The sequence below is a fragment of the Streptomyces sp. NPDC002884 genome, assembly GCF_040295245.1.
GTDB lineage: Bacteria > Actinomycetota > Actinomycetes > Streptomycetales > Streptomycetaceae > Streptomyces.
Map to the genome: position 1 here is coordinate 1 of NZ_JBEOVB010000036.1, position 57,029 is coordinate 57,029.

The following is a 57,029-nucleotide window of genomic DNA, read 5'->3' on the forward strand; positions in this document are numbered from 1 at the left end:
GTCCGTGCGGCCGCCCGTGGTGGCCGGCAGCCGTCTCGACCAGGTGTGCATGGACGTCCCGCCGTCCGCGCCCGCCGCCGCCCACCACCGCCGAAGCCGGGGCGGGCCGTTCCCGCAGCCGTTCGACCTCCGCCGTGAGCCGCGCCGCGCGCCGGCCCGCCCACTCCGGCGCTGCTCCCACGACGGCACCCGAGGCGTCGTACAGGGCCGCCCACCCGTCGACCTGCGCGGCGAGCGCGCGGAGCAGTCCCTGCGGGCCGTCCGTCAGCGCCTGCTTCGTCAGCTCGCGCTGGGCCGCGAACCCTGCCGTGACCGCCCGGTACTGGTCGGCCGCGATCGCCGCCGACACCGCCTTGCTGATGGCGAGGAAGGGCGTGCGGCGCGGCACCTCCAGGAGGGGCAGACCCTCCTCCTCGGCCGCGTCCACGAGGGCCTTCGGGATGTCCTCGTAGTTGACACCGACGGCGAAGCCCAGCCCGACCACCCCGGCCTTGGCCAGCCGCCGCACATAGCGCCGCATGGCCTCCGGGTCCTCCGCGTCCAGTTTGAGCGCGGTGATCAGCAGCAGCTCCCCGCCCTCCATGTACGGCACGGGGTCCGCGAGCTCGCTGACGTGCGCCCAGCGCACCGGCACGTCCAGCCGTTCCCCGCCCGCCCGCACGGTCAGTTTCAGCGCGGAGTGATGGACGAGCGAGGCGAGCGTGGGAGGCATGAGGCCTTCAGGTCGGGGAGCGATCGGCGGTGATCGGCGTGACGGGCGGTGTGATCTTTTGGCCGTCGCGTATGAACGGCCTCACCCGATTCTGCCTCACTGTACGGACCGCGGCCGCGCCTTCAGTCCCGCAGGTCCACCAGCAGCGGCGGCGCGTGCTCCCCCCGCACGTCCGTCAGGGACAGCACCGCGTGGCCGGGCGGCACCTCGTGCGCCAGCCGGGACGCCGACCACCGCTCCCGCTCGACCTCGCGCACGGTCACCGCGTCCGTGGTCACCGCCCTGCCGGTCACCAGCTTGCGCAGGGCGTGGATGGCGCGGGTCATCGGCTGGTCGGCGAAGACGGTGTGCTTGGCGACCTCCGTGGTCTCCACCCACTCGGTGCCCCAGGTCTGCGCGAACCTGCTGCCGTCCCAGGTGGTGATGCCGGAGAACGCCATCCGGCAGCCGACGGCCCCGTACAGCGGCCCGTGCAGCGCCTCGGGGACGTCGCCGACCGAGCGCAGGGCGAGCACCACGCCCGCGTTCCGCGAGCGCAGCCGCTGGAGCCGGCGCACCGACCCGTCGGTGACCGTGCCCGTCGCGTCGTCCAGGACCAGACAGGCGAAGTGGTCGCGCCGCTCCCGTACGACGGTGTGGAACTGGGCGAGGACCAGCCGGGTGATCAGCCGGGCGGCCTCCTCGTGACCCCGCTCGGGCAGGTCGATACGGACCCGCAGCGGGTGATGGGCGACGGCACGCAGCGAGAACGCCCGGTGCGCGTTGCTGCCGCCGCCGAAGAACTCGGCGAACACCGGGCGGTTCAGCAGCGCCAGCCGGTCGGCGAGCGCGCGGCCCGCGTCGCCCGGGGACCCCGTCTGCCGGACGCGCGCCTCCAGCTCACGGCGCATCACCTCGTCACCGGCCACGGCCTCCCGCAGCGCGGACAGCGCGGCCGGTTCGCCCTCCAGGAGCTCGCGCAGCTCGGGCAGGGTGGGGAAGCATCCGTGCGCGCTCCGGTAGGGGCCGAGGACCTGGGCGAGCGCCGTGGTCGCGCTCTGCCCGCTCACCGTGTCGAGGTCGCCGACCAGCGCCTCGGCGAGGATCTCGGCCGCCTCGTCCGGGTCCTCGGACTCCGCGTACGGGTCCAGGTCGTGCACGGACGAGGGGTCCCCGATCCCGACGATCACGTCGAACGCGGAGTCGGAGCCGAGCCGGCCGCCCCCGGGCGACGACACGGCGACGACGGCGCACGCGCCGGTGAGCGCCTGGAGGGCCAGGGCCTCGGTGAGCGGCTCGACCAGGGTCCGGGTCTTGCCCGACCCGGACGGCCCGACCGCGAGCAGTGAGGTGCCCAGCACCTCCGGGCCGAGCGCGGCGCCCGCGTCGTGGTAGCCGACCGGGGTGCGCTCGGTGGCGACCCAGCGGCCGACGCGCACCTGCCCGGTGAGCAGATCGTGCCGCGCGGTGCGCCGGGGCAGGTCGCGGGCGCCGGAGGGATGCGTCCAGGCGGCCCCGCCCTGGCGCAGCACGGTCTCCCGGAAGTCCGCGAGCCCCGCCGTCCAGGCCCGCCGTACGCGCACGCAGTCCACGTCGTTCATCCGGCCGGCGGCCACCTCGGCGGTCAGCAGGTCGGCGGCCTCGTACTGTCCCGCGTCCCGCAGCTCCGGCCACCGGGCGCGCGGCAGCTCGACCGCGGGCGCGGTCCGGTCGGGTCCGGCGCGCCGGGCGGCGAGTCGTTCCTGCAGGTACGGCCACCAGCCGCCGGACTTCGCGAACGGCCACACCACCAGCAGCGTGATGACCGTGTACAGCGCGTTCGTGAACAGGGGAGAGGCGAACAGCTCGTAGCTGCCGGAGATCAGCACGATCAGCGAGAACAGCGGGTCGATGACGGGCAGGGCGTCCCAGCCGACCCCGAAGGCGCCGGGGAAGACGAAGCTGAGGGTGGCGAGGGCGCCGAGCAGGGCGACGAGAGCCCGCGCGGGCTGCGGCCGGCGGCCCACGAAGTGCCGCACGGCGTGCGCCCAGCTGCCCAGCCGGCCCATGCCGTAGACGAGGACGGCGAAGAACACGCCGTCGTAGACCACGCGCGCCTCGGCGCCCTCCGTGGACTTGGGGGACGCGATCGTGCCGCCCCACCACCAGTCGTCCGGGGTGAAAAGCCGCAGCAGGGTGAACTGGTACGGCAGGCCGCCCCGGCGCCACAGCGACCACAGGACCAGCGCGACCACGAGCGGGACCAGCATGCCGACGACGGTGACCGGCGCGAGCCGCTCCGTGGCCCGGGCCGCTTTCGGCGGCCGGTGGCCGAAGCGCCAGATCCCCGTCGCGGCCGCGGGGCGCGTCTCGTCGAGCCAGTCGGCGACGGCGGACGCGGCCCGCGGGGAGTGCCCGGGAGCGGGCGGTACGCCCGGCGCCCGGTCCGGCCGCGGCGGAGTCGAGGGCGGGCGCGTCGGCCCCGCCGGGCGCGGCACAGGATTCGCCTGCGTACCCCGCGCGTCCTGGGTCCCGTCGCTGTCCATCGACCCTGCCCCCTGACCAGCCGTTCCGTCCACCATCAGCGAGTCAATCTAACGCGCCCGCAAGGGGAGTTCACCGCTTACGCGGCCGGGCCTGCGACGATCGCCGTCCGGTGGCACTGTCCATGACGGACAAGCCGCCGCGCCGACACCGCCCACATGGAGCATGCCCACCCTCCACTCCCCGTCCTAGCCTGCGAGAAAAGAACGAAAGTGTCCGCAAAACCCCAGGAGCCCCTCATGACCGCCCTTCCGCAGGAGCGCCGCGTCGTCACCGCCATCCCCGGCCCGAAGTCGCAGGAACTCCAGGCCCGCCGTACCGCCGCGGTCGCGGCCGGTGTCGGTTCGGTGCTTCCCGTCTTCACCACGCGCGCGGGCGGCGGCATCATCGAGGACGTCGACGGCAACCGCCTGATCGACTTCGGCTCCGGCATCGCCGTCACGTCCGTCGGCGCCTCCGCCGAGGCCGTCGTGCGCCGGGCCACCGCCCAGCTCGCCGACTTCACCCACACCTGTTTCATGGTCACCCCCTACGAGGGCTATGTGGCGGTCGCCGAGGCCCTCGCCGAGCTCACCCCGGGTGACCACGCCAAGAAGTCCGCGCTGTTCAACAGTGGCGCCGAGGCCGTCGAGAACGCCGTCAAGGTCGCCCGCGCCTACACCAAGCGCCAGGCGGTCGTCGTCTTCGACCACGGCTACCACGGCCGCACCAACCTCACCATGGCGCTGACGGCGAAGAACATGCCGTACAAGCACGGCTTCGGCCCGTTCGCGCCCGAGGTCTACCGCGTCCCGGTCGCCTACGGCTACCGCTGGCCCACCGGCGCCGAGAACGCGGGCCCCGAGGCCGCCGCGCAGGCCATCGACCAGATCACCAAGCAGGTCGGCGCGGACAACGTCGCCGCGATCGTCATCGAGCCGCTGCTCGGCGAGGGCGGCTTCATCGAGCCCGCCAAGGGCTTCCTTCCCGCCATCAGCAAGTTCGCCTCCGACAACGGCATCGTCTTCGTCGCCGACGAGATCCAGTCCGGCTTCTGCCGCACCGGCCAGTGGTTCGCCTGCGAGGACGAGGGCATCGTCCCGGACCTGATCACGACGGCCAAGGGCATCGCGGGCGGTCTGCCGCTCGCCGCGGTGACCGGCCGCGCCGAGATCATGGACGCCGCGCACGCGGGCGGCCTGGGCGGCACCTACGGCGGCAACCCGGTCGCCTGCGCGGGCGCGCTCGGCGCGATCGAGACGATGAAGGAGCTCGACCTCAACGCGAAGGCGAAGCACATCGAGGCCGTCATGAAGGGCCGCCTCTCCGCCATGGCGGAGAAGTTCGCCGACAACGACGGATGCAGCATCGGCGACATCCGCGGCCGTGGCGCGATGATCGCGATCGAGCTGGTCAAGGACCGTACGACGAAGGAGCCGAACCCCGAGGCGACCGCCGCGCTCGCCAAGGCCTGCCACCAGGAGGGCCTGCTGGTCCTGACCTGTGGCACCTACGGGAACGTGCTGCGCTTCCTGCCGCCGCTGGTCATCGGCGAGGACCTGCTGAACGAGGGCCTCGACATCATCGAGCAGGCTTTCGCGCGCATCTGAGCAGGCGTTCGCGCGCATCTGAGCCCAGGCACCGCACAGCTGATTCCCATCGGCCGCAGAGCGTGTGAAGAAGGTGTGCGAGGAGGATGGCGGGACGGGATACGGCCTGTCGTACCGCCCGCCTCTGTCGTAGGTTCTCAGCAGATGAGAGATACACCCCGTCCGCAGGGGACTGCGGACGGACCCAGGCCGGGGCCTCCCCAGCTTCGACCTGGTCGTGCCCTCGCGCACACAACCGGAGCTTCCGGCTTCGGATCTCCACACCGATCGGACGGCCGCCCGCCCCAAACCCCCCGGGGCGGCCGGCACCCCGGTCCGGACGGCCACCCCGGAACTACCCCCCTGTTCCGGGGTGGCCGACCTCCTTCTGAGGTGCAGACCACGGAAAGCGGACCCCGGATTCGATCCGGGGTCTTTTTTCGTGGTCCTTGTCGGTCCGGGCTCCTTTTCCGCCGTCCGGCCGCTCCTGACAAGCTGGGGCCCATGCCGTCCCGCCCCACCCGCCTCACCCACGCCGTCCTCGGCCTCCTGCCGCCCGCGCTGCTCTTCGCGCTGATCACCTGGCAGGTGGCCGCCGACGGCCCGCTGCTGCGCCCGGACGAGCGCCTCAGCCGCGCCCTCGTCCATCCCGACCGGGTCTCCGAGCTGCTCGCCGACCTGGGCGAGGTGCAGATCGCGGTGCCCGTCCTGGTGCTGGTCGCGGGGTACGTGGCGTGGCGGGGGAGAGCGGCGGGCGGGGCGCGGTGGTGGGTGCCGTCCCTCGCCGCGTCGGCCGTGATGGTGCTGGTGCCGCTGATCGTCGTCCCCCTGAAGGTGTGGACCGACCGGCCCGGTACGCCCGCCGTGCCCCCGGCCACCGGCTACTACCCCTCCGGGCACACGGCGACGGCGGCCGTCGCCTACGGTGCGGCGGCGCTGATCCTGCTGCCGTGGCTGCGCAGCGCGGCAGCCCGGTGGCTGGCCCTCGCGACGAGTGCCGTCCTCGTCCTGGCCGTGTCGTTCGGGTTGGTCCGGCGGGGCTATCACTGGCCGCTGGACGTCGTGGCGAGCTGGTGTCTGTGCACGGTGCTGCTCGGCGCGCTGTGGCTCCTCCTGGAACGGGGGCGGCCGGGGCGGGAGCGGCCGGGGACGCCAGGGGGGCGACCGTGCCAAACCGGCGCACCCCGGCCGTCCACCCGTACGACTCGGACAAGCGACCCTTCGGCCTCGCGCGCCTACCGTGGAGCACGAAAACCACAGGACACCCCCTGAGCGGAAGGGCCGGGACTCGCAATGCCGCAGGAAACGAATGTGGGGGCCATCCACGCCTTCTGGCTGGCCGGCCGCCAGGTCGCCGGCGAGGACAGCTTCGACGTCACCTCCCCGTGGGACGGCCGGCTGGTCGGCCGGGTCGGCGTGCCGACGGACGCGCAGGTCGAAGAGGCCGTGGCCGCCGCGTACGCCGTGCGGGACGAGTTCGCCGCGACCCCGGCCCATGTGCGCGCCGCCGCCCTCGACCACGTCAGCAAGCGGCTCGTCGAGCGCACCGAGGAGATCGCTCAGCTGATCTCCGCCGAGAACGGCAAGCCGATCAAGTGGGCGCGGGGCGAGGTCGGCCGAGCCGTCTCGGTGTTCCGGTTCGCGGCCGAGGAGGCCCGGCGGTTCAACGGCGGCGAGGCCCAGCGGCTCGACACCGACGCCGGCGGCCAGGGGCGGCTGGCCCTCACCCGGCGCTTCCCCAAGGGTGTCGTGCTCGGTATCGCGCCGTTCAACTTCCCGCTGAACCTGTGCGCCCACAAGATCGCCCCGGCGATCGCGTCCGGCACGCCGATCATCCTCAAGCCGGCCCCGGCGACCCCGCTGTCCGGTCTGATCATCGGTGACCTGCTCGCCGAGACCGAGCTGCCGGCCGGCTCCTGGAGCATCCTGCCGGTCGCCAACGACCGCATGCCCGCCCTCGTCCAGGACGAGCGTCTGCCGGTCATCTCCTTCACCGGTTCCGAGAAGGTCGGCTACGCGATCATGGACTCGGTGCCGCGCAAGCACTGCACCCTGGAGCTGGGCGGCAACGGCGCGGCCGTCGTCCTCGGCGACTTCGCGAGCGACGCCGACCTCGACTGGGCGGCCACCCGTATCGCGACCTTCTCCAACTATCAGGGCGGCCAGTCCTGCATCTCCGTGCAGCGGGTCATCGCGGACGCCTCCGTGTACGACCGGCTGCTGCCGCGCATCGTCGCCGCCGTCGAGGCGCAGGTCACCGGCGACCCCGGCGACGACAGGACCGACGTGGGCCCGCTGGTCAGCGAGGACGCGGCCAAGCGCGTCGAGACCTGGGTGGACGAGGCCGTGGCGGCGGGCGCCTCCCTCCTCGCGGGCGGCAAGCGGGACGGCGCCTCCTACGCGCCGACCGTCCTCACCGACGTACCGGCGGACACCACCCTCGCCTGCGAGGAGGTCTTCGGGCCGGTCCTCACCGTGACGAAGGTGGACGGCGAGGCCGAGGCCTTCGCCGCCGTCAACTCCTCCAAGTACGGCCTCCAGGCGGGCGTGTTCACGCACGACGTGCAGGTCGCCTTCCGGGCGCACCGCGCGCTGGAGGTCGGCGGTGTCATCGTCGGCGACGTGCCCTCCTACCGCGCCGACCAGATGCCGTACGGCGGCGCCAAGCAGTCCGGCGTGGGGCGCGAGGGCGTGCGGTTCGCGATGGACGACTACACGTACGAGCGGGTGCTGGTCCTCACCGGGCTCGCGCTCTGAGGCCACCCTCTGGCTAATGGGAACCATTTTCATATAGGCTCCCCGAAGGGGTCCGGCACCGATGCCTTCCGGTGCCGGACCCCTTCTTCGTGCCGGCGTGCTCCGGACCCTCAGCCGGAGAAGCCGACATGCGCCAGCCGCAGCGGGCCGCGCAGTCCGAGACGCAGATCGTGGACGCCCTGCGCGGCGAACACCGCGTCGACGGTGAGGTGGTCGTACGGTCCCGCGGCGGGCGCGGCGACCGCCAGCGTGGCCAGGACCGGGCCGCCGTCGAGCGAGAGCTCCACCGTGCCCGAGCCGGCCGCCGTCACCGTCACGCCCGTCGTGCCGGCGCCCGTGCCGAAGTCGCAGGCCCGGTAGACCAGTTCGCCCGTCCCGCCCGCCACCGGCGCCACCGCGTCGCCCGACACCTTCGTACGGTCGACGATCTCCACCCCGCTCTGCTCGTCGAAGTCGGCGGCCTCCAGACCGCGTCGGCGGACCGGGCGCGGGGCGGACGGCTCGCCCTCCAGCGTGACGGTCGTCCGCAGCCGGACGTCCGCGCTGGACGCGCCGACCAGCAGTTCGTACGGGCCGGACTCCAGACGCCACCGGCCCTGCGCCACGTCCCAGAAGGCGAAGGCGGACAGCGGGACCTCGAAGGACAGCTCCGCGCTCGCCCCCGGGGCGAGCGTGACGCGGCGGTGGTCGAGCAGCTCGCGGCGCGGCCGGGTGACCGAGGGGTCCACGGCGCGGCTGTAGAGCTGGGCGACCTCGTCGGCCGTCAGGTCCCCGGTGTTGGTGACCGTGCAGGAGACGTGCGCCGTGCCGTCCTCGACGCGCACCGCCAGGTCCGCGTAGGAGAACGACGCGTACGACAGGCCGTGCCCGAACGGGAACAGCGGGGTGCCCTCGAAGTAGAGGTACGTCTGACGGGCGCCGATCACGTCGTAGTCGAGGAGGTCGGGCAGATCGGCGTCACCGGCGTACCAGGTCTGCGGAAGGCGTCCGGCCGGGGAGACGTCACCGGCCAGGACCCGTGCGAGAGCGGTGCCCGCGGCCTGGCCGCCGTGCGCCGTCCACAGCACCGCGGACAGCGGGCCGGGCTCGATCGCGTACGGATACGCCGACACCAGGGCCAGCACCGTGCGCGCGTCCGCCGCCCGGGCGGCCGCCAGCAGCCGCTCCTGGTGGGCCGGCAGCCGCAGCGTGGTGCGGTCCTCGGTCTCCCGGCCGTTGATGTGCGGGTCGTTGCCCGCCACGACCACGACCACGTCGGCCGCGGCCGTGACCCGGGTCACCGCGTCCTCGCCGGATTCGACGACGATCACTTCGACGGCCGTGCCGGCCTCGTGACCCTCCTCGTCCGGCCCGGCAACCCTGACGCCGTCGGCGGCGACACAGACGGGGCGACCCGTTCCCAGATGCAGCAGGAGGTGTCCCTTCCCGTGTCCGTAGCCGTGGGTGTTCCCGTCGGCGTCCGCCTGCGGGACCAGGCGGAACGTCTCCTGGACGACCCAGCCGCCGGGCTGGTCGGCGGCGGCGCGCAGGAAGCCGTCCTCGGCGACGGAGAGGTAGCGCCCGTCGGGCGCGCGCAGCGTCAGCACGCCCTCGCCCCAGTCGACGAGCGCGAGCTCCGTACCGGTCGCGTCCGTGGTCAGCGGCGGGAGGTCGGTGCGGCCGGCGAGCAGCGCCGGGTCGAGGGCGCCCTCGGCGGCGCGCACCTCGTCGGTGCCCTCCGGGGCGGTGGGGACCTTCAGGAACGTCCCCGTGGAGGTCTTGAGCAGGACCCGGTCCACGCCCTCCGCGAACTCCACGCGCTCGGCGCCGAACCGCTCGTACAGGCCCTCCAGAGGGGTGGAGCGGTGCAGCAGGGTGCCGCTGTACCAGTCGAGCTTGCACTCGTCGGCGAGCAGGCCGACGACCGCGATCCGGGTGTCGGCGGCCAGCGGCAGCACACCGTCGTTGCGCAGCAGGACGATCGCCTGCTCGGCGGCCTCCCCGGCGAGCGTGCGGTGGGCCGGGGAGTCGAACTCGCCGGTGCCGGCGTGCGGATCGTAGTGCGGGTCGAACTCGCCCAGCCGGAAGCGGACCGAGAGCTGACGGCGGACCGCCGTGTCGACGTCGGCCTCGGTCAGCAGTCCCTGCTCCAGGGCCCCCGCGACCCGGGCGACGATCTTCGAGCTGTCCGTGCCGTGGTCGGTGAAGCTGTCCACGCCGGCCACGAGCGCGGCCGCCGTCGCCTCCTCGTGGGTGTCGAAGTAGTGCTCGGAGTCGACCAGGTTGGAGGGCGCGCCCGCGTCCGAGCAGACCAGCAGCTCCTCGTCGGTCCAGGCGCGCAGGTGCTCGCGCAGATACGGCGAGACATGGTTGGGGCGGCCGTTGACCAGGTTGTACGCCGGCATCACCCCGGCCACCGCGCCCGCCTCGACGCAGCCGCGGAAGGCGCGCAGATCGTACTCGTGCAGCACCCGCGGGCGGACCGAGGACGAGGTGACGTCCCGGCCGGTCTCGTTGTTGTGGGCCAGCCAGTGCTTGAGGACCGGGGCCGTGCGCCAGTACGTCGGATGATCACCGCGCAGACCGTGCGTGTAGGCGGTGGCGATGGCGGAGGTCAGCCGGGGGTCCTCGGAGTAGCCCTCCTCGTTACGGCCCCACAGGGGGTGGCGCAGCAGGTTGACGGTGGGGGACCAGACGTTCAGGCCCACCCGCTCGTCGCGGGCGCGCATCGCCCGGACCTCCTTGGACACCGCCTCGCCGATCCGGCGTACGAGGTCGGTGTTCCAGGTCGCGCCCAGCCCCACGGCCTGCGGGAACACCGTGGCGGGGCCCATCCAGGCGACGCCGTGCAGCGCCTCCTGGCCGGTGCGGAACGCGGCGATGCCGAGACGCTCGACAGCGGGCGCGAACTGGTGCAGGAAGGAGACCTTCTCCTCAGGGGTCAGCCGGGACAGCAGATCGTCGATGCGCTTCGCGAACGGCAGCTGCGGATCGCGGAAAGGCGGCGTGGGCGGCGTGTGTGCGGTCACGTGGGGATCCCTTTGCGGTGGAGCGGGGAGGCTCTTTCGAAGCGCTTCGATGCTCATTCGACGGTGGGGCGGGTGTCAAGGGGACTTCACCGCTATTTCAAGCAGCACATACGGAGAGGTCGCCCCTGATACCTCGGAGGAATGTTGGGAGCGACCCTTGTGCACCCCAGGGTGTTCACTTAACCTCGCAGCAACATCGAAGCGCTTCGACTGGAAACTGTCGAGACATTCGTCGGAGGACCGCTTCAGCTCAGCCAGTTCCACTCGAGACACCGCAGCCGACGGCCACCGCCGGGTGTCCTGGTGCGCCATGAAGGGTTGACGCAATGACGCCGAACGCCGCTTCCCTCTCCGCTGGTCCTTCCGGGCCCAGCCGGAGAAGCTTCCTCGCCTCCACGGCGGTCGCCACCGCCGCGGTGGCGGGAGGGATGCCGTTGCTTGCCGCCTGCGGCGGTACGGACAGCGGCTCGCGCGACGGCACCACCTCGGGGAAGGACGCCAAGAAGATCCTCCCGGCGTACGTCGCCTCCAACGTGGTGACGCCCGACATCCCGTCGAAGAACGGCTCCTCGGTCGGCTTCAGCAGCAAGCTCGACCTCGCCACGCTGAAGACCTCGGTGCCGAAGGCGCTCGGCAAGGGCGGCAAGGTCACCGTCATGTCGCCGTTCTGGGGCTCACCGCCGAAGAGCGACAACGCCTACTACACGGCGATGAACGCCCTCATCGGCGTCGACGTCGTCTGGCAGAACCAGGACGGCAACACCTACGACCAGAAGCTCGGCGCCGTGCTCGCCTCCAGCGACGTGCCGGACGTGGTGGTCGTCCCCGGCTGGAACATGGGCGGCAAGATACCCAGCGCCATCCTCAGCAAGTTCGCCGACCTGGGCCCGTACCTGTCCGGTGACAAGGTCAAGGAGTACCCGAACCTCGCAGCGATCCCGACCGACGCCTGGCAGCGCTCCCTCTTCGGCGGCAAGCTGCGCGGTCTGCCGATGCCGTCGTCCTACGTCACCAACATCGTGCCCTTCTACCGCAAGGACCTCTTCGACAAGAACGGCTACGAGGTCCCGACGACGACGGACGAGTTCACGGCCCTGGCCAAGGAGATCACCAACGCCAAGGCCAAGGTGTGGGCCTGCGGCGACATGAAGTGGACCGCGTTCAACAGCTTCGGAGTGCCGTCCGGCGGGGAGAAGCCGCTCGGCTGGATCCTCGAGGGCGACAAGCTGATCAACCGCATCGAGCTGGACTCCTACCTCGAAGCGCTGGAGTGGACCCGCAAGCTGTTCGCCGCCGGTTACGTGCACCCGGACTTCAAGCTGGGCAAGAGCCAGGCCGTCGACCCGAGCACCAAGTTCGCGGCCGGCGAGTTCCTCATCTACAACAACGACATCTCCAGCTGGTACGGGCAGCAGGCCTCGCAGGCGGCCCAGAACCCGGACTTCCAGATCTGGGGCATGGACATCTTCGGCCACGGCGGCGCCGACCCGGTCATCTACGCCACCCAGCCGGCCAACATCTTCGCCTTCGTCAACAAGAAGGCCTCCGAGGCGGTCATCCGCGATGTGCTGGCCGTCGCCAACGTCACCGCCGCCCCGTACGGCACCAAGGAGTACATGCTCACCAACTACGGGGTGGAGGGCACGCACTACAGCGTCAAGGACGGGGTGCCCGTCAAGAACGACAAGGGCAACCAGGAGGTCCTCAACGCCTTCGTGATGGTCGCGAGCCCGGCGTCGACCATCGCCCACCCCGACTTCCCGGACATCGCCAAGGGCCAGGTCGAGTGGCAGCAGCGGATGGGCGCCTTCACCAAGAAGTCGGCCTTCTACGGCATGCAGATCACCGAGCCCAGCCGCTGGACCAACCTCTCCAACAACTTCGAGCAGCTGGAGGACGACATCGTCCGCGGTCGCAAGAAGATCAGCGACATGCAGGCGGCCGTCTCCGACTGGAAGAAGAAGGGCGGCGACGAGCTGCGCGCCTGGTACCAGAAGCTGCTCGACGACAACGGCACGGCGACGAGCTGACGGCGGCGAGGCAAGGAGAACGGCCGTGTCGCACAGCACGGTGCCTCGGAGCAGGGCCGAGGCCGACGAGACGGGAAAGACCCCGGTGGCGCCCGGCGGCGCCACCGGCCCCCGGGGGAAACGGTCCTCCGGGAAGCTGGGCCTGCGGGTCAGGCTCAGACGGGACCGCGTCCTGCTGCTGATGACCCTTCCGGCCATCGTCCTCGTCCTGCTCTTCAACTACGTGCCGATCCTCGGCAACGTGGTCGCCTTCCAGGACTACGACCCCTACATCAGCGACAACGGGATCGTCGCCATCTTCCACAGCCCCTGGGTGGGTGTGGAGAACTTCCAGCGGCTCTTCGAGGACTCGGCCTTCTGGGAGGCCGTCCGCAACACCCTGGTGCTGTTCTTCCTCCAGCTGGTGCTCTACTTCCCGATCCCGATCATGCTCGCGCTGCTCATCAACAGCGTGGTCAGGCCCCGGATCCGGGCGGTGTCGCAGGCGATCCTCTACCTGCCGCACTTCTTCTCCTGGGTGCTGGTCATCGCCGTGTTCCAGCAGCTGTTCGGCGGCGCGGGGATCCTCTCGCAGTTGCTGCGGCAGCACGGGTACGACGGCATCGACATCATGACCGACCCGGAGACCTTCAAGTTCCTGATCACCGCGCAGAGCGTCTGGAAGGACGCCGGCTGGGGCATCATCGTCTTCCTCGCCGCGCTGGCCTCGGTCAACCCCGACCTGTACGAGGCCGCCGCGATGGACGGCGCGAACCGCTGGCGCCGGATGTGGCACGTGACGCTGCCGGCCCTGCGCCCGGTGATCGCGCTGCTGCTGGTGCTGCGGGTGGGTGACGCGCTGACGGTCGGCTTCGAACAGATCCTGCTGCAGCGCGACGCGGTCGGACCGGGGGCGTCGGAGGTCCTCGACACCTTCGTGTGGTGGAACGGCGTCCGCAACCAGGACTTCGGCTACGCGGCCGCCGCCGGTCTGATCAAGGGCGTCATCAGCCTCGGTCTGGTGCTCGTCGCGAACAAGGTGGCCCATCTCATGGGCGAGCAGGGGGTGTACCAGAAGTGACCGCCGTGATCGACAAACCCGTGCGCCCACCCGGCCGCTGGGCGGCGCCGCCGCGGCCCGTGTGGGAGGAGGAGCCCGGCAGGGCCGGCCTCGCGGGCAAGGGCATCGCCCTGTCCCTGGCCTGCCTGGCGATCCTCTTCCCGTTGTGGATCGTCCTCGTCACCAGCCTCTCCTCGCGGAAGACCATCGACGAGGCCGGCGGGCTGGTGATGGTGCCCAAGGGGATCACCTTCATCGCCTACCGGGAGCTGCTCAGCGGCGGACAGGTCACCCGCGCGGCGGTCATCAGCGTCCTGATCACCCTCGTCGGCACGCTCTTCTCGATGGGCGTCTCCGTCCTGTGCGCCTACGGTCTCTCCCGCTCGGGCTCGCTCGGGCACCGGTGGATCCTGATGGTCCTGCTGGCGACCATGTTCTTCAGCGCCGGCCTGATCCCGACCTACCTGCTGGTGCAGTCCCTGGGCCTGATGGACACCTACCTCGCGCTGATCCTGCCCAGCGCGATCAGCGTGTTCAACATCCTGGTCCTGCGCGGGTTCTTCATGGGGATCTCGCAGGAACTCGTCGACAGCGCGCGCATCGACGGCGCGGGGGACTTCCGGATCCTCTGGCAGATCGTCATGCCGCTGTCGAGGGCGGTGCTGGCCGTCATCACGCTGTTCTACGCCGTCGGGTACTGGAGCGCCTGGTTCAACGCGTCGCTGTACCTCAACGACCAGGACATGATGCCGTTGCAGAACGTCATGATCCAGCTGGTGCAGAAGCAGGAGGCGCCGGTCGGGCTGGGGCAGGCGATCAAGACGGGGCAGCTGTCGGGACTGGCCGTGCAGATGGCGGTCATGGTGATGGCGCTGCTGCCGGTGGCGGTGCTGTCGCCGTTCGTCCAGAAGCACTTCAAGAAGGGGATGCTGACGGGGGCGGTCAAGGGGTAGCGGGCGCCCACCGCGCCGGAGTGGGAAGCACGGCGGCCGCAGGTTCGTCGTGGTCAGCCGTGCCCCTCAGGCCGAGCGGGACCGGCCCCGTTCAGGGGCGCGGGGAACTGCGCGGCCGGCCCCCACTGCCCGCAGACGAACGACACCCTCCCAACCCGCAGACCCTCACCCACCGAGGTACCCCACATGCGCCCCACCCGCCGCATCCTCCTCACCGGCACCGCAGCCGCCGCCGCGGTCACCGCGCTCCCGCTCACCCAGGACCAGGCCCAGGCCGCACCCACCCGACCCGGCTCGACCGCCGGAGGCTACCGGTGGCGCAACGCCGTGATCGGGGGCACCGGTTTCGTCACCGGCGTGCTCTTCCACCCGGCCGTCCGCGGTCTCGCCTACGCCCGCACCGACATCGGCGGCGCCTACCGCTGGGACGACCGCGCGGCCCGCTGGACCCCGCTCACCGACCACCTCGGCTGGGACGACTGGAACCTCCTCGGCGTGGAGGCCCTCGCCGTCGACCCCGCGCACCCGGACCGCCTCTACCTCGCCCTCGGCGCCTACGCCCAGTCCTGGGCCGGCAACGGCGCCGTTCTGCGCTCCGAGGACCGCGGCGCGACCTGGACCCGTACCGACCTCACCGTGAAGCTCGGCGGCAACGAGGACGGCCGGGGCACGGGGGAGCGGCTGCTGGTCGATCCGCGGGACAGCGACACCCTGTGGCTGGGGACCCGGCACGACGGGCTCCTCAGGTCCACCGACCGGGGCGCCACCTGGGCGGCGGTCACCGGCTTCCCGCCCACCCCGAGCGCGAGCGGCCAGGGCGTCACCCTCCTCGTCGCCGCGGGCCGCACCCTCTACGCGGGCTGGGGCGACTCCGACGGGACGACCGCCAACCTGTACCGGACCGCCGACGGCGTCACCTGGGAGGCCGTCCCCGGCCGGCCCACCGGCACCTCCGCCAAGGTGCCCGTCCGCGCCGCCCACGACCGCCACACCCGCGAGCTGTACGTGACGTACGCCGACGCGCCCGGCCCCAACGGCCAGGCGGACGGCAGCGTGCACAGACTGGCGACGGCGAGCGGCAAGTGGACCGACGTCACCCCGGCCCGGCCCGCGGACGGCGACACCTTCGGCTACGGCGGTGTCGCCGTGGACGCCCGGCGACCCGGCACCGTCGTCGTCTCCACCAACAACCGCTGGGCGGCGGTCGACACCCTGTACCGCACCGTGGACGGCGGCCGCACCTGGACGTCGCTCAAGGACGCGGCGGTCCTCGACGTGTCCGAGACCCCGTTCCTCACCTTCGGCACCGACGCGCCCAAGTTCGGCTGGTGGATCCAGGCCGTCGCCGTCGACCCGTACGACTCGCAGCACGTCGTCTTCGGCACCGGCGCCACGCTCTACGGCACCCGGGACCTGAAGCACTGGGCCCCGCAGGTCCGGGGCCTGGAGGAGACCTCCGTGCGGCAGCTGATCTCGCCCCCGACCGGACAGGCGCACCTGATCAGCGGTCTCGGGGACGTCGGCGTGATGTACCACGAGCGGCTCACGGCCTCGCCGTCCCGGGGCATGGCGACGAACCCCGTGTTCGGGACGGTGACGGGGCTCGCGCAGGCCGCGGACAGACCGTCGTACGTCGTCCGCACCGGCTGGGGCGACCACGGCAACGGCGCATGGTCCGCCGACGGCGGCAAGTCCTGGGCGCCCTTCGCGGCCCAGCCCGCCCTCGCCGAGAACGCACCGGGGCCCATCGCCACCAACACCGACGGCAGCGTCCTGCTGTGGACCTTCGTGCACCGGGACGGCACCAGGTACCCCGCCCAGCGCTCCACGGACAACGGAGCGACCTGGTCCGAGGTCTCCTCCTTCCCCAAGGGCGCCACCCCGCTCGCCGACCCGGCCGACCCGGCGCGCTTCTACGCGTACGACACCGACACGGGAACCCTGTTCGCCAGCACGGACGGCGGCCTCACCTTCACCGCCCGCGCGAGCGGACTGCCCTCCGGAGACAGCCAGTTCCAGCTGGCCGCGGCCCCGGGGCGGATCGGCGACCTGTGGCTGAGCACCAAGTGGAACGGCCTGTACCGGTCCACCGACGGCGGTGCGGGCTTCACCCGGGTGACCAACTGCTGGGCCTCGTACACCCTCGCCTTCGGCAGGGCCGCCGACGGCGCCGCGTACCCGGCGGTCTACCAGGTCGGCTCCACGGAGGCGATCACCGCCGTGTACCGCTCCGACGACGGTGCGCGGACCTGGGTGCGGATCAACGACGACCGGCACCAGTGGGGCTGGACCGGCGCGACCATCGCCGCCGACCCGCGGATCCACGGCCGGGTGTACATCGCCACCAACGGCCGGGGCATCCAGTACGGGGAGCCCGTCCGATGACCGCCGTCGACCGGCCGGGCCTCGCCGACGCCACCCGCGGCCGCATCCTCTTCGGCGGCGACCACAACCCCGAGCAGTGGCCCGAGGAGACCTGGCACGAGGACGTCCGGCTCATGCGGGACGCCGGCGTCAACTCGGTCACCCTCGGTGTCTTCTCCTGGTCCAGGCTCGAACCCGAGCCGGGCGCCCGGGAGTTCGGCTGGCTCGACACGCAGATGGACCTGATGCACGCGAACGGCATCGGCGTCGTCCTCGCCACCCCCACCTCCGCCCCGCCCCCGTGGCTCGGCCGGCTGCACCCGGACACCCTGCCCCGCGACGAGAACGGCGACGTCGAGTGGTGGGGCGGACGTCAGCACTTCTCGCACTCCAGCGCCACCTACCGCCGGCACGCCGCCGCCATCACCGAGGACCTGGCCGCCCGCTACGCCGGCCACCCCGCCCTCACGATGTGGCACATCAACAACGAGTACTGCACGGCCGATCACGGCGACGAGGCGGCCGCCGCCTTCCGCCGCTGGCTGCGCGAGAAGTACGGCACCCTGGACGCCCTCAACACCGCCTGGGGCACCGACTTCTGGAGCCAGCGCCACGACAGCTGGGACAGCGTCCTGCCCGCCCGCCGCACCCACTACCTGAAGAACCCCGCTCAGGTCCTGGACTTCCGGCGCTTCACCTCCGACATGCTCCTGGAGTGCTACCTCGCCGAGCGGGACATCGTCGCCCGGCACACCCCGCACATCCCGGTGACCACCAACTTCATGCCCCTGTTCGTCGGCCAGGACGCCTGGCGCTGGGCCGAGGAGGAGGACGTCGTCTCCGTCGACCTCTACCCCGATCCGCGCGACCCGCTCGGCGCACAGCACGGGGCACTGGTGCAGGACCTGACCCGCTCCCAGGCGCGCGGCCCCTGGATGCTGATGGAACAGGCGGCAGGACCGGTCAACTGGCGCGGGGTGAACCACCCCAAGCCGCGCGGCCTCAACCGGCTCTGGTCCCTCCAGGCCGTGGCCCGCGGCGCCGACGCCGTCTGCTACTTCCAGTGGCGCCAGTCCCGGCAGGGCGCCGAGAAGTTCCACTCCGGGATGGTCGGCCACGCGGGGGAGCGGGGCCGCGTCTTCCAGGAGGTCAAGCGGCTGGGCGCCGAACTCGCCCGGATCGGCCCGGAGGTGACGGGCAGCCATGTCACGGCGGACGTGGCGATCCTGCACGACTGGCACGCCTGGTGGGCCGGCGCCCAGGACGGCCGTCCCTCCACCCACGTCGACCACCCGGCCGTCCTGCACGCCTGGCACCGCGCCCTGTGGGAGAGCCGGCTCACCACCGACTTCGCCCACCCCGCGCACGACCTCACCGGCTACCGGCTGGTCGTCGTCCCCCAGCTGTACGCGATGGAGGACACGGCGATCGACAACCTGCTCGCCTACGTCCGCGGCGGCGGCACCCTCGTGGCCGGCTTCCTGACCGGCGTGGCCGACGAGGACGACCGGGTCCGGCCCGGCGGAATGGACGCCCGCCTGCGCGAGCTGTTCGGCATCCGCACCCTGCACGAGTGGTGGCCGCTGGAGCAGGGGGAGCGCGTCGGGACCGACGACTTCCGCGGGACCCTGTGGTCGGAGGAGCTGGAAGCCGAACCGGACGCGGTGCGGGTCGTCTACAAGGGCGGCGAACTCGACGGACTGCCCGCCGTCCTGCGCAACGACCGCGCCTGGTACGTCTCCACCCTCCCCGAACCCGACGCCCTGCGTGGGCTGCTGGCCCGCATCGCCGCCGACGCGGGCGTCCGGCCCGTCCTCGAGGGCCTCCCGCCGGACGTCGAGGCGGTGCGCCGGGGCGAGCTGCTGTTCCTGCTGCACCACGGCCGCGAGCCGGTGACCTTCGAGCTGCCTGGCACCCACCACGACCTGCTGACCGGGGACCGCTTCACGGGCGGGATCACGCTGGGCCGCTACGGCGTGGTGGTGTTGCGCTCATGACCGACTCCGCGTCCCGGGCGCACCCCGCCCTGCCCAGCACCGACCGTCCGGTGCACGGAACCCACGAGTACCGGCCCGCCGCCCGCTGGGAGGACGCCTTCCTCAGCGGCAACGGCCGGCACGGCATTCTCACGTTCGGCGACCCGTACGACGACCGGGTCGTCGTCACCCACCACAGCCTGGTCCGCCCCAACGGCGCCGAACATGCCCGCCCGCCGGAGCTCGCCGCGGAACTCCCCGCTCTCCAGGACAAGTTGCTGGCCGGGGAGTGGGAGGCCGCCGAGAGCTTCACCGACCACCGGCCGCTGCAATGGGTCCAGCCCTTCCACCCGGCCTTCCGGATCCGGCTCAGGGCGCCCTCGGACGAGCCGCGCCGATACCGCCTGCGGGCCGTCGACTTCACCACCGGCGAGGCCACCGCGACCTGCGCGGGCGGCGTCAGCCGGGTCTTCGTCTCCCGCGCCGACGACGTGATCGTCCAGCAGGTCACCGGCCTCGACCTGGACATCTCCCTCGACCACCGGCTGCCGGGCGCGCCCGCCGACCTCGCCGTCGGCCAGGGGTCCGTCCTCACCCCGGACGGCGCCCTGCTCACCCTGCGCGCCCGCTACCCCGGCAGCGACCGCGGCTACACGGGCGTGACCCTCGTCGTCGTCACCGGCGGCCGCACCCGGCTCACCCACCCCGGTGTACAGGTCACCGGAGCCGAGTCCGTGCTGCTGCTCACCCGCGTCCGCAGGCACACCGGCGAACTGGACGTCACCGGGGAACAGCGTGCTCTGGGCGAGCTGCCGCAGCTCTACGACGACCTGCTCGACCGCCACCTCCCGCTCCACCGCACCGCCTACGAGCGCGTCACCCTCGACCTGCACGCCGAGCCGGGCGAGCGCGGACTGCCCGGCTCCGAGCTGCTGGAACGCCCCCGCAGCACGGCGCTGCTCGAACGTCTCTTCGCGGCCGGGCGCTACCACCTCCTCTCCTCCTCGGGCCTCAACCCGCCCCGCCTGCCCGGCCTGTGGACCGGCGACTGGGACACCGCCTGGGCCGGGGGATTCACCAACGACGCCAACGTCAACCTCCAGACGGCCTCCGCCGCGGCCGCCGCCCTCCCCGAAGTCACCGACGCGCTGGCCGCCCTGATCCACCGGCAGTCCGACGACTGGCGGGAGAACGCCCGCGCGGTCTTCGGCGCCCGGGGCGCGGTCGCGCCCGCGCACAGCGACGGCGAGTCCGGGCTGACGTACCACTTCAGCCGCGAATACCCGCTCCACCTGTGGACGGCCGGCGCCGACTGGCTGCTCAAACCCCTCGTCGACCACGACGAGACCCGCGGCGGACGCGACCCGCGCACCGCCGCCGCCCTCGCCGAAGTGGCCCTGTTCTACGAGGACTTCCTCACCCGTACCGATCCCGGCGACCCCGAGGGGCCGCTCGTCGTCGTCCCCTCCTACTCGCCGGAGAACCGGCCCACGGGCGGCAGCTGGGGCGCGGTGAACGCGGCCATGGACCTCTCGGCGGCCCGGCACGCCCTGCTCACCGCCGCCGCGTACCACCCGGACGACCCCGAGCGCGTCGGCCGCTGGCGTGCCCTCGCCGACCGTCTCCCGCCGCACCGGATCAACGCCGACGGCGCCCTCGCCGAGTGGGCCCGCCCCGGCCTCGGCGACACCTACGACCACCGCCATCTGAGCCACCTCTACGGCGTCTGGCCCCTCGACGAGATCAATCCCTACGACACCCCGGACACGGCCGCCGCCGCCCGTCGCGCCCTCGAACTGCGCGGCTCCGAGAACGACTCCGCGCACGGCCACCTCCACCACGCGCTGATCGCGGCGCGGCTCCGGGACGGCCGGCGGGTCGCCGACGCCCTCGGCGAGGTCCTGGACGGCGACTTCTTCCACGACTCCCTGATGAGCGCCCACTACCCCCACCGCGACGTCTACAACGCCGACGCCGCGCACGCCCTCCCCGCCGTGCTGATCGAGGCGCTCGTCCAGTCGACCCCCGACCGGCTGGTCCTCCTGCCCGCGCTCCCCCCGGCGCTCCCGTCGGGCGAACTGCGGGGCGTGCGGACCCGGTTCGGCGCCGAACTCGACCTCTCCTGGGGCCCCGACGGCACCCGGGCCGTCCTGCGGCCGGGGCGCGGTCACCGCATCGAAGTACGGACTTCCTCCGGCGGCGCATCGCCGCTCGACCTGGTCGCCGGAGAAGACCACGTCCTCACCTCGGGGACGTGGTGACTCCCCCCACCCATGGAAGGGACACCATGGCAACACGTACGTCGAGCAGGATCGGCATGGCCCTGCTGGCCCCGGCGCTCGCACTCGGCGCCACCGTCGGACTCGCCGCCGCCCCCGCCCAGGCCGCCGTCTGGAACTCCTGCGACCAGTGGGGCAACACCAGCCTGAACGGCTACACGCTCTACAACAACATCTGGGGCTCCGGCGCCGGCAGCCAGTGCGTCTGGGCCAACTCCGGCACCAACTGGGGCGTCTGGGCCAACCACCCGAACACCGGCGGCATCAAGTCGTACCCCAACTCCAAGAAGGTGATCAACAAGACGATCACCTCGCTCGGTTCGCTGTCCAGCAGCTACAACGTCACGGTCCCGTCGTCCGGCGCCTACAACACGTCGTACGACATCTGGGACACCGACTACGACTACGAGATCATGCTCTGGGTGAACTACAACGGCGCCGTCGGGCCGCTCGGCACCTCCCAGGGCAACGTCACCCTCGGCGGCCACACCTGGACCGTCTACAAGGGCAGCAACGGCGCGAACGAGGTGTTCTCGTTCCTGCGCACGTCCGACTCGTCGTCCGGAACCGTCAGCATCCTGCCGATCCTCAAGTGGATCAAGGACACGAAGGGCTGGTTCGGCAACGAGACCATCGGTGACGTGCAGTTCGGATACGAGATCACCTCGTCCTCGGGCGGGCTGGACTTCGTGACCAACAACCTCACCGTCAGCAGCAGCTGACCTCGGGGCAGGTTCCACGGGCGGTCGGTCCCTCCCTTGATCGGGGACCGGCCGCCCGTGTTCCCCTGCCCGTGCGGCTACCCCGTCACCGGCAGCCGCGCCCCGTCCCGCAGGAACAGCGGGAGGCGGTCCAGCGGGGCGTCGACCGTCACGGCCGTGCCGCCCTCGTACGTCTCGCCCGTCCACGCGTCCGTCCAGCTCGCGCCCGCCGGGAGGTAGGCCGTGCGGGCCGTGGCGCCCGCCGTCAGCACCGGGGCGACGAGCAGGTCCCGGCCGAAGAGGTAGGAGTCGTCCACCGACCAGGTCGCCGGGTCGTCCGGGAACTCCAGGAACAGCGGCCGCATGGGCGGCAGCCCCTCCTCGTGCGCCTCCCGCATGACCGTCAGGACGTACGGCTTGAGCCGCTCGCGCAGCCGCAGGTACTTCTCCAGGACCGCGCCGGCCTCCTCGCCGTACGACCACACCTCGTTCGGGCCGCCGGTCATGTCCGGACCCAGCGGCATGCCCGGGTCGCGGAAGCCGTGCAGGCGCATCAGCGGGGACAGCGCGCCGAACTGGAACCAGCGGACCATCACCTCCTGGTACGCCGGGTCGCTCGGGTCGCCGCCGTGGAAGCCGCCGATGTCGGTGTTCCACCACGGGATGCCCGACAGCGCGGTGTTCAGTCCGGCCGCGATCTGCCGGCGCAGGGTGGCGAAGTCGGTGCCGATGTCGCCGGACCACAGGGCGGCGCCGTAGCGCTGGCTGCCCGCCCACGCCGAGCGGTTGAGGCTGATGATCTCGTCCTCGCCCGAGGCGCGCAGCCCCTCGTAGAAGGTGCGGGAGTTCTCGGCCGGGTAGCTGTTGCCGACCTCCAGGCCGGGGCCCGCCCAGTAGCGCAGGTTCTCCTGGAAGCCGGGCTTCAGCTCCGGCTCGCAGGCGTCCAGCCAGAAGGCCGTGATGCCGTACGGGGCCAGGTAGTTGTCACGGATCTTCGACCACACGAACTCCCGGGCACCGGGGTTCGTCGCGTCGTAGAACGCCACCTGGACCGTCGACGCGACGCCCTTGTCCGGCCAGTCGGCGTGGGCCATCGGGCCGTACTGGGTGCCGATGAGGTAGCCGCGCTGCTCCATCACCGGATGGTTCTCGCTCAGCGGCGACACCGAAGGCCAGACGCTCACCACCAGCTTGACGCCCAGTTCCTCGAGTTCACGGACCATCGCCGCCGGGTCGGGCCACTCGGCCAGGTCGAACTTCCAGTCGCCTAGGTGGGTCCAGTGGAAGAAGTCGCAGACGATGGCGTCGAGCGGCAGGCCCCGCCGCTTGTACTCCCGTGCCACGCCGAGGAGTTCGTCCTGGGTGCGATAGCGCAGCTTGCACTGCCAGAAGCCGGCCGCCCACTCCGGCAGCATCGGGGTGCGGCCGGTGACCGCGCTGTAGCGGCGCTGCGCGTCGGCCGGGGCGCCGGCGGTGATCCAGTAGTCGATCTGCCGGGCCGAGTCCGCGACCCAGCGGGTGCCGTTGCCGGCCAGTTCGACCCGGCCGATCGCCGGGTTGTTCCACAGCAGGGTGTAGCCGCGGCTGGAGGTGAGCACCGGGATGCCGACCTCGGCGTTGCGCTGGACCAGGTCCAGGACCAGGCCCTTCTGGTCCAGGCGGCCGTGCTGGTGCTGTCCGAGGCCGTACAGCTTCTCGTCGTCGTACGCGGCGAAGCGCTGCTCCAGGCGGTGGTGGCCGTTGCCGACGGCCGTGTAGAGGCGGGTGCCCGGCCACCAGAAGTGGGCGCGTTCCTCGGCCAGGATCTCGGTGTGGTCGTCCGTCCGCAGGAACCGGATCACGCCCTCGCCGTTCACCTCGACGGTGAGCGCGCCGACGGTCAACCGGCCCTCGGCGTCGGTGAGTTTGACGCTGCTCTCGGTGGCCGGCGGCTCGTCGAGGAGCGCGCCCGGCAGCCCTTCGAGGATCGGCCCGCCGAGCCGGGCGCGCACCCGGACGGCGTCCGGACCCCACGGCTCGACCCGCAGGGTCTCCTGGCGGCCGCTCCACTCCAGCGCGCCGCCGTCCTCACGGAAGGTGCCGACCGTGGGCGACGACTGCGCGAGGCTGACCTGAGGCTGGTTTTCGGCAGGCTGGTTCATGTGAGGTGCTCCTTGAAGGAGTGCAGACATGGCGGTGCCCTGGCAACGGGCGCGACGGCGGAAGAGCGGAGGTGCGGCAGGGCGGCTGAGAGAGGGCGGCGGAGAGGCAGGGCGGGGTGCGGCAGAGCGGAGGGACGGCAGGGCGGCGGGGAGGCAGGGCGGGGGTGCGGAGGAGCGGGCGGTGCGGCAGGGCGGAGGTGCGGCAGGGCGGGGTGGGTGTCAGGAGGCGGTGGGCGCCGGTCCCGTGCTCGCCCGGACCGTCAGCTCGGGCGCGATCAGCACGACTTCGTCGCCGGCGTGCCCCTCCAGCTTGGCGACCAGGCGTTCCACGGCGTGCCGGCCCATGTCCTGCGCGGGGATGGCGACCGACGTCAGCCGCACCGAGGCCTGGACGGCGACCTGGTCGGGGCAGATGGCCACCACCGACACGTCCTCCGGCACGGCCCGGCCCTGCTGGCGCAGCAGCGCGAGGAGCGGCTCGACCGCCGACTCGTTCTGCACGACGAACCCGGTGGTGCCCGGACGCTCGTCGAGGACCCGGGCCAGGGTCACGGCCATCGCGTCGTACCCGCCCTCGCACGGGCGGTGCAGCAGCCGAAGGCCCAACTCCTTCGCCCGGTACCGGAGTCCGTCGAGGGTGCGCTCGGCGAAACCGGTGTGCCGTTCGTAGACGGCCGGCGCCTCGCCGATGACAGCGATGTCACGGTGCCCCAGCATCGCCAGGTGCTCCACGCAGAGCGCGCCGGTCGCCGCGAAGTCCAGATCGACGCAGGTCAGGCCGGAGGTGTCGGCGGGCAGTCCGATCAGCACGGACGGCTGGTCGGTGGAGCGAAGCAACGGCAGCCGCTCGTCGTCGAGCTCGACGTCCATCAGGATCATCGCGTCGGCGAGCCCGCTGCCGGTGACGCGGCGGACCGCGTCGGGGCCCTCCTCGCCGGTGAGCAGCAGGACGTCGTACCCGTACGTGCGCGCGGTGGTGGCCACCGCGATGGCGATCTCCATCATCACCGGCACGTAGATGTCGGTGCGCAGCGGGATCATCAGCGCGATGATGTTCGACCTGCTGCTGGCCAGGGCGCGGGCGCCCGCGTTCGGGTGGTAGCCGAGCTCCCGGATGCTCTGCTCGACCCGCTGCCGGGTGGTCGTGGAGATGGACCGCTTGCCACTGAGGACATAGCTCACCGTGCTCGCCGAGACTCCGGCGTGCTGGGCGACCTCGGCGAGGGTGACCATCCAGCTCTCCAAGTTTTGTGAAGCGCTTCGACAGTGCGCGGGGCGAACAGGGGCGGGTGAGGGTGGTTCGACAGTAGCTCCAGCGGGGGTGGGTGTCCATAGGTTGTCGAAGCGCTTCGACAGCGAGTTGTGGGGGATTGGTGAAGAAGAGTACGGCAAGCTTTTCCGGCCCCGCGGCCACCACTCGTTCGGCGCAGGCTCCCCGGCGACGACGAGCGCGTCCCCGGCGCCGGAGCCGATGCCGGGCCCTTGCGGGGAACGGGCCGCCCGGACCGGAGCCGCACGCGGCCGACGGTGGCCGGACGTACGCGCGTGGGGTGGCCACCTCGCCCCGGATCGGGTACCAACGATCGAGTAGCACCCATCGGTAACCAATGTGGCCCGAGATCCCGATTCGCGGCGAGGTGAGCCTCATGTCCGCACCACCCCTCAAGAAACCCACTGTCACCGAGCGTGAGGCGCGCCAGGTCGCCGAGGCCGCTCGGGAGCAGGACTGGCGCAAACCCAGCTTCGGCAAGGAACTGTTCCTCGGCCGCTTCCGGCTGGACCTCATCCATCCCCATCCGCTCCCCACCGACGAGGCCGTCCGGCGCGGCGAGCAGTTCCTGACGAAGCTCCGCGCCTTCTGCGAGACGGAGGTGGACGCGGCCCTCATCGAACGTGAGGCCCGTATCCCCGACGCGGTGATCAATGGGCTCAAGGAGCTCGGCGCCCTCGGTATGAAGATCGACCCCAAGTACGGCGGTCTCGGTCTCACCCAGGTGTACTACAACAAGGCGCTGGCCCTGGTGGGCTCGGCCAGCCCCGCGGTCGGCGTGCTGCTCTCGGCGCACCAGTCGATCGGCGTGCCGCAGCCGCTGAAGCTGTTCGGCACCCCGGAGCAGAAGCAGCGGTTCCTGCCGCGCTGTGCCCGCACCGACATCAGCGCCTTCCTCCTCACCGAGCCGGACGTCGGCTCCGACCCGGCGCGCCTCGCGACCAGCGCGGTACCGGACGGGGACGACTACGTGCTCGACGGGGTGAAGCTGTGGACCACCAACGGGGTGGTCGCCGACCTGCTGGTCGTGATGGCCCGGGTGCCCAGGAGCGAGGGCCACCGCGGCGGAATCACCGCCTTCGTCGTGGAGGCGGACTCGCCCGGCATCACCGTCGAGAACCGCAACGCCTTCATGGGCCTGCGCGGCATCGAGAACGGCGTGACCCGCTTCCACCAGGTGCGGGTCCCGGCCGCGAACCGCATCGGCCCCGAGGGCGTGGGCCTGAAGATCGCCCTGACCACGCTCAACACGGGACGCCTCTCGCTCCCCGCGTCCTGCGTGGCGGCCGGCAAGTGGTCGCTGAAGATCGCCCGTGAATGGTCCGCGGCCCGCGAGCAGTGGGGCAGGCCGATCGCCCACCACGAGGCCGTCGGCGCGAAGATCAGCTTCATCGCGGCGACCACCTTCGCCCTGGAGGCGGTGCTCGACCTCTCCTCCCAGATGGCGGACGAGGACCGCAACGACATCCGGATCGAGGGCGCGCTGGCCAAGCTCATCGCCTCCGAGCTGGGCTGGCGCATGGCCGACGAACTGGTCCAGATCCGTGGCGGCCGCGGCTTCGAGACGGCGGCTTCGCTCGCCGCCCGGGGCGAGAAGGCCGTCCCCGCCGAGCAGGTCCTGCGCGACCTGCGGATCAACCGCATCTTCGAGGGCTCGACGGAGATCATGCACCTGCTCATCGCGCGGGAGGCCGTCGACGCACACCTCTCGGTCGCCGGTGACCTGATCGACCCCGACAAGTCCCTTCAGGACAAGGCGAGGGCGGGCGCCAACGCGGGTGTCTTCTACGCCAAGTGGCTGCCGAAGCTGGTCGCGGGACCTGGTCAACTCCCTTCCTCCTACGCGGAGTTCAAGCACGGCGTCGACCTCTCCCCGCATCTGCGGCACGTCGAGCGGCACTCCCGCAAGCTCGCCCGCTCGACCTTCTACGCCATGTCCCGCTGGCAGGGCCGGATGGAGACCAAGCAGGCCTTCCTCGGCCGGATCGTCGACATCGGCGCGGAGCTGTTCGCGATGAGCGCGGCCTGCGTGCGCGCCGAACTCCTGCGCTCGCGCGGCGAGAACGGCCGGGAGGCCTACCAACTCGCCGACGCCTTCTGCCGTCAGTCCCGGATCCGCGTCGACGAGCTCTTCGGCCGGCTGTGGAGCAACACCGACGACGTGGACGGCAAGGTCGTCAAGGGCGTCATGTCCGGCACCTACGAGTGGCTGGAGCAGGGCGTCGTCGACCCGTCCGGGGACGGTCCCTGGATCGCCGACACCACACCGGGGCCCAGCGAGCGGGCGAACGTCCACCGCCGCATCCGCTGAGCCGGCGCCGGGACGTGTGTCCGCCACGGTGCGCGGACTCACGTCCCGGCGGCGCTGCCGCCCCCGCCTCCCGGTGCCCTCCTGGTCAGCACCCGGACCACGTTCGTGGGAACGGTGATCACCCGGCTCCTGGCCCGGGCGGTCACCGCCAGTTCGACCCAGCGCGGCATCGGATCCGGCGGCAGGGCGGCCCCGGCCCGCAGCTCGAGACGTCTGATGAGCTGCGACTCCAGCTGCCACAGCGCGATGTCCAGGCCGCCCTCGGGGACGTCGTACGACAGCGTCCGCGTGAACTCGGACTCCGTGTTCACCGAGATGGTGGACCTGGTGAGCCGGGACCACTGCGCGCTGGCCTGCGCGGCGAGGAACGGGATGTCCAACTTCGCCTCGAGACCGATGGTGGTCGCGAGCTCCCGGGCGGTCTCCTCGCTGACGCCCACGCGGACCGTCCGCTCGTCGGTGAACTGGCTGGGCCCGTCGGTGGACACCACCCACAGCAGCCGCCAGCGCTGCGCATGGCCCAGCCGGAACGTCAGCAGCTCCGAGGCCGCGTCCAGCTGCGCCGGGGCCAGCGTGCCGAAGCCCAGCTCCTGCGCGAGCAGCCGACGGGTGAACGCCGGGGCGGAGATGCTGCGCGAGACCAGCCAGGCGGACTGGCGGTGCTGGAGCTCGCCGAGCGCCGAACCCACCGACTCGCCCTGGAAGGCGGGCGGTTCGCGGTGCGTCAGGGCGATGGTGCGCCGGTTCGTGGTCGTGCTCATGGCCGGGGTCCGCTCTGCCCGCCCCGGGCGGGCGGCCCGGCGGGCTGGTGCAGCGCCCGTCGGTGGATGTCGGCCGCGCACTGCGCGATGGACTCCACCGCCTCGAGCGCGAAGGCGAGATCGCCGGACCGGTCGCCGGTCAGACTGACCTCGATGGTCTGGCTCCCCGCGACGGTCACCTTCAGCAGCCCGTCGCTGGTGTGCGCCGAGGACGGGTACAGCACGTGCAGGGTCACGGGGATCCGGCCGGCCCAGATCACCTGGCCGGTCACCGCGATCCGGTCGGAGCGGACGACATGGCGCAGCCCGCCGTACTTCGCTATCAGGTCCCGGTCGCGGGCCAGCCGTTCCTGGCCCTGGGGCGAGTCGGTCCAGCCCGGCACCGACAGCGGGACGGGCCCCCGCGTCCCCGGATCGGGGACCGCCACGGCCGAACCCGCCGAACCCGCCGAACCCGCCGAACCCGCCGAACCCGCAGAAGTCGCCGGACCCGCCGGGCCCTGCGGCCCCTCCGCCACGATCAGGTTCTCTCCCGCCAGCTCGTAGTAGTGCCGGTCGCCCCGGACGAAGAGGAAGTGCCGGGCCGACGCGAATCCACGGCTGTCCGTGCCCAGGCTGGCGAAGAAGAAGTCGTGGTTGTGCCCCTGGGCGTTCACCGTGTCCCGGTACCCCTCGATGTCCCCGGGACTGAGGTTGCGCAGCCGGTTGGGATGGTGACTGTGCCAGCTGCCCAGATGCTCGATCTCGGGGTACCGCTTCTCCAGCCGCCGGAACTCCTGGGTCTGGAACTCGGTGTCGCCGCGGTGGAACGTGGGGGTGCGGTCCGCCCGCGGCCCGTCGTCGATGTAGTCCACGACGTGCAGTTCCAGCCGCTCCATCGCCGCCTGACGCTCGTCCAGGCGTTCGGAACGCTTCGTGCCCCGGATGAACCCGACGTACTTGCCGCCCACCTCCACCTTCGGATGGCCGAGGATCTCCTGCGTGAAGCGGTGCGTCACCCGGGGCCGTACGAAGACCCGCAGCGTGGCTGGGCATTTCTTCCGGGCTGTTCCGAACATCTCCACCGTCCTCACTCGCTGCCCGTGTCGGGTCCGGTGGCCGGTCCACAGGTGAGGTGGCACCCGGTGAGCGGCCGGAGCAGGATGCGCGTGTTGTCGTACGAATTGCCGAAGAGGCCTTCCGCCCGGCGGATGCCGACGGTCAGCCAGTTGAAACTCGGCTGGAGCAGATACCGCGAACGGCGGCCGCCCAGCAGGGAGAGCACGTAGTGGGCGTGGTACGAGGCCACGATGGAGATGTCGGCGGCCAGCCCGGAAGCCGCGAAGTCGGTCTCGCTCAGGCCGTAGATCCGCTGCTGTTCCTCGTCGGTGAGTTCCAGCCAGTCGTCGAGGTCCAGACCCCGGTCCATGCAGAACTTCAGCTTGCAGTCGTGGCAACCGGTCTCGCCCGGGAGATAGGCGTAGACCTCGCCGCCCAGTCCGGTGCGGAACACCATGCCGAAGACACACGGGACGCGGCTGCGCACACACAGCTCGTTGACGTAGTTGCGGGCCACGGCGTCGTCGACCGCGCAGACCACCAGGGTCGCCCCGGCGATCGCCCGCTCGATCTCGGGGGACCCGGTCACGTCGTGCGCGAAGGAGTCGACCCTGCTCGCCGGGTTGCGGTCCATGAGCCATTCCGTGGCGATGTCGGTCTTGAGCCGCCCGAGGTCGCTGCGCCGCGCCGGATGCTTGACCAGGTTCTCCGGCTGGAGCACATCGGGGTCGAACAGCGCCCAGTCACGGATGCCGCACATGGCCAGGCGCTCCATGACCACGGTGCCCCCGCTCCCCAGGCCGACCAGGACGATCCTGGCCCGGCCCAGTTCGGAGGTGTCGAGGAGATAGTCGATGCGGGATGTGTCGAGCACCGCGTCAGCGGTCATGCCAGGACCTCCTCAGATGCCTGGTGGCCCCTTGTCAGTGGGGCTGCTGCGGGCCCGGCCATACCTGCCGCTCGACCCAGATCTCGTACTTGTTGAGCCAGATCGCCGCCTTCGCGACCACGGCGGCCGCCGAGAAGAAGGAGGACCACTGTCTGCGACGCATCACACAGATCGTGCCGTCCGCGTACATGTGCGGGTTCTTCACCGGAGTCCAGCCGTGCGGCCAGACCTGCGGAAGGCTGTGCGGATAGCCGTCGGGCAGATCGATCCAGATGCCGTACTGGGTGCCGGCGAACGTCTGCAGCGGACCCCTGGCGACCGCCCATGTGCCCGCGCGCGGAGTCGTGGAGTCCAGGACGAACCTGGGGAAGTGCAGCGCGAGGATGCGTCTCTCCTCGGCCAGCCGGCCGCCCACCGGATCGGCGCCGATGACCAGGCTGCGGGTGACCTTGATGTCCCGCGCCTCGCCCGCCACGTCAGGACCGGCCCGTCCGGGAGTACTCCCCCTTCTGGTCGGCGATGCCGACGATCGGCTTGTTGATGAACCCGGCGGGTGACCTTCCGGCGGCATAGATGTTGCCGTCCTCACCGACCTCCACGAGGTCGTTGTCACCCAGCGATGACAGCAGTTGCTCCGCCTCTGCGCGGCTCGTCATCAGAACCCCCCGATCGATCCGCAGATCCTGCGCCGAAAGCTAACGGCACCGATAGGTGAAGTGCCAACGAAAAAGGCGAAGTGGTCCTTACGGGAAACTGCGCGAAAAACTACGTACAGCGGACGATATGAAATGCACATCGCCGACCAGGTTCGGCCATGCGCGAGGGGGCGTACCCGACCGGTGGGCGCTCCCGGGGGACACCCCGGTCCTGCCGCGCACCCGTTGCGGCAACAATGGGGGGATGAGCGACAGTCCAGCCCCCCTCGCCGACCCGCACCTCGTCTACGACCCGGTCGCGGTCGACGGCCCGAAGGACGTGGTGATCCTCGGCTCCACCGGTTCGATCGGCACCCAGGCCATCGACCTCGTGCTGCGCAACCCGGACCGCTTCCGGGTGACCGGCCTGTCCGCCAACGGCGGCCGGGTCGCCCTCCTCGCCGAGCAGGCCCGCAGGCTGCGGGTGCGGACCGTCGCGGTGGCCCGCGAGGACGTCGTGGCGGCCCTGCGCGAGGCACTCGCCGCCGAGTACGGGACGGGGGAGCCGCTCCCCGAGATCCTGGCCGGCCCGGAGGCCGCCACCCAGCTCGCCGCCTCCGACTGCCACACCGTCCTCAACGGCATCACGGGCTCCATCGGCCTCGCGCCCACCCTCGCCGCCCTGAAGGCGGGCCGCACCCTCGCGCTCGCCAACAAGGAGTCGCTCATCGTCGGCGGCCCGCTGGTCAAGGCGCTCGCCGAGCCCGGCCAGATCATCCCGGTGGACTCCGAGCACGCGGCCCTCTTCCAGGCCCTGGCCGCCGGCACCCGCGCGGATGTGCGCAAGCTGGTCGTCACCGCCTCCGGCGGCCCCTTCCGGGGCCGCACGAAGCGGCAGCTGGCCGACGTGACCGTCGAGGAGGCCCTCGCCCACCCCACCTGGTCCATGGGCCCGGTGATCACGATCAACTCCGCGACCCTGGTCAACAAGGGCCTGGAAGTCATCGAGGCGCACCTCCTCTACGACATTCCCTTCGACCGTATTGAGGTCGTCGTGCATCCCCAGTCGTATGTCCACTCGATGGTGGAGTTCACGGACGGATCGACGCTGGCCCAGGCGACGCCCCCCGACATGGGAGGGCCGATCGCCGTCGGTCTGGGCTGGCCCCGGCGCGTCCCCGACGCGGCGCCCGCCTTCGACTGGAGCACGGCGTCGACGTGGGAGTTCTTCCCGCTCGACAACGAGGCCTTCCCCTCGGTGAACCTCGCCCGGCATGTGGGCGAGCTCGCGGGCACGGCCCCGGCGGTGTTCAATGCCGCCAACGAGGAGTGTGTGGAGGCGTTCCGCAAGGGCGCGCTCCCGTTCAACGGGATCATGGAGACCGTCACCCGGGTCGTGCACGAGCACGGCACGCCGGCGGCGGGAACTTCACTCACCGTGTCGGACGTCCTCGAAGCGGAGACCTGGGCACGAGCCCGGTCCCAGGAACTGACGGCTACCGCGGAGGCGCGTGCATGACAGCCCTGATGATGATCCTCGGCATAGTCGTCTTCGCGGTCGGCCTGCTGATCTCGATCGCCTGGCACGAGCTGGGGCACCTGTCCACGGCCAAGCTCTTCGGCATCCGGGTGCCGCAGTACATGGTCGGCTTCGGCCCGACGATCTTCTCGCGGAAGAAGGGCGAGACCGAGTACGGCGTCAAGGCGATCCCCTTCGGCGGCTACATCCGCATGATCGGCATGTTCCCGCCGGGCGACGACGGCCGGATCACGGCCCGCTCCACCTCACCCTGGCGCGGCATGATCGAGGACGCCCGCTCGGCCGCCTACGAGGAGCTCCAGCCGGGCGACGAGACGCGCATGTTCTACACGCGCAAGCCGTGGAAACGGGTCATCGTGATGTTCGCGGGCCCGTTCATGAACCTGGTGCTCGCGGTGGGCCTGTTCCTCACCGTCCTGATGGGCTTCGGCATCCAGCAGCAGACCACCACCGTCAGCTCGGTCTCCCCCTGCGTCATCTCGCAGAGCCAGAACCGCGACGAGTGCAAGTCGACCGACCCGGCCTCCCCGGCCGCGGCCGCCGGCATGAAGCCGGGCGACAAGATCGTCTCCTTCGCGGGCGAGAGGACGAACGACTGGAACACGCTCTCCGACCTGATCCGGGTCAGTGCCGGCAAGGACGTGGCCATCGTCGTCGACCGCGGCGGCAAGGAACTGACCCTGCACACGACGATCGCCACCAACCAGGTCGCCAAGAAGGACTCCGACGGGACCTACGTCCAGGGCGAGTACATCAAGGCCGGCTTCCTCGGCTTCAGCGCGGCCACCGGCGTCGTCAGGCAGGACTTCGGCGACTCCGCGTCCTGGATGACCGACCGGGTGGGAGAGGCCGTCGACTCCATCGCCGCCCTCCCCGGCAAGATCCCGGCCCTGTGGAACGCCGCCTTCGACGGCGCCCCCCGCGAGCCCGACTCACCCATGGGCGTGGTCGGCGCGGCCCGCGTCGGCGGCGAGATCTTCACCCTGGACATCCCGGCCTCGCAGCAGCTGGCGATGGCCGTGATGCTGGTCGCGGGCTTCAACCTCTCCCTGTTCCTCTTCAACATGCTCCCGCTGCTCCCGCTGGACGGCGGGCACATCGCGGGCGCCCTGTGGGAGTCGCTGCGCCGCAACCTGGCCAAGGTCCTGCGCAGGCCGGACCCGGGCCCGTTCGACGTGGCGAAGCTGATGCCGGTGGCGTACGTGGTGGCAGGCATCTTCATCTGCTTCACGGTGCTGGTCCTCATCGCGGACGTGGTGAACCCGGTGCGCATCTCGTAGTCACCCTCTCGTCACACGCGGTTTGCGGCGGCCCGGGACGATACGTTCCGGGCCGCCTTCCGCGTGTTCCGGACCGTTTTCCGGCGAGTGGGTTTGACGGCCCGGGGGTCCCCCCGCCGAGTGGTTCGAGGCGGGGGCGTGCTCGTGCCGGTGCCGGTGCCGTAATCTCGAAGCCTGGAACCCGCCTCCGACGGGACCTGGGCCTTGATCCACGACTTGGGGTTGCACAGCAGATGACTGCGATTTCTCTCGGCATGCCGTCCGTTCCGACCAGGGTGGCCGAGCGCCGTAAGAGCCGGCAGATCCAGGTCGGATCCGTGGCGGTGGGCGGAGACGCCCCGGTGTCGGTGCAGTCGATGACGACGACCCGTACCTCCGACATCGGTGCCACGCTTCAGCAGATCGCCGAGCTGACGGCGTCGGGTTGCCAGATCGTGCGGGTGGCCTGTCCCACCCAGGACGACGCGGACGCGCTGGCGACGATCGCCCGGAAGTCGCAGATCCCGGTGATCGCGGACATTCATTTCCAGCCGAAGTACGTCTTCGCGGCGATCGAGGCGGGCTGTGCGGCGGTCCGGGTGAACCCGGGCAACATCAAGCAGTTCGACGACAAGGTCAAGGAGATCGCCAAGGCGGCGAAGGAGCACGGCACCCCGATCCGTATCGGTGTCAACGCCGGTTCGCTGGACCGCCGTCTGCTCCAGAAGTACGGCAAGGCGACCCCCGAGGCCCTTGTGGAGTCCGCGCTCTGGGAGGCCTCCCTGTTCGAGGAGCACGGTTTCCACGACATCAAGATCTCGGTCAAGCACAACGACCCGGTGATCATGATCGAGGCGTACCGGCAGCTCGCCGCCCAGAGCGACTACCCCCTGCACCTTGGTGTCACCGAGGCGGGTCCCGCCTTCCAGGGCACGATCAAGTCGGCGGTCGCCTTCGGCGCGCTCCTCGCCCAGGGCATCGGCGACACGATCCGGGTCTCCCTGTCGGCGCCGCCGGTCGAGGAGGTCAAGGTCGGCAACCAGATCCTGGAGTCCCTCAACCTCAGGCAGCGCGGCCTGGAGATCGTCTCGTGCCCGTCCTGCGGGCGGGCCCAGGTCGATGTCTACAAGCTGGCCGAAGAGGTCACGGCGGGCCTCACGGGCATGGAGGTCCCGTTGCGTGTCGCCGTCATGGGCTGCGTCGTCAACGGTCCGGGTGAGGCCCGCGAGGCGGATCTGGGTGTCGCCTCCGGCAACGGCAAGGGTCAGATCTTCGTGAAGGGCGAGGTCATCAAGACCGTCCCCGAGTCGAAGATCGTGGAGACCCTCATCGAGGAGGCCATGAAGCTGGCCGAACAGATGGAGGCGGACGGCATCACCTCCGGCGAGCCGTCGGTCTCGGTCGCCGGCTGACGACCGACCTTCGACACCGGCCGGGCCCGTGAGGGCCCACCGGCCCGTCCGGCGCTCACGGACGAGGTCGTAGAGGTCCACCGGCCCGTCCGGTGCTTGTCGGTGAGGCTGTGCAGGTCCCACCAGCCCGTCCGGCGATTGAGGACGAGGCCGTTCAGGCCGACAGCGGGGGTTCGGGGGCGGCAGCCCCCGGGAGACGGGACGACAGCCGACGGTCACAGCAGACGAACGCCCGCTGAACACAGGTCGGCACCGCCCAGCTTCCGCAGGTACAGTGCGGGGATCAGCAGACCTGAGTGTGAGGCCCCGCGCGTGTTGACCCAGACCACCTCCCGGGTCCTCGAACCGAGCGACCTGGACGCCGCGCTCGCCGTCCTCGACCGCGAGCCGGTCGCCAACGCCTTCGTCACGTCGCGCGTACAGGTCGCGGGCCTCGACCCGTGGCGGCTCGGCGGCGAGATGTGGGGCTGGTACGAGGACGGCATGCTGACGTCCCTGTGCTACGCGGGGGCCAACCTCGTCCCGATCTGCGCGACACCGCGAGCCGTGCGCGCCTTCGCCGACCGCGCCCGCCGGGCCGGCCGCCGCTGCTCCTCGATCGTCGGCCCCGTCGAGCCGACGACCCGGCTGTGGCGCCTCCTCGAACCCCACTGGGGCCCGGCCCGCGAGGTCCGCGGCCAACAGCCCCTCATGGTCACCGACCGCATGCCCACCGACATCGCCCCGGATCCCTACGTCCGCCGCATCCGCAAGGACGAGATGGACTCGATCATGCCGGCGTGCGTGGCGATGTTCACCGAGGAGGTCGGCGTCTCCCCGATGGCCGGCGACGGAGGCCTGCTCTACCAGGCCCGGGTGGCCGAACTCGTTGGCTCCGGGCGCTCGTTCGCCCGCCTCGACGACCGGGGCAGGGTCGTCTTCAAGGCGGAGATCGGCGCGGCGACCTCCCACGTCTGCCAGATCCAGGGCGTGTGGGTGGCCCCGGAGTACCGGGGCCAGGGCCTGGCCGCCCCCGGCATGGCCGCGGTCCTGCGCTACGCCCTGGCCGACGTGGCCCCGGTGGTCAGCCTCTACGTGAACGACTTCAACACCACGGCGAGGCGCACGTACAGGAGGGTGGGCTTCCAGGAGGTCGGCGCCTTCATGAGCGTCCTCTTTTAGCGCCCCTGTAGGCTCCCCGCCATGGACCTCGTGATCGGCCCCTTGGACCTTCCCGCCCATGTGGACGAGGCCCTGGCCGTACAGGCGATCGCCTTCGGACTGGGCCCCGACGAGGTCGCCGTCCGCCGGCAGATCGTCCTGCGTCACATGGCGCACCCGGGTGCGAGAGCCTTCGGCGCGACCGCCGGAGACCGGCTCGTCGGCTTCGTCTACGGCATGCCCAACGACCGCACCCACTGGTGGTCGACGGTCGTACAGCCCTACCTCCGGGCCCAGGGCAACGAGCACTGGCTGGACGATTCCTTCGTGATCACGGAACTGCACGTCCATCCCGCCCACCAGAACCGGGGCGCCGGCCGGACCCTGATCACCACGATCACCGACACCGCGACCCAGCCCCGCTCGATCCTCTCCGCGATCGACACCGAAAGTCCCGCCCGGGCCCTCTACCACTCCCTGGGCTACCAGGACCTGGCCCGCCGGGTGCTGTTCCCCAGTGCCCCGCGCCCCTACGCGGTGATGGGCGCCCCGCTCCCCCTCCTGCGCGGGTAACGGATTTCCGGCCCGCCACGCTCCCGGCTAACCTCCTAGCCACGACCCTCCCTCACTTTCGGCCTCGCTCGAAGCGGGGGGACCCCCATCAGCAGGAGATACGAGAACCATGGCGAACGCACCGGTCCAGCGCATGTCCCGGTTGATGGCGAAGACGCTGCGCGACGACCCTGCGGACGCCGAGGTCCTGAGCCACAAGCTCCTCGTCCGCGCCGGCTATGTCCGACGTACCGCAGCCGGCATCTGGTCGTGGCTGCCGCTCGGCAAGAAGGTCCTCGCCAACGTGGAGCGCATCGTCCGCGAGGAGATGGACGCGATCGGCGCCCAGGAGGTCAGCCTCCCCGCGCTGCTGCCGCGCGAGCCCTACGAGGCGACCGGCCGCTGGGACGAGTACGGCCCGGAGCTGTTCCGCCTCCAGGACCGCAAGGGCGGCGACTACCTCCTCGGCCCCACCCACGAGGAGATCTTCACGCTGATCGTGAAGGACCAGGCGTCCTCGTACAAGGACCTGCCGGTCATCCTCTACCAGATCCAGACGAAGTTCCGTGACGAGGCCCGTCCCCGGGCCGGCATCCTGCGCGGCCGTGAGTTCCTCATGAAGGACTCCTACTCCTTCGACACCGAGGACGAGGGCCTCGCGCAGTCCTACGCCCTGCACCGCCAGGCGTACCGGAAGGTGTTCGAGCGCCTCGGCCTCGACTACCGCATCTGCGCGGCGACCGCGGGCGCGATGGGCGGCTCCAAGTCGGAGGAGTTCCTCGCCCCGGCCGGTGCCGGCGAGGACACCTTCGCCGACTGTCCGAACTGCGACTTCGCGGCCAACACCGAGGCCGTCGCGTACGAGTTGAAGCCGGTGGACGCCGACGGCGTGGCCGCTCTTGAGGAGATCCCGACCCCGGACACCCCCACCATCGAGACCCTCGCCGCCCACCTCGGCGTCCCGGCCTCGGCCACCCTGAAGAACCTCCTCGTGAAGGTCGACGGCGAGATCGTCGCCGTGGGCGTCCCCGGCGACCGCGAGGTCGACCTGGGCAAGGTCGAGGCGCACTTCGCCCCGGCGGCCGTCGAACTGGTCACCGCGGAGGACTTCGTGGGCCGCCCGGACCTGGTCCGCGGCTATGTCGGCCCGCAGGGTCTGGACAAGGTGAAGTACGTCGCCGACCCGCGTGTGGCCCCGGGCACCGCGTGGATCACCGGCGCCAACAAGGAGGGCCTGCACGCGAAGAACGTCGTCGCGGGCCGCGACTTCGAGGTCGGCGAGTACGTCGACGTCGTCGTCGTCCAGGAGGGCGACCCCTGCCCGAAGTGCGGCACCGGCCTCAAGCTGGACCGCGCCATCGAGATCGGCCACATCTTCCAGCTGGGCCGCAAGTACGCCGACGCCCTCAAGCTCGACGTGCTCGGCCAGAACGGCAAGCCGGTCCGCGTGACCATGGGCTCGTACGGCATCGGCGTCTCGCGCGCGGTCGCCGCCCTCGCCGAGCAGAGCGCCGACGAGAAGGGCCTGTGCTGGCCCGCCGAGGTCGCCCCGGCCGATGTGCATGTCGTCGCGGCGGGCAAGGCGCTCCAGACCGAGCTGGCGCTCGACGTCTCCGAGAAGCTGAGCGCGGCGGGTCTGCGCGTCCTGGTCGACGACCGGCCCGGTGTCTCCCCGGGCGTGAAGTTCACCGACTCCGAGCTGATGGGTGTGCCGAAGATCCTGGTGGCGGGCCGCCGTTCGGCCGAGGGCGTCCTTGAGCTGAAGGACCGCAGGACCGGCGAGCGCGAGGAGCTCACGGTCGACGAGGCGATCGCCCGGCTGACGGCGTGACGTAAAGCAACGTCTCAGAGAATTCTGGCGGGGCGTACGGCTGCCTCACAGACTTCTCTCAGACCGTTCCCCGACCGTAGGGCGTGACAGAACGTCACTGCGGAGGGGAACGGTCATGGCGACCAGGGAAGAGGAACGGGGGGCCGCGGCAGCGGTCCGCAGAGGTGCGCGGCGTACGGCCGCCCTGGCCGCGGCGGTCACGCTCGCCGCGGCGGCCGGGGTGTTCGCCCTGGTCGGCACCATGCAGGCCGACGCCGAGACGACGGCGAGCAGCACGAGCACGAGCACGAGCAGCAGCTCCAGCTCCGGTGCCGACTCGAGTTCCACCGACACCGACACCGGCTCCACCGACACCGGCTCCACGGACAGCAGTTCCACCGACAGTGGTACGGACTCCTCGTCGGGCGGCTCGTCGAGCAGCTCGACGAACGGCTCGTCGTCGGACAGCGGCAGCTCCTCCTCGGACGGCGGTCTCACCTCCTCCTCCGGCGGCTCCGCCGACTCCACGTCGGGAGCGTCGTGATGAGCGCCCCCCTCGCGTCCCGCATTACGGCCGCCGCCGAGTGGCGGGCCCTCGGCACCACGGTCCGTCTGGTCGTCACCGACCCGGCCCTGCTGGAGTCCTGCAACCTGCTCCTCGCCCGGCACCTCGCCGAGGTCGACGCGGCCTGCAGCCGCTTTCGCGCCGACTCCGAACTGGCCGCCCTCGACGGCACCGCCGGCCGCCCGGTCCGGGTCAGCCCGCTGCTCGCCGAGGCCCTCGACGTGGCCCTGCGCGCCGCCGAGGACACCGACGGGGCGGTCGACCCCACCGTCGGCTCGGCGATGAACGCCCTCGGCTACGACCGCGACTTCACCCTCGTCCGCGAGGACGACCGCCCGGTCCGGCTCACGGTCCGGCGCACCCCCGGCTGGCGTACCGTGCGCCTGGACCGGGCGACCGGCACGGTCACCGTCCCCGAGGGCGTCCGCCTCGACCTGGGGGCCACCGCCAAGGCGTGGGCCGCCGACCGGGCCGCCAGGACGCTGGCCGCGGCGGCCGGCTGCGGGGTCCTGGTCGGTCTGGGCGGCGACACGGCCGTCGCGGGGGAGGCCCCGGCGGGCGGCTGGCAGATCCGTGTCCAGGACGTCACGGGATCCGTCGACGAAACCCCCGCCGAGGGGCCCTGGGACTCGGTGGGCCTGCGCGGCGGGGGCCTGGCCACCTCGGGCACGACCGCCCGGCGCTGGCGGCGGGGCGGTCACGACCTGCACCACATCGTCGACCCGCGCACCGGCCTGCCGGTCCGCTCCCCCTGGCGCACGGTCTCCGTCGCCGCCGCGACCTGCGCCGACGCCAACGCGGCGAGCACGGCGGCCCTGGTGAAGGGCGCGGGTGCGCAGCGGTGGCTGACGCGCAGGGGACTGGCGGCGCGTCTGGTGGCCCAGAACGGCACGGTCGTGACAACTCCGGGTTGGCCGGATCCCGCCCGTCCGACGGGTGGGGCCGAGGTCGGCGGGGCCGATCGGGGGCCCGGGGGCAGTGTCCCCGGAGCCCACCACCGGGAGGCGGCCGCGTGAGCTCCGAGACCCTCTGGTACGCCAACCGGGCCACCGGCGCCGTCTGCATGGTCCTCTTCACCGTCGTCGTCCTGCTCGGCGTCGCCGTCCGTACGAGGACCCGGCTCCCGGGGCTCCCCCGCTTCGGCACGATGAGCCTGCACCGCACGCTCTCCCTCTCCGCGACCGCCTTCCTCGCCCTGCACATCACCGCCGCGGTCGTGGACGGCTACGTCGACATCACGGTCGTCGACGTCCTCGTCCCCTTCGCCGGCGACTACCAGCCCCTCTGGCTCGGCCTCGGCACGGTCGCCCTGGACCTGATGCTCGCCGTCTTGGTCACCAGCCTGCTGCGGGAACGCCTCGGTCACCGCGCCTGGCGGACCGTCCACCGGCTGGCGTACGCCGCCTGGCCGGTCGCGCTCGTCCACGGCGTCGGCATCGGCACGGACACCGGCGCCGACTGGATGACCTGGCTGACCGTCGCCTGTGTGGCCACGGCGGTCGCCGCCTTCGCCGCCCGCCTCGCCCACGCCGCCCGCGCCGGCCACCGTACCCCGGCGGCTCTCCTGCGCACCGCCGAAGGAGCCCGACCGTGACCGCCACCCTCCCGGACCTTCACATGCCCCCGCGCCTCCTCGCCCCCGGAACCACCCCGGCCGACCTCACCACCCACCACCAGCGCTACGGCCCGCTGTCCCACGGCGACCCGGAGGACCTGCTCCGCACGGTCGCCGAGTCCGGCCTCACCGGGCGCGGCGGAGCCGGCTTCCCGACGTACCGCAAGCTCGTCGCCGTCGCGGAGGCGGGCCGGCGTACCGGCCGCGCTCCCGTCGTCGTGGCCAACGGCGCCGAGGGCGAGTCGGCCAGCCGCAAGGACGGGGCTCTGCTGCGCCGGTCGCCCCATCTGGTCCTGGACGGACTCCAGTCGGCGGCCCGCACGGTCGGCGCGGGGGAGGCGTACCTCGCCGTGGAGGACGGCGCGACCTGGCTGGAATCCGTCCTCGCCCAGCGCACCGCCGACCCGCTGCCCGTGAAGGTCGTCCGTCTGCCCAAGTCGTTCCTCTCCGGCCAGGCCGCCGCCCTCGCCCGGTACGTCTCCGGCGGCGCGGCCCTGCCCACCCATCAGCGCCCGCCGGTCCGCGAGCGCGGAGTGCACCGGGCCCCGACCCTCGTGCAGAACGTCGAGACCCTGGCCCATCTCGCGCTGGTCGCCCGCTACGGCGCCGACTGGTACCGCACGGCCGGTACCCCGACCCAGCCAGGCAGCGCGCTGTGCACGGTCCATGTGCCGGGCCGTGAACCCCGGGTGGTGGAGGCGCCCTACGGCCTGCCCCTGGGGCGGCTGCTGCCGCTGGAAGGCGCCCGGGCGGTCCTGGTCGGCGGCTACCACGGCACCTGGATCCCGGCCCCGGAGGCCGCTCGACTGGCCCTGGACAGTGGCTACTTGGGCGCGGGTGTGCTCGCCACGCTGCCCGCCGACCGCTGCGGCCTCGCCGAGACCGCGCGCGTCCTGCGCTATCTCGCCCTCCAGTCGGCCGGCCAGTGCGGTCCCTGCCTCAACGGCCTGCCCCGCATCGCCACCGCCTTCCGTACCCTCGCCGCACCCGGCCCCCAGGGCACTGTCCGCGCCGACCTGGCCCGCTGGTCGGGGCTCGTCGAGGGCCGAGGCGCCTGCCACCACCCCGACGGCACCGTCCGCCTGGTCCGCAGCGCCCTGACCACGTTCGCCGCCGAGGTCGACGCACACGCCCGGGGCCACTGCACCGCGACCGACCACACACCCCTGCTGCCCGTCCCCGAGGAGGTCTGACCCATGAGCACGGACCAGCGCATCGACACGGCCCAGCGCATCGACATCGACTGGACCGCCTGTCAGGGCCATGGCCTCTGCGCGGACTTCCTTCCCGAGCACATCACCCTCGACGAGTGGGGCTACCCCCTGGTCGACGGCGCCCCGGTCCCGGCCGGCACCGTACGGCGGGCCCGGCGCGCGGCGGCCGACTGCCCGGTGCTCGCCCTGACGTTGGTCCCGGGGCGGGCGGGCTGACGAGGGGCGGGAGGATCAGCAGACCTCGGCCGCGAGGAAGCCGCGGGGCGCGAGTTCGTCCGGCAGCTGCACCCGCATACCGCAGAAGCACCACAGCAGGCTGCCGCGTGAGGCAGGGGCACCCAGGTCGACCATCAGAATGTCGCGTACTTCCCGGAGCACGTCACTCAGCTGGAAGCCTCTGGCAACGCGGATGCTGACCTCATCAGGGTCCCAGACCGCGATTTTGGGCAGATTGTCCGTTAATGAAATGTGGATGCACACAACTGTCTCCCCAGGGATGCACAACGACACGAGTGATCCGCTCCGGGAGGCCAGCGGCGCACCGATGGTAGCGGTGACGGTCGTGGCTAGGGGGAGTTTCGGTCATATTCATTCGTAGGGGGCGGATCGCCTTGCGCGTCCGCCGCCGGTCGGCATCACGGCCCGTGGGTCGAGGTGACGCCGCTGACCTCAGGTGATGCGGCTGACCTGCAGCATTGCCTCCGCGTCCTTCAGCAGCGCACGTTGACGTGCCTCCGGCAATTGCCGGTACAGCTTGAGGAGCCGTGCCTCCCGCTCGTCACCGCTGGGGCCGGGGGCGGGACGGCCGACCGCCTCGAAGAACTCCCTGGGCGTCGTCTGCACGCCCCAGCGCCGGAACGCGTCGACCATGGCCCGCAGCTTCTCCGGGTCTATGCGTGAGGTGCCGCGCGTTCGGTTCATCCACGCGTTCAGGGTCGGGTACGAGATGCCGGCCGCCGAGGCCAGGTCTTTCTGGGTCTTCCCCGGAGCCTGCGCCAGGAGACGTTCGAGCAGAATCGCGAGGTCCACGTCCTGGCGTGCCGGATCGTTGCGGGGCGCTGGGTCTCCTGGGCGGCTCTGCTGGTTCGTCACGACTCAGAGGATCGGGCATCGATATCTACAAGCGCAAGTAGATCGCAGACCGGCAATCGGGCCCTTTGGTGCACGCCGGAGCGTTAACGACGCAGTCGTGCAAACCTGCGCCCCCGTGCTCCCCTGCGCGGAATCACACCCGCACCTTGCGCTCCGTACATCACTTGACACTGTATGCATCTACGTGAAGACTGTAGATAGGCCCGGCGACGGGCCGTCCGGCTCGCGGGGGAAACGGGTGGCGAGCACCCTTTCCGGCGGGAGTCGACGGCCCTGCTTTCCCGGTGCCTCGCGCGACGGAGTCGCGTCCCGCAATCTCTGGCATCGGTCGCCCTGCCCTGTCGCGGAGCAGGGTGACCGGACGTTCGCCGAATGAATCTACATCTACATGTATATCGCAGATGCGGAGGATCCTCGCTCCGCACACCCCGCACGACGACGGGAGTACCCACCGTGTCCGCACCGAACAACGTCACGTCCGCTCCGGACGGTCCGGAACCCGAGTTGATCGCCCGGGCCCGGGCGGGCGACCGGGAGGCGTTCGCCACCCTCTATTACGAGCACTACCGCCTCGTGTACAGCTTTCTGCTCGTTCGTACGCGCAACAGACACCTCGCCGAGGACCTGACCCAGGAGGTGTTCACCCGCGCGCTGCGACGTATCGACGGGTACGTCTGGCAGGGCACGGCGTTCGCCGCCTGGCTGATCACCATTGCCAAGAACCTCCATCTGGACGAACTCGGCCGCGGCCGTACCCGGCTGGAGACCCCGGTCGCCGAGTTCCTGGACCCGCAGGTGCCCGGCCGTGGCCCGGAGTCGCTCGCCCTGCGCGAACTGGAGGCCGTCGAGGCGCACGAGACGGTCCGCACCGTCCTGCACACGCTCAACGCCCAGCAGCGCCACTGCGTCCAACTGCGCTTCCTCGACGAACTGACCGCGCAGGAGACGGCCCTGGAAATGGGGCGGAGCGTCGGCGCCGTCAAGGCGCTGACCCACCGGGCGCTCCAGAAGCTGCGCTGGACGGCCGGGACGGTGGCGGTGTGAACGGGAACGTGCTCCACGCCGCGCGGGTGATCCGCACGGTGCTGGCGACCGTCCGGACCGAACAGGCGGCGGCCGTGGCGCAGGCGCTGGATTCGGCCCGTCTCCTCGTCGACCCCGAGCGTTCCTTCGGCGTGGTGCTCTACCGGACGCCGGACGGCGGCTGGTCCCGCACCGCGCGACCGGTCACCGAACTGGAGCGGCAGGCCCTGACCTGGGACACCTCCTGCGAACGGGCACGGCACGTCGCGCGCGGCATCGAACGGCACCTGGACACGCACCCCGGACCGCACGCCGTCCGCGTCGAGGGCGACCGGCTGCGGGTCTCGCTCCGCGTCGACGGCCCCGCCCAATGGGCGCGCTGGCGCTCCTACTTCGGTATCGCGGGCGTCGCCGAGCGGACCGATCCCCACCTGCTGACGGGGGAGGGGGAACGTGACGGCGTCCAGGTGACGGTGGTGGCCCTCAGCGCCTCCACGTCACCGCCGGAGTCGACGACAGAAGTGGACAGGCACCGGTTCCGGATCGGCGAGACCCTGTACGACCTGGCCTTACCGATGCGCGACGTATACGGGGGCGTCTGGTACTTCGAGGGCCGTCGAAGCGGCGACGGCATGCCTCTGATGGCCCTCGACGGTCGGCCCGAGCGGTGCTCCCTCGCCAATGTGGCCGTGTACCTGGGGCCGTTGTCGCCGGTGCGGCACGACGACGACGGCTCGGCCGCCGCACCGGCGGAGAGTCCGTCGGCGGTGCCCGCGCGGCCGGCCCCGACGGATCGACCGGCGCCACCGGGCCGGGTGGTCCCGCATGTGCTTCCGGTCGCGGCGGTACCGCGGACGCTGCCGGACGAGCCTGGGCCCTGGGCGATGGTGGACGTGTCGGAGGCGGGAGTCCCGCCGGACGTGCCGCGACCGCGGGTGATGCCGGGCCTGCGGGACCTGCGGACGATCTCGGGGCTGCCCGAACGGGAACAGGCGCAGGTGCGGCAGCCGGAACCGGTGGAGCCGGTGGAGTCGGCGGAACCGGTGGAACCGGCGCACCGGCCGGCCTGGGCCGAACCGTTCGGGCCGCTCGTGCCGTCGGTGCCGGCGGCCGGTCCGGCGGGGCCGGTCCGATGAGTGCCGGTCGGTCGAGGGGGCCGACCGGCGCCGGAGGAGAGGCGGACGGGGGGACCCGGGCATGGGAGTCGAGTGCCGCCTGCCGGCACCAGGACGCGGAGCTGTGGTTCTCCCGCCGGTCCTCGTCCCGTGCCGTTGCCATCTGCGCGGCCTGCCCCGTGCTGGCCCACTGCAGGGCCGCCGTGCTCATACGCGAGAAGGGACTGCCCAAATGCCATCGAGACGGTGTCATCGCCGGCCTGACCGGCCCTCAGCGCTATGCCCTGGAGTGTCGGGCGGACCGGTCGCGGCCGACGCCGGCCGCCGATCTCGAGGCGCCCCGCGCGCCGGTCGGTGCGCCCCGCAAGCAGCCTGCCCCGTGCGGGACCCGGGCGGCCTACCAACGGCATCTGCGCCTGCGGGAGCCGGTCGACGAGCCCTGCCGTCTCGCCAACGCCCGCAGCGCCGGCCGTTACCGCCGCACCGGTTCCACCCGCGCCCGGAACGAAGCCGCCCGGAACGAAGCCGCCCGGAACGAAGCCGCCCGGGGCTGCGACCGCTCGTGGGGAACAGCCGGGAAACCTGGCAGCCCGCCCCGGAAGTGACCCCCCGTTCACCGCCACCGGAGTACTTCATGTCCGTACCCTCGACGGGCCGTCCGCCCGAAGAGCTCCTGTCCGACGGCTCCCGCGAGCGCCGCTCCCGAGCCGCCCGTCCCGTCGGCCGCCTGTCCGCCCTTCGCCGCCTTTTCAGGCCGCGGGACCGAGATCCCCTGCCGGAGACCGCGCCACGGCACAGTCCCTCCCCGGACCTGGACAACTGCCGTCAGGAGCTGGTCCGCTGGCAGCGCCATGCCGACTCCTTCGAGCGGGAGCTGACCCGGGTCTCCTTCGAACGCGCGCACCTCCTGGCGTGGCTGGCGGCGCTGCACCCGGCGAGCGCGGTCGTCACCGGGGCCGTCGGGGCCGGACCGGACGGCACGCACCTGCTGCGACTGGTGGCCGGGGGACGGCAGTTGTCCTGGCGTCTTCCTCCCCGGGACATCCCGCTGTTCGCGCATGTCCCGTACACGGAGCGCGCCGACGGCCACCCGCAACGGGACGGCTTCACCGCTGTGGAGCAGGCTGCCCACATCCGCAGTCACACCCGCCTGCTGGCCCTTGAGGGGACTCTGTTCACCGCTCCCGCCGAGAGACGGCCGCAGGCGCGGTCGACCGAGCACTGACAGCCCAGGGGACGGGCCTCGGAGCCCGCCCCGCGAGACTCCGGTCGGCAGGCTCGGGAGGCACGTCGGCCGGATCCACAGCGCTCCCCTGCGAGGGGGGATCTCCAGCAGGGGAGCGCTGTCCCGTCCTCGGCCTCCCGTCCTCGGCCTCCCGGCCGTCGCGCGGGCGGCCCGGCGGTCCCATGGCCCGGCGGCCCGGCAACCCCGCGGCCCGCCCGGGCCCCGCTACAGCCAGCTCGCGAACTCGAGCAGCAGCTCGGAGTCCCGCGTCCGCCCGACCCGCCGTGCCCGGACCCCCGACTCCACCGCCCGGAACAGCGTCCAGCCGCGCAGCCGCTCCTGGTCCAGTTCCAGCGACTCCGCGAGCCGCTTCACCCGGCGCCGGGTGATCGTCGCCCCGGACGGCGAGGCGATCAGGTCCTCCACCCGGTCGCGGACCAGCCGGGCCAGATCGAAGGCGCACTCGCCGACCACCGGATCCGGGCCCACCGCCAGCCACGGCGTCCGCTCGCCCGCCAGCACCTTGCTCTGCCGGAACGTGCCGTGCAGCAGCCGGTGCTCGGGCGGCGCCGCCAGCAGCTCCGTACGGGCGGCGAGCGCCGCGTCCACCAGGGCGGCCACCTCGGGCTCGGCCCCGGCACTCGCCCGCATCGCCTCCGCCTGCCGTCCCGTCCGGTCGGCCACGGACTCGAAGGAGTGGCCGGCCGGAGGCTCCACCCACAGTCGCCGCAACGTCCCGGCCGCCTCCAGCAGGGCCTTCGCCTCCGCCAGCGACCGCACCGACACGTCCGGATGCAGCCGTTCGAGCAGCAGTGCCCCCGCCGTCCGCGGCCCGGCGAGCAACTGGACGGCGCCCAGGCCGTCCCAGTGCGCCAGCGCGGCCCGCTCCGCCTCCGGCCGGAACCGGGGCGGGGCCAGCTTCAGCACGGCCGGTGTCCCGTCCGCGTGCCGCACGAGCAGCACCAGGCTGGTCCGGCCGCCCGGCACCTGCACCCGATCGACGGTCAACTCGCCCAGCGCGACGGCCTGTCGGGCCGCCTCCGGCAGCTTCTCCAACCAGCCGTCACCGTCCGGTGCCGTCTCACCGAGCGCCCTGATCAGACGCTGCGGCGGTTCGAAAGCCATGCGCGAGTCGTTCCCTTCCTGCTTCGGGTCAGGCCGCCGGTGTGCCGGAGGCCGCTGCCGCCGCCGGAGGCGTCGCCGCTGCCGGTACGGACGCCGAGCCCGTGGCCGGATCCGTACCGGTCCGCTCGGCGAGACCAGGGAAGGCTACGCTCCCGCCGCGCCAGCGCGCCCCGCGGACCGCCGCCTCCCGCAGCGCGCCCGCCGCGTCCCGGCGCCGCGCTTCAGCGGCCGCGCGCACCAGGTCGGAGTACACCCCGGCCACGCGGTCCTCCAGCTCGGTCGCGAGCCGGACCGCCGCGGCGGAGTCCGGCACCGGGAACGGCAGCGCGTACCCGGCGCTCGCGGCGACCGGCTCGGCCCCCAGGTCGCGCACCGCGCGCACCAGCGCGTCCCGGCGCGCCCGGTGCGCGTCGTAGGCGGCCCGCGCCTCCGCGCGTCGCCCCTCGCGGATCCGCCCGCCGACGACCCCGTACCCGTACACGGCGGCGTGTTCGGCGGCCAGCGCCGCCTGGAGTGCCGTCAGCTCCGCGCTCGTGGTCCCGCTCATCGGGTCCCCTCCGTCAGCAGATAGGCGTGGGCCGCGCCGGCCGCCGCCACCGAGGCCAGCAACCGGGCCAGCTCGCCCGGGACGTCCAGCAGCTCCGTGGCCCTGCGGTCGGCGAGCGTCCGCTCGGCCGCGGCCAGCCCGGCGAGCGCGTCCGTGTCGGTGATCGGCACGGCGGACGGCACGGCCGTCGGATCGGCCGGAGCGACCGAGGCGGAGCCCGTGGGCGAAACCGTGGGGGAGGCGGGGGAGTCCGTGGCGGAACCCGTGACGGAATCCGTGGCGGAGGGGGACGCCTTCCCGGTGCCCCCGAACGCCTCCACGTGCCGTGCGACCTCCGCCCGCAGCGGCGCCAGCCGCACCGCCAGCGCCGGATGGACGGCGAGCACGGCGTCGTACCGTGCCACCAGTGCGCCGCTCTCCTGGGCCGCACGCGCGCGTGCCCGCTCGGTGGCCGACGGGCTGCTGCTCGCGCTCTCCTCGGACTCCTCCGTACCGGACGAGCAGCCCACGAGCAGCGCGGCTCCCGCGGCCGACGCGAGCAGGGATCTTCTGCGCGGCCCCGAGGGGGTGCGCGAGGGGAGGGGCAACGGCACGGCAGGCGTCCTCGGGGAACTCGTACGGAACTGGCGTCCTGGTGGGCGGCGGCCCGTGATCACCGTACCCGCGCGGTCGTCCCGTACCACTCAGCGGCACCGTGCCGCGAGGGCCCGCCACCCTCCGTGCACAGGTGGACGGCAACACACCTTGCGACCGGATACCCTTTGACCAGACACGCGCCCCATCCCACAACAGCACACGCGGCCGAGGAGTCACCCGGATGAGCACCACCCAGAGCGAGAGGCTGCGAGAGCTCCTGGAACCGCTCGTCGCCTCCCAGGGACTGGATCTCGAAGAGATCACCGTGGACTCCGTCGGACGCAAGCGGGTGCTGAGTGTCGTCGTCGACTCCGACTCCGGAGCGGACCTGGACCAGATCGCCGATGTGAGCCGCGCGCTCTCGGCGAAGCTCGACGAGACGGACGCGATGGGCGAGGGCGAGTACACCCTCGAGGTCGGCACCCCGGGCGCGGAGCGCGCACTCACCGAACACCGCCACTACGTACGCGCCGTCGACCGGCTGGTGCGGTTCCAGCTGACCGAGGGCGGCGAGCTGGTCGCCCGGATCCTGACGGTCGACGACGAGGGACTCGACCTCGAGGTCCCCGGCGTGAAGGGCCGCAAGGCCACCGCTCGCAGACTCCCCTTCGGTGACGTCGACAAGGCCCGCGTGCAGGTCGAGTTCAACCGCAAGGACAAGAGCGACGAGCACGCCAAGAACGAGAACGACGAGATCGACGAGAACGACGAGAACGAGATGGAAGAGGAGGCGTAGCCGTGGACATCGACATGAGTGCCCTGCGGGGCTTGGTGCGGGAGAAGGAGATCTCCTTCGACCTGCTGGTCGAGGCGATCGAGTCGGCCCTCCTCATCGCCTACCACCGCACCGAGGGAAGCCGCCGTCACGCGCGCGTGGAGCTCAACCGGGAGACCGGACATGTGACCGTGTGGGCGAAGGAGGACCCCGAGGACCTCGAGGAGGGGCAGGAGCCCCGTCCGTTCGACGACACCCCGTCGGACTTCGGCCGCATCGCCGCCACCACGGCCAAGCAGGTGATCCTCCAGCGTCTGCGCGACGCGGAGGACGACGCGACGCTCGGCGAGTACGCCGGCCGTGAGGGCGACATCGTCACCGGCGTGGTCCAGCAGGGCCGCGACCCGAAGAACGTGCTCGTGGACATCGGCAAGCTGGAGGCCATCCTGCCGGTGCAGGAGCAGGTCCCGGGTGAGACGTATCCGCACGGCCTGCGCCTGCGGTCGTACGTCGTCCGGGTGGCGAAGGGAGTGCGCGGCCCGTCCGTGACGCTCTCCCGCACCCACCCCAACCTGGTGAAGAAGCTCTTCGCCCTGGAGGTGCCGGAGATCGCCGACGGTTCGGTCGAGATCGCCGCCATCGCACGCGAGGCCGGTCACCGTACGAAGATCGCCGTCAGGTCCACCCGTTCGGGCCTGAACGCCAAGGGCGCCTGCATCGGCCCCATGGGCGGCCGGGTGCGCAACGTGATGGGCGAGCTGAACGGCGAGAAGATCGACATCGTCGACTGGTCGGACGACCCGGCGGAGATGGTGGCGAACGCGCTGTCCCCGGCCAGGGTCTCCAAGGTCGAGGTCGTCGACCTCGGGGCCCGCTCCGCGCGCGTGACCGTGCCGGACTACCAGCTGTCGCTGGCGATCGGCAAGGAAGGGCAGAACGCCCGGCTCGCCGCCCGGCTGACCGGCTGGCGCATCGACATCCGCCCGGACGTCGAACAGCCCACCGAGTAGTCCACCGAGTGGCCCGGCGAGCAGGTCAACGCGCTGCACCGGGCAGCGGGGGAATAGATCTCGGCCTGCCGGGGCTCAGATCACGACAGATGTAACGCGGCAACTGTTCGAATCCTGGCCCGAAGGGGTGAGGTCGCCGCGGGGAGGTAGACTTAACAGTGTCTGGCCGGACGCACACCGGAGCATGCCCTGAACGCACCTGTGTGGGGTGCCGGGAGCGGGCGGCCAAGACGGGGCTGCTGCGCATCGTGGCGATCAAGGACGCATGCGTCCCCGATCCACGCGGTACGCTGCCCGGCCGGGGTGCGTATCTGCACCCCGCCCCGGTCTGTCTCGACCAGGCGGTACGCCGCCGGGCGTTCACGAGGGCGTTGCGAGCCCCGGGAGCGCTCGACACAAAGGCGTTGCGCCAGTACGTCGAGCAGACGACCGTTGCCGAACAGGCGACAAAGTAAGAAGGCGTCGCACGGAACCTCCGTGCGGCTCTGGTACCCCGCGAGTTGGAAGTAGGTCGAGATTGCGATGAGCACTCGATGAGCACGCGATGAGTACGCCCATGAAGTAGCGACGGTCCGGACACACCCGGACCTAAAAGGAGCGAAGTGGCTAAGGTCCGGGTATACGAACTCGCCAAGGAGTTCGGGGTGGAGAGCAAGGCCGTCATGGCCAAGCTCCAGGAACTCGGTGAATTCGTCCGTTCGGCGTCTTCGACCATCGAAGCGCCCGTTGTCCGCAAACTGACAGACGCCTTCCAGGGCGGCGGCAAGCCCGCCCCGCGCAAGGCAGCCCCCAGGCCCGGCGCGCCCTCACCGGCGCAGGCGGCCCGTCCGGGTCCGGCCGCACCGCGGCCGGCCGCCCCCAAGCCTCCCGCGGCGCAGACGCCCGCGGCCGAGGCGGCCCCGGCCGCCCCCGCCGCCTCGTCGGCCCCCGCGCCGGCGGCCTCCGGCCCGCGTCCGGGTCCCAAGCCCGCGCCGCGTCCGGCCCCGGCCGCCCCGGAGTTCACCGCTCCGCCGGCCGCTCCGGCCGCCCCCGCCGCTCCGGCCCAGTCGTCCGCCCCGCGGCCGGCCTCCCAGGGTCAGGGTCCGCGCCCCGGCGCGCCCCGCCCCGCCGGCCGCCCCGCGCCCGGTCAGGGTCAGGACCGCGGCGATCGCGGTGACCGTGGCGACCGCGGTGACCGCGGTGACCGCGGTGACCGCGGCCAGCGTCCGGCCGCCGCTCAGGGGTCGCGCCCCGGTGGCGCCGGTGCCCCGCGTCCGGGCGGTGCCCGTCCCTCGGGTCCGCGTCCGGGCAACAACCCCTTCACCTCCGGCGGCAACGCCGGCATGGCGCGCCCGCAGGCGCCCCGTCCGCAGGGCGCTCCGCGTCCCGGCGGCCCCGGTGGCGCTCCCGGCGCAGGTCCCCGTCCGCAGGGCCCCGGTGGCCAGGGCGGCGGTCCTCGTCCGCAGTCTCCGGGCGGCGCCCGTCCGTCTCCGGGCGGTATGCCTCGCCCGCAGGGCGCAGGCCCCGGCGGTCCCCGTCCCGGCGGCGGTCCGCGTCCCAACCCCGGCATGATGCCGCAGCGTCCCGCTGCGGGCCCGCGTCCCGGCGGTGGCCCCGGCGGCCGCGGTCCGGGTGGCGGCGGCGGTGCCGGTCGTCCCGGCGGCGGCGGTCGTCCCGGTGGCGGCGGCTTCGCAGGTCGTCCGGCCGGTCCCGGTGGCGGCGCACGTCCGGGTGGCGGCGGCGGTTTCGCCGGTCGTCCCGGCGGCGGTGGCCCCGGCGGCGGTGGCGGCGGCTTCGGTGGCGGCGGTGGCCGTCCCGGATTCGGTGGTCGTCCCGGCGGTCCCGGTGGCCGTGGTGGCACGCAGGGCGCCTTCGGTCGTCCCGGCGGTCCCGCGCGTCGCGGTCGCAAGTCGAAGCGGCAGAGGCGCCAGGAGTACGAGGCCATGCAGGCCCCGTCGGTCGGCGGCGTGATGCTGCCTCGCGGCAACGGACAGTCCGTCCGCCTGTCGCGCGGTGCGTCCCTCACCGACTTCGCCGAGAAGATCGGCGCCAACCCGGCGTCGCTCGTCGGCGTGATGATGAACCTCGGCGAGATGGTCACCGCCACGCAGTCCGTCTCCGACGAGACGCTGAAGCTCCTCGCGGACGAGATGAACTTCGTCCTCGAGATCGTCAGCCCCGAGGAGGAGGACCGCGAGCTGCTCGAGTCCTTCGACATCGAGTTCGGCGAGGACGAGGGTGGCGAGGAGTTCCTCGTCGCGCGTCCGCCGGTCGTGACCGTCATGGGTCACGTCGACCACGGTAAGACCCGACTGCTCGACACCATCCGCAAGACGAACGTCATCGCGGGCGAGGCCGGCGGCATCACGCAGCACATCGGTGCGTACCAGGTCGCCACCGAGGTCAACGGTGAAGAGCGCAGGATCACCTTCATCGACACCCCGGGTCACGAGGCGTTCACCGCCATGCGTGCCCGTGGTGCCAAGTCGACCGACATCGCGATCCTCGTGGTGGCGGCCAACGACGGTGTGATGCCCCAGACGATCGAGGCGCTGAACCATGCCAAGGCGGCCGACGTGCCGATCGTGGTCGCGGTCAACAAGATCGACGTCGAGGGCGCGGACCCGACCAAGGTGCGCGGTCAGCTCACCGAGTTCGGTCTGGTGGCCGAGGAGTACGGCGGCGACACGATGTTCGTCGACATCTCCGCCAAGCAGGGCCTCAACATCGAGAGCCTGCTGGAGGCCGTGGTCCTGACCGCGGACGCCTCGCTCGACCTGCGGGCCAACCCGGAGCAGGACGCGCAGGGCATCGCGATCGAGTCCCACCTCGACCGTGGCCGCGGCGCCGTCGCGACCGTCCTGGTCCAGCGAGGCACCCTGCGGGTCGGCGACACCATGGTGGTCGGCGACGCGTACGGCCGTGTCCGCGCGATGCTCGACGACAAGGGCGAGAACGTGGAAGAGGCGGGTCCCTCGACCCCGGTCCTCGTCCTCGGTCTCACCAACGTCCCGGGCGCCGGCGACAACTTCCTCGTCGTCGACGAGGACCGCACGGCCCGCCAGATCGCAGAGAAGCGTGCCGCTCGTGAGCGGAACGCCAACTTCGCCCGCCGGGGTGTCCGGTTCTCCCTGGAGAACCTGGACGAGGCCCTCAAGGCCGGTCTGGTGCAGGAACTCAACCTCATCATCAAGGGCGACGCGTCCGGTTCGGTGGAGGCTCTCGAGTCCTCGCTGCTCCAGCTCGACGTCGGCGAAGAGGTCGACATCCGCGTTCTGCACCGCGGTGTGGGTGCGGTCACCGAGTCGGACATCGACCTGGCGACCGGCTCCGAGGCCATCGTCATCGGCTTCAACGTCCGCGCTGCGGGCCGCGCGGCGCAGATGGCGGAGCGCGAGGGCGTCGACGTCCGGTACTACTCGGTGATCTACCAGGCCATCGAGGAGATCGAGGCAGCCCTGAAGGGCCTGCTGAAGCCGGAGTACGAGGAGGTCGAGCTCGGCACGGCGGAGATCCGCGAGGTCTTCAAGTCGTCCAAGCTGGGCAACATCGCCGGTGTCCTGGTCCGGTCGGGCGAGGTCAAGCGCAACACCAAGGCGCGCCTCATCCGCGACGGCAAGGTCATCGCGGAGAGCCTCACCATCTCCGGGCTGCGTCGCTTCAAGGACGACGTCACCGAGATCCGCGAAGGCTTCGAGGGCGGTATCAACCTCGGAAACTTCAACGACATCAAGATCGACGACGTCATCGCGACGTACGAGATGCGGGAGAAGCCGCGGGTGTAAGCACCCATGGTCCGTACCGGCCGGCGGGGGATCGTTCCCCGCCGGCCGGTACGGCGTCCGGCGGACGCATGAGCGAGGTAAAACCCCGTCGAGCGTCCGCCAGGATCGTTGTACCGTTCTTGATGTCCCTGTCCCGTGGGCGGGCAGGGCCATCGATCCCGTACCGGCGGGTGAACCGGTTACACACATGTATGTGGGGACTCTGTCCTTCGACCTCCTCCTCGGCGACGTACGGTCGCTGAAGGAGAAGCGCTCCGTCGTCCGTCCGATCGTCGCCGAGCTCCAGCGCAAGTTCGCGGTGAGTGCGGCCGAGGTGGACGACCAGGACCTCCACCGCAGGACCAAGATCGGTCTCGCCGTGGTCTCCGGTGACGCGGAGCATCTGACCGATGTACTGGACCGGTGCGAACGGCTGGTCGCCGGCCGCCCCGAAGTGGAGCTGCTGTCGGTCAGACGCCGCTTCCACGGCGAAGACGACTGACCGACCACAGAACGCAAGAGCAGACAGAACGGGAGACGGACCAGTGGCCGACAACGCGCGCGCCAAGAGGCTGGCGGACCTCATCCAGCAGGTGGTGGCGCAGAAGCTGCAGCGCGGGATCAAGGACCCGCGGCTCGGCTCCCACGTCACCATCACGGACACCCGGGTCACGGGTGACCTCAGGGAGGCGACGGTCTTCTACACGGTGTACGGGGACGACGAGGAGCGGGCGGCCGCGGCCGCCGGGCTGGAGAGCGCCAAGGGCGTCCTGCGCTCCGAGGTGGGCCGGGCTGCGGGCGTGAAGTTCACGCCGACGCTGGCCTTCGTCGCCGACGCCCTGCCGGACAACGCCCGCACCATCGACGACCTCCTCGACAGGGCGCGTGCCGCCGACGAGAAGGTCCGCGAGGTGTCCGCGGGTGCCGGGTACGCCGGCGATGCCGACCCGTACAAGAAGCCCGGTGACGAGGACGAGACGGACGACTCCGCCTGATGAACGGCAAGCAGACCCCGCCCGACGGCCTTGTCATCGTCGACAAGCCGTCGGGCTTCACTTCGCACGACGTCGTGGCCAAGATGCGGGGGATCGCCAAGACCCGCCGCGTCGGCCACGCCGGCACGCTCGACCCGATGGCGACGGGCGTCCTCGTCCTCGGCATCGAGAGGGCGACGAAACTCCTCGGGCACCTGGCGCTCACCGAGAAGGAGTACCTGGGCACGATCCGGCTGGGCCAGACGACCCTGACGGACGACGCGGAGGGCGAGATCACGGGGTCCACGGACGCCTCGAAGGTCACCCGGGACGCGGTCGACGCGGGCATCGCCAAGCTGAGCGGCGACATCATGCAGGTGCCGTCCAAGGTCAGCGCCATCAAGATCAAGGGCGTGCGTTCCTACAAGCGGGCCCGTGACGGCGAGGACTTCGAGATCCCGGCCCGTCCGGTCACCGTCTCGTCCTTCTCCGTGTACGACGTCCGTGACGGTGTCGCCGAGGACGGCACCCCGGTCGTGGACCTGGTCGTGTCCGTCGTCTGCTCCTCCGGCACCTACATCCGGGCCCTGGCCCGCGACCTGGGCGCGGACCTGGGCGTCGGCGGCCACCTCACCGCCCTGCGCCGCACCCGCGTCGGCCCCTACAAACTGGACTCGGCGAAGACGCTCGACCAGCTCCAGCAGGAGTTCGGCGTGATGCCGGTCGCCGAGGCGGCCACCGCCGCGTTCCCCCGCTGGAACGTGGACGCCAAGCGGGCCCAGCTGCTCACCAACGGCGTACGCCTGGAGATGCCCGACGAGTACGCGGGCGCCGGCGCCGTGGCGGTCTTCGACGCCGAGGGCCGGTTCCTGGCCCTGGTGGAGGAGCAGAAGGGCAAGGCGAAGAGCCTGGCCGTGTTCGGCTGACGAGGCTCGAAGCGCGTTCCGCGGTGCCCGTGGAGCGGCGAACACGGGGTTGTGCTGCGCCGCCGCTCCACGGTCCCCCCTCGGTTCCCCCACCCCTAGGGTGTATCCAGCGGCCCTCGTTCATTCACCCGTCCGGGCAGGCGCTCGGAGTGAACCGAGGGAGTGCAGGGGGGCGCGTTCGGTCCGTGATCTGTCCCGCCGATCATCCCGCCCCTACCGTCGGACCCAGGGCACGCGGGCGCGGCGGGAGGTACGACGATGGCGGGACGAGGCCCGCGGACACCGCGGCACGACTCCCTGCGGGGCGCGCCCCGGAACGGCCCGGCAAATCCCCCGGGCCCCCTGGATCCCCCGGGCCCCCTGGATCCCCCGGGCCCCCTGGATCCCATGGCTTCCCCGGATGCCCCGGACCGCCGGGACGCGGCCTTCGCCACGGACTTCGCCGCTGACGTGGACACCTCGACCGTCCGGATCCGCGACCTGGCCGGCCGGCCGCGCGGCACCGGGTTCTTCGCCGACCACCAGGGCACGGTGATCACCAGCCACGAGGCGGTCGACGGCCTGTCGCGGCTCGTCCTGTACGCCGCCGGCGACCGCAGTTGTGTCGTGACCGCCGACGCGGTCACCCCCCTCCCGGAACTCGACCTGGCCCTCGTCCGCACCGAGGGCCTCGGCGGCGTCCCGCTGCCGGTGACCGTGCGGGACGGCGTCGAGACCGGCCGGTACGTGCGGCTGGTCGCCGGCTGCTGGCGCGAGGCACGGGTCCTGGCAGAGACGTCCGTGACCTACACGGCGACGGACCGCTTCCACCTCCTCGACGACGCCCTGGAACTGGCGATCGGCACAGCGGGCCGGGA

Annotated in this window: 49 protein-coding genes and 1 pseudogene (1 of these 50 running past the window's edge); 34 read left to right on the plus strand and 16 right to left on the minus strand. The window is 71.9% G+C overall.

The window, feature by feature from the left end; all coding sequences use genetic code 11:
• Both ABT070_RS39005 and ABT070_RS39010 read right to left on the minus strand, forming a co-directional pair.
• Positions 1-712 (minus strand): PucR family transcriptional regulator ligand-binding domain-containing protein (locus tag ABT070_RS39005; RefSeq protein ID WP_351767669.1); only part of this gene is annotated, 712 nt, incomplete at its 3' end.
• A 122-nt stretch (positions 713-834) separates the two neighbouring features.
• A complete protein-coding gene (locus ABT070_RS39010; RefSeq protein WP_351767670.1) occupies positions 835-3,216 on the minus strand; it encodes an ATP/GTP-binding protein in 2,382 nt (793 codons plus the stop codon).
• A gap of 237 nt (positions 3,217-3,453) precedes the next feature.
• On the opposite strand from ABT070_RS39010, the gene gabT reads away from it, so the two are divergent.
• The 4 genes and pseudogenes from gabT (at position 3,454) to ABT070_RS39025 (ending at position 7,539) form a co-directional block, all read left to right on the plus strand.
• Positions 3,454-4,803, plus strand: a complete 1,350-nt coding sequence (gene gabT / locus ABT070_RS39015) for a 4-aminobutyrate--2-oxoglutarate transaminase (protein ID WP_351767671.1) — start codon at positions 3,454-3,456, stop codon at positions 4,801-4,803.
• Positions 4,804-4,947: 144 nt separating this feature from the next.
• Positions 4,948-5,145, plus strand: a pseudogene (locus ABT070_RS46320) (phosphatase PAP2 family protein); the annotation flags it as partial.
• A 141-nt stretch (positions 5,146-5,286) separates the two neighbouring features.
• On the plus strand, positions 5,287-6,054 hold the full coding sequence (locus tag ABT070_RS39020; RefSeq protein ID WP_351767672.1) for a phosphatase PAP2 family protein: 768 nt from the start codon (positions 5,287-5,289) through the stop codon (positions 6,052-6,054).
• A 21-nt stretch (positions 6,055-6,075) separates the two neighbouring features.
• On the plus strand, positions 6,076-7,539 hold the full coding sequence (locus tag ABT070_RS39025; protein WP_451101394.1) for an aldehyde dehydrogenase family protein: 1,464 nt from the start codon (positions 6,076-6,078) through the stop codon (positions 7,537-7,539).
• A gap of 110 nt (positions 7,540-7,649) precedes the next feature.
• Here ABT070_RS39025 and ABT070_RS39030 read toward each other — a convergent pair whose 3' ends face one another.
• Positions 7,650-10,547, minus strand: coding sequence for a glycoside hydrolase family 3 C-terminal domain-containing protein (locus ABT070_RS39030; RefSeq protein ID WP_351767674.1), 2,898 nt, complete (start codon positions 10,545-10,547; stop codon positions 7,650-7,652).
• 326 nt (positions 10,548-10,873) lie between these two features.
• Between ABT070_RS39030 and ABT070_RS39035 the strand changes: the two genes are divergently transcribed.
• From ABT070_RS39035 to ABT070_RS39065, 7 genes are all read left to right on the plus strand, one after another.
• Positions 10,874-12,577, plus strand: a complete 1,704-nt coding sequence (locus ABT070_RS39035) for an extracellular solute-binding protein (RefSeq protein ID WP_351767675.1) — start codon at positions 10,874-10,876, stop codon at positions 12,575-12,577.
• A 25-nt stretch (positions 12,578-12,602) separates the two neighbouring features.
• Positions 12,603-13,637 carry an ABC transporter permease gene (locus ABT070_RS39040; RefSeq protein ID WP_351767676.1) on the plus strand — a complete coding sequence of 345 codons (1,035 nt, stop codon included), beginning with the start codon at positions 12,603-12,605 and terminating at the stop codon, positions 13,635-13,637.
• Positions 13,634-14,569, plus strand: coding sequence for a carbohydrate ABC transporter permease (locus ABT070_RS39045; protein WP_351767677.1), 936 nt, complete (start codon positions 13,634-13,636; stop codon positions 14,567-14,569). Before ABT070_RS39040 ends, ABT070_RS39045 begins: the two co-directional genes overlap by 4 nt.
• A gap of 186 nt (positions 14,570-14,755) precedes the next feature.
• Positions 14,756-16,954 (plus strand): 1,4-beta-glucanase, encoded by a 2,199-nt coding sequence (locus ABT070_RS39050; RefSeq protein WP_351767678.1) that lies wholly within the window; start codon positions 14,756-14,758, stop codon positions 16,952-16,954.
• Positions 16,951-18,930 carry a beta-galactosidase gene (locus ABT070_RS39055; protein WP_351767679.1) on the plus strand — a complete coding sequence of 660 codons (1,980 nt, stop codon included), beginning with the start codon at positions 16,951-16,953 and terminating at the stop codon, positions 18,928-18,930. The genes ABT070_RS39050 and ABT070_RS39055 overlap by 4 nt, the downstream gene beginning before the upstream one ends.
• Positions 18,927-21,170 carry a glycosyl hydrolase family 95 catalytic domain-containing protein gene (locus ABT070_RS39060; RefSeq protein WP_351767680.1) on the plus strand — a complete coding sequence of 748 codons (2,244 nt, stop codon included), beginning with the start codon at positions 18,927-18,929 and terminating at the stop codon, positions 21,168-21,170. The genes ABT070_RS39055 and ABT070_RS39060 overlap by 4 nt, the downstream gene beginning before the upstream one ends.
• 26 nt (positions 21,171-21,196) lie before the next feature.
• Positions 21,197-21,910, plus strand: a complete 714-nt coding sequence (locus ABT070_RS39065; protein WP_351767681.1) for a glycoside hydrolase family 12 protein — start codon at positions 21,197-21,199, stop codon at positions 21,908-21,910.
• 77 nt (positions 21,911-21,987) lie between these two features.
• Here ABT070_RS39065 and ABT070_RS39070 read toward each other — a convergent pair whose 3' ends face one another.
• Together ABT070_RS39070 and ABT070_RS39075 are read right to left on the minus strand one after the other, a co-directional pair.
• Positions 21,988-24,030, minus strand: coding sequence for a glycoside hydrolase family 31 protein (locus ABT070_RS39070; protein WP_351767682.1), 2,043 nt, complete (start codon positions 24,028-24,030; stop codon positions 21,988-21,990).
• A 219-nt stretch (positions 24,031-24,249) separates the two neighbouring features.
• Positions 24,250-25,263 (minus strand): LacI family DNA-binding transcriptional regulator, encoded by a 1,014-nt coding sequence (locus ABT070_RS39075; protein ID WP_351767683.1) that lies wholly within the window; start codon positions 25,261-25,263, stop codon positions 24,250-24,252.
• Between the two features lie 413 nt (positions 25,264-25,676).
• On the opposite strand from ABT070_RS39075, the gene ABT070_RS39080 reads away from it, so the two are divergent.
• On the plus strand, positions 25,677-27,611 hold the full coding sequence (locus ABT070_RS39080) for an acyl-CoA dehydrogenase family protein (RefSeq protein ID WP_351767684.1): 1,935 nt from the start codon (positions 25,677-25,679) through the stop codon (positions 27,609-27,611).
• A gap of 38 nt (positions 27,612-27,649) precedes the next feature.
• On the opposite strand, the gene ABT070_RS39085 is transcribed toward ABT070_RS39080, so the two are convergent.
• Genes ABT070_RS39085 through ABT070_RS39105 form a run of 5 tightly spaced genes read right to left on the minus strand, consistent with a single transcriptional unit; the run spans position 27,650 to position 30,955 of the window.
• Positions 27,650-28,372: a hypothetical protein gene (locus ABT070_RS39085; RefSeq protein WP_351767685.1), complete on the minus strand. Its 723-nt coding sequence runs from the start codon at positions 28,370-28,372 to the stop codon at positions 27,650-27,652.
• Positions 28,369-29,430, minus strand: coding sequence for a hypothetical protein (locus ABT070_RS39090; RefSeq protein ID WP_351767686.1), 1,062 nt, complete (start codon positions 29,428-29,430; stop codon positions 28,369-28,371). Before ABT070_RS39090 ends, ABT070_RS39085 begins: the two co-directional genes overlap by 4 nt.
• 11 nt (positions 29,431-29,441) lie before the next feature.
• Positions 29,442-30,299 carry a ThiF family adenylyltransferase gene (locus ABT070_RS39095; RefSeq protein ID WP_351767687.1) on the minus strand — a complete coding sequence of 286 codons (858 nt, stop codon included), beginning with the start codon at positions 30,297-30,299 and terminating at the stop codon, positions 29,442-29,444.
• A gap of 34 nt (positions 30,300-30,333) precedes the next feature.
• Positions 30,334-30,774 (minus strand): type II CBASS E2 protein, encoded by a 441-nt coding sequence (locus ABT070_RS39100; protein WP_351767688.1) that lies wholly within the window; start codon positions 30,772-30,774, stop codon positions 30,334-30,336.
• A gap of 1 nt (position 30,775) precedes the next feature.
• Positions 30,776-30,955 carry a hypothetical protein gene (locus ABT070_RS39105; RefSeq protein WP_351767689.1) on the minus strand — a complete coding sequence of 60 codons (180 nt, stop codon included), beginning with the start codon at positions 30,953-30,955 and terminating at the stop codon, positions 30,776-30,778.
• Between the two features lie 244 nt (positions 30,956-31,199).
• On the opposite strand from ABT070_RS39105, the gene dxr reads away from it, so the two are divergent.
• The 6 genes from dxr (at position 31,200) to ABT070_RS39135 (ending at position 38,668) form a co-directional block, all read left to right on the plus strand.
• Positions 31,200-32,453 (plus strand): 1-deoxy-D-xylulose-5-phosphate reductoisomerase, encoded by a 1,254-nt coding sequence (gene dxr, locus ABT070_RS39110; RefSeq protein ID WP_351767690.1) that lies wholly within the window; start codon positions 31,200-31,202, stop codon positions 32,451-32,453.
• On the plus strand, positions 32,450-33,754 hold the full coding sequence (locus ABT070_RS39115; protein WP_351767691.1) for a M50 family metallopeptidase: 1,305 nt from the start codon (positions 32,450-32,452) through the stop codon (positions 33,752-33,754). The genes dxr and ABT070_RS39115 overlap by 4 nt, the downstream gene beginning before the upstream one ends.
• A 233-nt stretch (positions 33,755-33,987) precedes the next feature.
• Positions 33,988-35,145, plus strand: a complete 1,158-nt coding sequence (gene ispG / locus ABT070_RS39120; RefSeq protein ID WP_351767692.1) for a flavodoxin-dependent (E)-4-hydroxy-3-methylbut-2-enyl-diphosphate synthase — start codon at positions 33,988-33,990, stop codon at positions 35,143-35,145.
• Positions 35,146-35,457: 312 nt separating this feature from the next.
• On the plus strand, positions 35,458-36,306 hold the full coding sequence (locus ABT070_RS39125) for a GNAT family N-acetyltransferase (RefSeq protein ID WP_351767693.1): 849 nt from the start codon (positions 35,458-35,460) through the stop codon (positions 36,304-36,306).
• Positions 36,307-36,327: 21 nt separating this feature from the next.
• Positions 36,328-36,858, plus strand: a complete 531-nt coding sequence (locus ABT070_RS39130) for a GNAT family N-acetyltransferase (RefSeq protein WP_351767694.1) — start codon at positions 36,328-36,330, stop codon at positions 36,856-36,858.
• A gap of 109 nt (positions 36,859-36,967) precedes the next feature.
• Positions 36,968-38,668 carry a proline--tRNA ligase gene (locus ABT070_RS39135; RefSeq protein ID WP_351767695.1) on the plus strand — a complete coding sequence of 567 codons (1,701 nt, stop codon included), beginning with the start codon at positions 36,968-36,970 and terminating at the stop codon, positions 38,666-38,668.
• Positions 38,669-38,713: 45 nt separating this feature from the next.
• Here the strand turns inward: ABT070_RS39135 and ABT070_RS39140 are convergent, their stop codons facing one another.
• A complete protein-coding gene (locus ABT070_RS39140) occupies positions 38,714-39,175 on the minus strand; it encodes a hypothetical protein (RefSeq protein WP_351767696.1) in 462 nt (153 codons plus the stop codon).
• Between the two features lie 15 nt (positions 39,176-39,190).
• Between ABT070_RS39140 and ABT070_RS39145 the strand changes: the two genes are divergently transcribed.
• Genes ABT070_RS39145 through ABT070_RS39160 form a run of 4 tightly spaced genes read left to right on the plus strand, consistent with a single transcriptional unit; the run spans position 39,191 to position 42,257 of the window.
• The gene (locus tag ABT070_RS39145; RefSeq protein WP_351767697.1) at positions 39,191-40,228 is read left to right on the plus strand and encodes an FAD:protein FMN transferase; all 1,038 of its coding nucleotides are present in this window, start codon (positions 39,191-39,193) and stop codon (positions 40,226-40,228) included.
• Positions 40,225-40,806, plus strand: a complete 582-nt coding sequence (locus ABT070_RS39150) for a ferric reductase-like transmembrane domain-containing protein (protein ID WP_351767698.1) — start codon at positions 40,225-40,227, stop codon at positions 40,804-40,806. The genes ABT070_RS39145 and ABT070_RS39150 overlap by 4 nt, the downstream gene beginning before the upstream one ends.
• Positions 40,803-42,020 carry an NADH-ubiquinone oxidoreductase-F iron-sulfur binding region domain-containing protein gene (locus tag ABT070_RS39155; protein WP_351767699.1) on the plus strand — a complete coding sequence of 406 codons (1,218 nt, stop codon included), beginning with the start codon at positions 40,803-40,805 and terminating at the stop codon, positions 42,018-42,020. The genes ABT070_RS39150 and ABT070_RS39155 overlap by 4 nt, the downstream gene beginning before the upstream one ends.
• 3 nt (positions 42,021-42,023) lie before the next feature.
• Positions 42,024-42,257, plus strand: coding sequence for a ferredoxin (locus ABT070_RS39160; protein ID WP_351767700.1), 234 nt, complete (start codon positions 42,024-42,026; stop codon positions 42,255-42,257).
• Between the two features lie 15 nt (positions 42,258-42,272).
• On the opposite strand, the gene ABT070_RS39165 is transcribed toward ABT070_RS39160, so the two are convergent.
• Both ABT070_RS39165 and ABT070_RS39170 read right to left on the minus strand, forming a co-directional pair.
• Complete coding sequence (locus ABT070_RS39165; RefSeq protein ID WP_351767701.1) at positions 42,273-42,521, minus strand: hypothetical protein; 249 nt, start codon at positions 42,519-42,521, stop codon at positions 42,273-42,275.
• Positions 42,522-42,710: 189 nt separating this feature from the next.
• Positions 42,711-43,133 carry a helix-turn-helix domain-containing protein gene (locus ABT070_RS39170; protein ID WP_351767702.1) on the minus strand — a complete coding sequence of 141 codons (423 nt, stop codon included), beginning with the start codon at positions 43,131-43,133 and terminating at the stop codon, positions 42,711-42,713.
• A 453-nt stretch (positions 43,134-43,586) separates the two neighbouring features.
• Here ABT070_RS39170 and ABT070_RS39175 point away from each other — a divergent pair, with 453 nt between their 5' ends.
• The 4 genes from ABT070_RS39175 to ABT070_RS39190 are packed head-to-tail and all read left to right on the plus strand — an operon-like array spanning position 43,587 to position 46,496.
• Positions 43,587-44,177, plus strand: coding sequence for an RNA polymerase sigma factor (locus ABT070_RS39175; RefSeq protein WP_351767703.1), 591 nt, complete (start codon positions 43,587-43,589; stop codon positions 44,175-44,177).
• Complete coding sequence (locus ABT070_RS39180; protein ID WP_351767704.1) at positions 44,174-45,292, plus strand: BN159_2729 family protein; 1,119 nt, start codon at positions 44,174-44,176, stop codon at positions 45,290-45,292. The genes ABT070_RS39175 and ABT070_RS39180 overlap by 4 nt, the downstream gene beginning before the upstream one ends.
• Complete coding sequence (locus ABT070_RS39185; protein WP_351767705.1) at positions 45,289-45,876, plus strand: WhiB family transcriptional regulator; 588 nt, start codon at positions 45,289-45,291, stop codon at positions 45,874-45,876. Before ABT070_RS39180 ends, ABT070_RS39185 begins: the two co-directional genes overlap by 4 nt.
• Positions 45,877-45,905: 29 nt before the next feature.
• Positions 45,906-46,496, plus strand: a complete 591-nt coding sequence (locus ABT070_RS39190) for a hypothetical protein (protein WP_351767706.1) — start codon at positions 45,906-45,908, stop codon at positions 46,494-46,496.
• 225 nt (positions 46,497-46,721) lie between these two features.
• Here ABT070_RS39190 and ABT070_RS39195 read toward each other — a convergent pair whose 3' ends face one another.
• From ABT070_RS39195 to ABT070_RS39205, 3 genes are read right to left on the minus strand one after another with little or no spacing between them, the layout of a single operon-like run.
• Positions 46,722-47,621 (minus strand): aminoglycoside phosphotransferase family protein, encoded by a 900-nt coding sequence (locus ABT070_RS39195; RefSeq protein WP_351767707.1) that lies wholly within the window; start codon positions 47,619-47,621, stop codon positions 46,722-46,724.
• 28 nt (positions 47,622-47,649) lie between these two features.
• Positions 47,650-48,168, minus strand: a complete 519-nt coding sequence (locus tag ABT070_RS39200) for a ferritin-like domain-containing protein (RefSeq protein WP_351767708.1) — start codon at positions 48,166-48,168, stop codon at positions 47,650-47,652.
• Positions 48,165-48,761, minus strand: coding sequence for a hypothetical protein (locus ABT070_RS39205; RefSeq protein ID WP_351767709.1), 597 nt, complete (start codon positions 48,759-48,761; stop codon positions 48,165-48,167). Before ABT070_RS39205 ends, ABT070_RS39200 begins: the two co-directional genes overlap by 4 nt.
• Positions 48,762-48,985: 224 nt before the next feature.
• Between ABT070_RS39205 and rimP the strand changes: the two genes are divergently transcribed.
• The 8 genes from rimP to ABT070_RS39245 all read left to right on the plus strand — a co-directional run.
• The gene (gene rimP, locus ABT070_RS39210; protein ID WP_351767710.1) at positions 48,986-49,540 is read left to right on the plus strand and encodes a ribosome maturation factor RimP; all 555 of its coding nucleotides are present in this window, start codon (positions 48,986-48,988) and stop codon (positions 49,538-49,540) included.
• Between the two features lie 2 nt (positions 49,541-49,542).
• Positions 49,543-50,529, plus strand: a complete 987-nt coding sequence (nusA, locus tag ABT070_RS39215; RefSeq protein WP_351767711.1) for a transcription termination factor NusA — start codon at positions 49,543-49,545, stop codon at positions 50,527-50,529.
• Between the two features lie 158 nt (positions 50,530-50,687).
• A complete protein-coding gene (locus ABT070_RS39220; RefSeq protein WP_351767712.1) occupies positions 50,688-50,984 on the plus strand; it encodes a YlxR family protein in 297 nt (98 codons plus the stop codon).
• Positions 50,985-51,131: 147 nt separating this feature from the next.
• A complete protein-coding gene (gene infB, locus ABT070_RS39225; protein ID WP_351767713.1) occupies positions 51,132-54,293 on the plus strand; it encodes a translation initiation factor IF-2 in 3,162 nt (1,053 codons plus the stop codon).
• 187 nt (positions 54,294-54,480) lie between these two features.
• A complete protein-coding gene (locus tag ABT070_RS39230; RefSeq protein WP_062641530.1) occupies positions 54,481-54,774 on the plus strand; it encodes a DUF503 domain-containing protein in 294 nt (97 codons plus the stop codon).
• 43 nt (positions 54,775-54,817) lie between these two features.
• Complete coding sequence (rbfA, locus tag ABT070_RS39235) at positions 54,818-55,267, plus strand: 30S ribosome-binding factor RbfA (protein WP_351767714.1); 450 nt, start codon at positions 54,818-54,820, stop codon at positions 55,265-55,267.
• On the plus strand, positions 55,267-56,172 hold the full coding sequence (truB, locus tag ABT070_RS39240; protein WP_351767715.1) for a tRNA pseudouridine(55) synthase TruB: 906 nt from the start codon (positions 55,267-55,269) through the stop codon (positions 56,170-56,172). The genes rbfA and truB overlap by 1 nt, the downstream gene beginning before the upstream one ends.
• A 387-nt stretch (positions 56,173-56,559) precedes the next feature.
• Positions 56,560-57,029 carry the 5' portion of a trypsin-like peptidase domain-containing protein gene (locus ABT070_RS39245; protein ID WP_351767716.1) on the plus strand. The gene runs 3,379 nt beyond the window's last position, so the window shows 470 of its 3,849 coding nt (coding positions 1-470); the start codon lies at positions 56,560-56,562; its stop codon lies off the right edge, out of view.

What these genes read in the sequence shown, in the direction of transcription:
- ispG (WP_351767692.1), top strand. Translation starts at nt 33,988, where the DNA reads ATGACTGCGATTTCTCTCGGCATGCCGTCCGTTCCGACCAGGGTGGCC.
- ABT070_RS39230 (WP_062641530.1), top strand. Translation starts at nt 54,481, where the DNA reads ATGTATGTGGGGACTCTGTCCTTCGACCTCCTCCTCGGCGACGTACGG.
- ABT070_RS39055 (WP_351767679.1), top strand. Translation starts at nt 16,951, where the DNA reads ATGACCGCCGTCGACCGGCCGGGCCTCGCCGACGCCACCCGCGGCCGC.
- ABT070_RS39010 (WP_351767670.1), bottom strand. Translation starts at nt 3,216, where the DNA reads ATGGACAGCGACGGGACCCAGGACGCGCGGGGTACGCAGGCGAATCCT.
- truB (WP_351767715.1), top strand. Translation starts at nt 55,267, where the DNA reads ATGAACGGCAAGCAGACCCCGCCCGACGGCCTTGTCATCGTCGACAAG.
- ABT070_RS39145 (WP_351767697.1), top strand. Translation starts at nt 39,191, where the DNA reads ATGAGCGCCCCCCTCGCGTCCCGCATTACGGCCGCCGCCGAGTGGCGG.
- ABT070_RS39060 (WP_351767680.1), top strand. Translation starts at nt 18,927, where the DNA reads ATGACCGACTCCGCGTCCCGGGCGCACCCCGCCCTGCCCAGCACCGAC.
- ABT070_RS39105 (WP_351767689.1), bottom strand. Translation starts at nt 30,955, where the DNA reads ATGACGAGCCGCGCAGAGGCGGAGCAACTGCTGTCATCGCTGGGTGAC.
- ABT070_RS39035 (WP_351767675.1), top strand. Translation starts at nt 10,874, where the DNA reads ATGACGCCGAACGCCGCTTCCCTCTCCGCTGGTCCTTCCGGGCCCAGC.
- ABT070_RS39160 (WP_351767700.1), top strand. Translation starts at nt 42,024, where the DNA reads ATGAGCACGGACCAGCGCATCGACACGGCCCAGCGCATCGACATCGAC.
- ABT070_RS39085 (WP_351767685.1), bottom strand. Translation starts at nt 28,372, where the DNA reads ATGAGCACGACCACGAACCGGCGCACCATCGCCCTGACGCACCGCGAA.
- ABT070_RS39025 (WP_451101394.1), top strand. Translation starts at nt 6,076, where the DNA reads ATGCCGCAGGAAACGAATGTGGGGGCCATCCACGCCTTCTGGCTGGCC.
- ABT070_RS39075 (WP_351767683.1), bottom strand. Translation starts at nt 25,263, where the DNA reads ATGGTCACCCTCGCCGAGGTCGCCCAGCACGCCGGAGTCTCGGCGAGC.
- ABT070_RS39135 (WP_351767695.1), top strand. Translation starts at nt 36,968, where the DNA reads ATGGCGAACGCACCGGTCCAGCGCATGTCCCGGTTGATGGCGAAGACG.
- ABT070_RS39050 (WP_351767678.1), top strand. Translation starts at nt 14,756, where the DNA reads ATGCGCCCCACCCGCCGCATCCTCCTCACCGGCACCGCAGCCGCCGCC.
- ABT070_RS39115 (WP_351767691.1), top strand. Translation starts at nt 32,450, where the DNA reads ATGACAGCCCTGATGATGATCCTCGGCATAGTCGTCTTCGCGGTCGGC.
- dxr (WP_351767690.1), top strand. Translation starts at nt 31,200, where the DNA reads ATGAGCGACAGTCCAGCCCCCCTCGCCGACCCGCACCTCGTCTACGAC.
- ABT070_RS39065 (WP_351767681.1), top strand. Translation starts at nt 21,197, where the DNA reads ATGGCAACACGTACGTCGAGCAGGATCGGCATGGCCCTGCTGGCCCCG.
- ABT070_RS39090 (WP_351767686.1), bottom strand. Translation starts at nt 29,430, where the DNA reads ATGTTCGGAACAGCCCGGAAGAAATGCCCAGCCACGCTGCGGGTCTTC.
- ABT070_RS39195 (WP_351767707.1), bottom strand. Translation starts at nt 47,621, where the DNA reads ATGGCTTTCGAACCGCCGCAGCGTCTGATCAGGGCGCTCGGTGAGACG.
- rimP (WP_351767710.1), top strand. Translation starts at nt 48,986, where the DNA reads ATGAGCACCACCCAGAGCGAGAGGCTGCGAGAGCTCCTGGAACCGCTC.
- gabT (WP_351767671.1), top strand. Translation starts at nt 3,454, where the DNA reads ATGACCGCCCTTCCGCAGGAGCGCCGCGTCGTCACCGCCATCCCCGGC.
- ABT070_RS39200 (WP_351767708.1), bottom strand. Translation starts at nt 48,168, where the DNA reads ATGAGCGGGACCACGAGCGCGGAGCTGACGGCACTCCAGGCGGCGCTG.
- ABT070_RS39080 (WP_351767684.1), top strand. Translation starts at nt 25,677, where the DNA reads ATGTCCGCACCACCCCTCAAGAAACCCACTGTCACCGAGCGTGAGGCG.
- ABT070_RS39020 (WP_351767672.1), top strand. Translation starts at nt 5,287, where the DNA reads ATGCCGTCCCGCCCCACCCGCCTCACCCACGCCGTCCTCGGCCTCCTG.
- ABT070_RS39095 (WP_351767687.1), bottom strand. Translation starts at nt 30,299, where the DNA reads ATGACCGCTGACGCGGTGCTCGACACATCCCGCATCGACTATCTCCTC.
- ABT070_RS39190 (WP_351767706.1), top strand. Translation starts at nt 45,906, where the DNA reads ATGTCCGTACCCTCGACGGGCCGTCCGCCCGAAGAGCTCCTGTCCGAC.
- ABT070_RS39130 (WP_351767694.1), top strand. Translation starts at nt 36,328, where the DNA reads ATGGACCTCGTGATCGGCCCCTTGGACCTTCCCGCCCATGTGGACGAG.
- ABT070_RS39070 (WP_351767682.1), bottom strand. Translation starts at nt 24,030, where the DNA reads ATGAACCAGCCTGCCGAAAACCAGCCTCAGGTCAGCCTCGCGCAGTCG.
- ABT070_RS39185 (WP_351767705.1), top strand. Translation starts at nt 45,289, where the DNA reads ATGAGTGCCGGTCGGTCGAGGGGGCCGACCGGCGCCGGAGGAGAGGCG.